49 protein-coding genes (1 of these 49 only partly in view) are annotated in these 57,671 nt (G+C 69.3%); 28 read left to right on the top strand and 21 right to left on the bottom strand.

Features of this window, described 5'->3' with window-relative positions; all coding sequences use genetic code 11:
- Positions 1 to 18: 18 nt before the first annotated feature.
- Positions 19 to 774, bottom strand: a complete 756-nt coding sequence (locus tag AC559T_RS16230; RefSeq protein WP_020459800.1) for a M50 family metallopeptidase — start codon at positions 772 to 774, stop codon at positions 19 to 21.
- A gap of 237 nt (positions 775 to 1,011) precedes the next feature.
- On the opposite strand from AC559T_RS16230, the gene AC559T_RS16225 reads away from it, so the two are divergent.
- From AC559T_RS16225 to AC559T_RS16210, 4 genes are all read left to right on the top strand, one after another.
- Positions 1,012 to 1,734 (top strand): lysophospholipid acyltransferase family protein, encoded by a 723-nt coding sequence (locus tag AC559T_RS16225; RefSeq protein WP_112105603.1) that lies wholly within the window; start codon positions 1,012 to 1,014, stop codon positions 1,732 to 1,734.
- A 59-nt stretch (positions 1,735 to 1,793) separates the two neighbouring features.
- Positions 1,794 to 2,882, top strand: a complete 1,089-nt coding sequence (gene add / locus AC559T_RS16220; protein WP_498869280.1) for an adenosine deaminase — start codon at positions 1,794 to 1,796, stop codon at positions 2,880 to 2,882.
- A 142-nt stretch (positions 2,883 to 3,024) separates the two neighbouring features.
- On the top strand, positions 3,025 to 3,654 hold the full coding sequence (locus tag AC559T_RS16215) for a hypothetical protein (RefSeq protein ID WP_498869279.1): 630 nt from the start codon (positions 3,025 to 3,027) through the stop codon (positions 3,652 to 3,654).
- 87 nt (positions 3,655 to 3,741) lie between these two features.
- The gene (locus AC559T_RS16210) at positions 3,742 to 4,413 is read left to right on the top strand and encodes a hypothetical protein (protein ID WP_131624616.1); all 672 of its coding nucleotides are present in this window, start codon (positions 3,742 to 3,744) and stop codon (positions 4,411 to 4,413) included.
- Positions 4,414 to 4,453: 40 nt separating this feature from the next.
- Here AC559T_RS16210 and AC559T_RS16205 read toward each other — a convergent pair whose 3' ends face one another.
- On the bottom strand, positions 4,454 to 5,776 hold the full coding sequence (locus AC559T_RS16205; protein ID WP_498869278.1) for a cation:proton antiporter: 1,323 nt from the start codon (positions 5,774 to 5,776) through the stop codon (positions 4,454 to 4,456).
- Between the two features lie 242 nt (positions 5,777 to 6,018).
- Positions 6,019 to 7,281 (bottom strand): alkane 1-monooxygenase, encoded by a 1,263-nt coding sequence (locus tag AC559T_RS16200; RefSeq protein WP_112105599.1) that lies wholly within the window; start codon positions 7,279 to 7,281, stop codon positions 6,019 to 6,021.
- A 174-nt stretch (positions 7,282 to 7,455) separates the two neighbouring features.
- Between AC559T_RS16200 and AC559T_RS16195 the strand changes: the two genes are divergently transcribed.
- The 6 genes from AC559T_RS16195 (at position 7,456) to AC559T_RS16170 (ending at position 13,776) form a co-directional block, all read left to right on the top strand.
- The gene (locus AC559T_RS16195; protein ID WP_498869277.1) at positions 7,456 to 7,872 is read left to right on the top strand and encodes a hypothetical protein; all 417 of its coding nucleotides are present in this window, start codon (positions 7,456 to 7,458) and stop codon (positions 7,870 to 7,872) included.
- A 57-nt stretch (positions 7,873 to 7,929) separates the two neighbouring features.
- Positions 7,930 to 8,850, top strand: a complete 921-nt coding sequence (locus tag AC559T_RS16190) for an AEC family transporter (RefSeq protein ID WP_498869276.1) — start codon at positions 7,930 to 7,932, stop codon at positions 8,848 to 8,850.
- A gap of 240 nt (positions 8,851 to 9,090) precedes the next feature.
- On the top strand, positions 9,091 to 10,002 hold the full coding sequence (locus AC559T_RS16185) for a 3-hydroxybutyryl-CoA dehydrogenase (protein ID WP_112105596.1): 912 nt from the start codon (positions 9,091 to 9,093) through the stop codon (positions 10,000 to 10,002).
- A gap of 47 nt (positions 10,003 to 10,049) precedes the next feature.
- Positions 10,050 to 11,213 (top strand): acyl-CoA dehydrogenase family protein, encoded by a 1,164-nt coding sequence (locus AC559T_RS16180; protein ID WP_498869275.1) that lies wholly within the window; start codon positions 10,050 to 10,052, stop codon positions 11,211 to 11,213.
- A 255-nt stretch (positions 11,214 to 11,468) separates the two neighbouring features.
- Positions 11,469 to 12,875, top strand: a complete 1,407-nt coding sequence (locus tag AC559T_RS16175; RefSeq protein ID WP_498869274.1) for an NACHT domain-containing protein — start codon at positions 11,469 to 11,471, stop codon at positions 12,873 to 12,875.
- Positions 12,876 to 13,068: 193 nt separating this feature from the next.
- A complete protein-coding gene (locus tag AC559T_RS16170; protein WP_498869273.1) occupies positions 13,069 to 13,776 on the top strand; it encodes a metal-dependent hydrolase in 708 nt (235 codons plus the stop codon).
- A gap of 42 nt (positions 13,777 to 13,818) precedes the next feature.
- Here the strand turns inward: AC559T_RS16170 and AC559T_RS16165 are convergent, their stop codons facing one another.
- A complete protein-coding gene (locus tag AC559T_RS16165; protein ID WP_498869272.1) occupies positions 13,819 to 14,550 on the bottom strand; it encodes an alpha/beta fold hydrolase in 732 nt (243 codons plus the stop codon).
- A gap of 137 nt (positions 14,551 to 14,687) precedes the next feature.
- Between AC559T_RS16165 and AC559T_RS16160 the strand changes: the two genes are divergently transcribed.
- Together AC559T_RS16160 and AC559T_RS16155 are read left to right on the top strand one after the other, a co-directional pair.
- Positions 14,688 to 15,155 carry a TIGR03668 family PPOX class F420-dependent oxidoreductase gene (locus AC559T_RS16160; protein ID WP_498869271.1) on the top strand — a complete coding sequence of 156 codons (468 nt, stop codon included), beginning with the start codon at positions 14,688 to 14,690 and terminating at the stop codon, positions 15,153 to 15,155.
- Positions 15,156 to 15,242: 87 nt separating this feature from the next.
- On the top strand, positions 15,243 to 15,785 hold the full coding sequence (locus tag AC559T_RS16155) for a hypothetical protein (protein ID WP_498869270.1): 543 nt from the start codon (positions 15,243 to 15,245) through the stop codon (positions 15,783 to 15,785).
- 268 nt (positions 15,786 to 16,053) lie between these two features.
- Here the strand turns inward: AC559T_RS16155 and AC559T_RS16150 are convergent, their stop codons facing one another.
- The 3 genes from AC559T_RS16150 to AC559T_RS16140 form a co-directional block, all read right to left on the bottom strand.
- A complete protein-coding gene (locus AC559T_RS16150; RefSeq protein WP_498869269.1) occupies positions 16,054 to 16,659 on the bottom strand; it encodes a hypothetical protein in 606 nt (201 codons plus the stop codon).
- An 854-nt stretch (positions 16,660 to 17,513) separates the two neighbouring features.
- A complete protein-coding gene (locus AC559T_RS16145) occupies positions 17,514 to 18,011 on the bottom strand; it encodes a GNAT family N-acetyltransferase (protein ID WP_020459772.1) in 498 nt (165 codons plus the stop codon).
- 133 nt (positions 18,012 to 18,144) lie between these two features.
- Positions 18,145 to 18,414 carry a type II toxin-antitoxin system TacA family antitoxin gene (locus tag AC559T_RS16140; protein WP_041253986.1) on the bottom strand — a complete coding sequence of 90 codons (270 nt, stop codon included), beginning with the start codon at positions 18,412 to 18,414 and terminating at the stop codon, positions 18,145 to 18,147.
- A gap of 307 nt (positions 18,415 to 18,721) precedes the next feature.
- Between AC559T_RS16140 and AC559T_RS16135 the strand changes: the two genes are divergently transcribed.
- Positions 18,722 to 19,048, top strand: a complete 327-nt coding sequence (locus tag AC559T_RS16135) for a YkvA family protein (protein ID WP_368954245.1) — start codon at positions 18,722 to 18,724, stop codon at positions 19,046 to 19,048.
- 139 nt (positions 19,049 to 19,187) lie between these two features.
- Here the strand turns inward: AC559T_RS16135 and AC559T_RS16130 are convergent, their stop codons facing one another.
- From AC559T_RS16130 to AC559T_RS16080, 11 genes are all read right to left on the bottom strand, one after another.
- Entirely contained in the window at positions 19,188 to 21,980 is a 2,793-nt protein-coding gene (locus tag AC559T_RS16130) for an aconitate hydratase (protein ID WP_498869268.1), read from the bottom strand.
- Between the two features lie 477 nt (positions 21,981 to 22,457).
- Positions 22,458 to 23,624, bottom strand: coding sequence for a glycosyltransferase (locus AC559T_RS16125; RefSeq protein ID WP_498869267.1), 1,167 nt, complete (start codon positions 23,622 to 23,624; stop codon positions 22,458 to 22,460).
- A 308-nt stretch (positions 23,625 to 23,932) separates the two neighbouring features.
- On the bottom strand, positions 23,933 to 24,076 hold the full coding sequence (locus AC559T_RS16120; RefSeq protein WP_165938503.1) for a hypothetical protein: 144 nt from the start codon (positions 24,074 to 24,076) through the stop codon (positions 23,933 to 23,935).
- A gap of 152 nt (positions 24,077 to 24,228) precedes the next feature.
- A complete protein-coding gene (locus AC559T_RS16115) occupies positions 24,229 to 25,647 on the bottom strand; it encodes a nucleotide sugar dehydrogenase (protein ID WP_498869266.1) in 1,419 nt (472 codons plus the stop codon).
- 54 nt (positions 25,648 to 25,701) lie between these two features.
- Positions 25,702 to 26,880 (bottom strand): non-hydrolyzing UDP-N-acetylglucosamine 2-epimerase, encoded by a 1,179-nt coding sequence (wecB, locus tag AC559T_RS16110; RefSeq protein WP_112106873.1) that lies wholly within the window; start codon positions 26,878 to 26,880, stop codon positions 25,702 to 25,704.
- The gene (locus AC559T_RS16105; RefSeq protein WP_498869265.1) at positions 26,877 to 29,252 is read right to left on the bottom strand and encodes a bi-domain-containing oxidoreductase; all 2,376 of its coding nucleotides are present in this window, start codon (positions 29,250 to 29,252) and stop codon (positions 26,877 to 26,879) included. Before AC559T_RS16105 ends, wecB begins: the two co-directional genes overlap by 4 nt.
- 334 nt (positions 29,253 to 29,586) lie before the next feature.
- Entirely contained in the window at positions 29,587 to 30,303 is a 717-nt protein-coding gene (locus AC559T_RS16100; RefSeq protein ID WP_498869264.1) for a class I SAM-dependent methyltransferase, read from the bottom strand.
- The gene (locus tag AC559T_RS16095; RefSeq protein WP_498869263.1) at positions 30,293 to 31,564 is read right to left on the bottom strand and encodes a glycosyltransferase; all 1,272 of its coding nucleotides are present in this window, start codon (positions 31,562 to 31,564) and stop codon (positions 30,293 to 30,295) included. The genes AC559T_RS16100 and AC559T_RS16095 overlap by 11 nt, the downstream gene beginning before the upstream one ends.
- A complete protein-coding gene (locus AC559T_RS16090; protein ID WP_498869262.1) occupies positions 31,561 to 32,760 on the bottom strand; it encodes a glycosyltransferase in 1,200 nt (399 codons plus the stop codon). The genes AC559T_RS16095 and AC559T_RS16090 overlap by 4 nt, the downstream gene beginning before the upstream one ends.
- Positions 32,761 to 33,182: 422 nt before the next feature.
- Positions 33,183 to 34,478, bottom strand: a complete 1,296-nt coding sequence (locus AC559T_RS16085; RefSeq protein WP_498869261.1) for an oligosaccharide flippase family protein — start codon at positions 34,476 to 34,478, stop codon at positions 33,183 to 33,185.
- Positions 34,479 to 34,480: 2 nt separating this feature from the next.
- Complete coding sequence (locus tag AC559T_RS16080; protein WP_498869260.1) at positions 34,481 to 35,134, bottom strand: class I SAM-dependent methyltransferase; 654 nt, start codon at positions 35,132 to 35,134, stop codon at positions 34,481 to 34,483.
- A gap of 667 nt (positions 35,135 to 35,801) precedes the next feature.
- Here AC559T_RS16080 and AC559T_RS16075 point away from each other — a divergent pair.
- The 14 genes from AC559T_RS16075 to AC559T_RS16010 all read left to right on the top strand — a co-directional run bounded on the left by AC559T_RS16075 (position 35,802) and on the right by AC559T_RS16010 (position 53,629).
- The gene (locus tag AC559T_RS16075; RefSeq protein WP_498869259.1) at positions 35,802 to 36,113 is read left to right on the top strand and encodes a hypothetical protein; all 312 of its coding nucleotides are present in this window, start codon (positions 35,802 to 35,804) and stop codon (positions 36,111 to 36,113) included.
- Between the two features lie 205 nt (positions 36,114 to 36,318).
- A complete protein-coding gene (locus AC559T_RS16070; RefSeq protein WP_498869258.1) occupies positions 36,319 to 37,578 on the top strand; it encodes an O-antigen ligase family protein in 1,260 nt (419 codons plus the stop codon).
- A gap of 5 nt (positions 37,579 to 37,583) precedes the next feature.
- Positions 37,584 to 38,333: an FkbM family methyltransferase gene (locus AC559T_RS16065; protein ID WP_498869257.1), complete on the top strand. Its 750-nt coding sequence runs from the start codon at positions 37,584 to 37,586 to the stop codon at positions 38,331 to 38,333.
- 195 nt (positions 38,334 to 38,528) lie between these two features.
- Positions 38,529 to 39,743: an MraY family glycosyltransferase gene (locus AC559T_RS16060; protein ID WP_498869256.1), complete on the top strand. Its 1,215-nt coding sequence runs from the start codon at positions 38,529 to 38,531 to the stop codon at positions 39,741 to 39,743.
- A gap of 296 nt (positions 39,744 to 40,039) precedes the next feature.
- Entirely contained in the window at positions 40,040 to 41,359 is a 1,320-nt protein-coding gene (locus AC559T_RS16055; protein ID WP_498869255.1) for a glycosyltransferase family 4 protein, read from the top strand.
- Positions 41,360 to 41,723: 364 nt separating this feature from the next.
- Positions 41,724 to 43,145, top strand: a complete 1,422-nt coding sequence (locus AC559T_RS16050; RefSeq protein ID WP_498869254.1) for an asparagine synthase-related protein — start codon at positions 41,724 to 41,726, stop codon at positions 43,143 to 43,145.
- Positions 43,142 to 44,065, top strand: coding sequence for an NAD(P)H-binding protein (locus AC559T_RS16045; protein ID WP_498869253.1), 924 nt, complete (start codon positions 43,142 to 43,144; stop codon positions 44,063 to 44,065). Before AC559T_RS16050 ends, AC559T_RS16045 begins: the two co-directional genes overlap by 4 nt.
- Positions 44,062 to 45,057: a glycosyltransferase gene (locus AC559T_RS16040; protein ID WP_235014121.1), complete on the top strand. Its 996-nt coding sequence runs from the start codon at positions 44,062 to 44,064 to the stop codon at positions 45,055 to 45,057. The genes AC559T_RS16045 and AC559T_RS16040 overlap by 4 nt, the downstream gene beginning before the upstream one ends.
- Positions 45,054 to 47,048, top strand: coding sequence for a heparinase II/III domain-containing protein (locus AC559T_RS16035; protein WP_498869252.1), 1,995 nt, complete (start codon positions 45,054 to 45,056; stop codon positions 47,046 to 47,048). Before AC559T_RS16040 ends, AC559T_RS16035 begins: the two co-directional genes overlap by 4 nt.
- A complete protein-coding gene (locus AC559T_RS16030; RefSeq protein ID WP_112106859.1) occupies positions 47,041 to 47,868 on the top strand; it encodes a class I SAM-dependent methyltransferase in 828 nt (275 codons plus the stop codon). Before AC559T_RS16035 ends, AC559T_RS16030 begins: the two co-directional genes overlap by 8 nt.
- A 165-nt stretch (positions 47,869 to 48,033) precedes the next feature.
- On the top strand, positions 48,034 to 49,377 hold the full coding sequence (locus AC559T_RS16025) for an oligosaccharide flippase family protein (protein WP_498869251.1): 1,344 nt from the start codon (positions 48,034 to 48,036) through the stop codon (positions 49,375 to 49,377).
- A gap of 19 nt (positions 49,378 to 49,396) precedes the next feature.
- Positions 49,397 to 50,392 carry a CgeB family protein gene (locus AC559T_RS16020; protein ID WP_498869250.1) on the top strand — a complete coding sequence of 332 codons (996 nt, stop codon included), beginning with the start codon at positions 49,397 to 49,399 and terminating at the stop codon, positions 50,390 to 50,392.
- A 285-nt stretch (positions 50,393 to 50,677) separates the two neighbouring features.
- Positions 50,678 to 52,051: a DUF8712 domain-containing protein gene (locus tag AC559T_RS16015; protein WP_498869249.1), complete on the top strand. Its 1,374-nt coding sequence runs from the start codon at positions 50,678 to 50,680 to the stop codon at positions 52,049 to 52,051.
- Positions 52,052 to 52,405: 354 nt separating this feature from the next.
- Positions 52,406 to 53,629, top strand: a complete 1,224-nt coding sequence (locus tag AC559T_RS16010) for a glycosyltransferase family 4 protein (RefSeq protein WP_498869248.1) — start codon at positions 52,406 to 52,408, stop codon at positions 53,627 to 53,629.
- A 180-nt stretch (positions 53,630 to 53,809) separates the two neighbouring features.
- On the opposite strand, the gene AC559T_RS16005 is transcribed toward AC559T_RS16010, so the two are convergent.
- Entirely contained in the window at positions 53,810 to 54,649 is an 840-nt protein-coding gene (locus tag AC559T_RS16005; RefSeq protein WP_160144288.1) for a class I SAM-dependent methyltransferase, read from the bottom strand.
- A 546-nt stretch (positions 54,650 to 55,195) separates the two neighbouring features.
- Here AC559T_RS16005 and AC559T_RS16000 point away from each other — a divergent pair.
- Positions 55,196 to 56,401: a glycosyltransferase family 4 protein gene (locus tag AC559T_RS16000; protein ID WP_498869247.1), complete on the top strand. Its 1,206-nt coding sequence runs from the start codon at positions 55,196 to 55,198 to the stop codon at positions 56,399 to 56,401.
- 137 nt (positions 56,402 to 56,538) lie between these two features.
- On the opposite strand, the gene AC559T_RS15995 is transcribed toward AC559T_RS16000, so the two are convergent.
- Together AC559T_RS15995 and AC559T_RS15990 are read right to left on the bottom strand one after the other, a co-directional pair.
- Positions 56,539 to 57,222: an arsenate reductase/protein-tyrosine-phosphatase family protein gene (locus AC559T_RS15995; protein WP_498869326.1), complete on the bottom strand. Its 684-nt coding sequence runs from the start codon at positions 57,220 to 57,222 to the stop codon at positions 56,539 to 56,541.
- Between the two features lie 257 nt (positions 57,223 to 57,479).
- Positions 57,480 to 57,671 carry the 3' end of a putative bifunctional diguanylate cyclase/phosphodiesterase gene (locus AC559T_RS15990; protein ID WP_498869246.1) on the bottom strand. 1,818 nt of this gene lie beyond the right edge of the window, so the window shows 192 of its 2,010 coding nt (coding positions 1,819-2,010); its start codon lies off the right edge, out of view; the stop codon is at positions 57,480 to 57,482.

Below are 57,671 nucleotides of genomic sequence, written 5' to 3'. Positions count from 1 at the left end.
GAAGGGTCGCCGGGAGGATCAGACGACGAGCGCGGCCGCCGCGGTCGCCAGGCAGCCCAGCGAGAGCAGTCCGAACGCGCCGACCCAGAAGGCACCCGGCAGTCCGGTGAGGCGGGCGAGCTGGTCCGGGTCGGAGTCCCTGGCGCGCCGCTGCCGCCGCTGCCGCTGGACCTCGATGATCGGCCGCACCGCCCCGAGCAGCAGGAACCAGGTCGCGTAGGCGGCGAAGCCGGCCTGGACGTCGTCCGCCGCGAACCACGAGATCCCGAGCACGACGACGGTGCTGACCAGCACCGACACGACACCGAAGGCGTTGCGGACGACCACCAGCATGACCAGCAGCAGCGCGACGAGGATCTGCAGGAGCAGGCTGATCCGCCCGGTGGCGAGCAGGCCGGAGGCGCCCAGTCCGAGCAGCGACGGCGTCGTGTAGCCGGCGGCGACGGTCAGGATGACCCCGGGCCCGGTCGGCCGGCCCGAGGACACCGTGACGCCGGAGGTGTCGGAGTGCAGGCGCACCCCGGCCAGGCGGCGGCCGGTGGCGACCGCGGCGAGGGCGTGCCCGCCCTCGTGCGCGATCGTCACGACGTGACGGGCGGTCGGCCAGGTGCGGCCGCTCGCCACAGTGAGCAGCGCGACGACCCCCGTGAGGACGAGGATCCAGTGCGCGGGGGCCGGCTGCGCGTCGAGGCTCCGGCTCAGCAGATCGGACGTGGCTGCCCCTCTCCTCGTCGCCGGTGGATCGTCGCCGGCGGACGGACGGTACGCCGCCACGATCGTCCCGCATGAGCCGCCCGGGTCCAACGCCCCGGTATGGCATCGTCCGTCGGCTCGCCGACAGCACGGAGCCGGGCGGGGCGCGGCCGGACGGGGCATCCGGTAAATGCACGACTCGCGCCGCCCCGTGGCGCACGATGGGTCCGCGCACGCCGGGTGGCGGGCGGCGGGCGGCGGGCGGCGGACCGCGAGGCACCGATCTGACGGCATACCGATCTGGGGAGGATTCGCGGCATGGCGGAGTACGTGTACCGACCGGTCATCCATACGGCGCTGGGGCTCTTCCGCGCGTTGCGCCTGCGGCTGGACATACGTGGCGAGGAGAACGTGCCGGCCGGCGGCGGGGCCATCGTGCTGATCAACCACGTCTCCTACCTGGACTTCGCGCTCGCCGGGGTTCCCTTCTGGCACGCGCGGCGGCGCATGGTCCGGTTCATGGCCAAGAAGCAGGTGTTCGACCACCGCGTCAGCGGGCCGCTGATGCGTGGGATGCACCACATCCCGGTCGACCGGGCGGCCGGGGCCGGCTCGCTGATCGCGGCGGTGCGCGCGCTGCGCGAGGGCGAGCTCGTCGGGGTGTTCCCCGAGGCCACGATCAGCCCGAGCTACTGCCTGGCGCCGTTCAAGTCGGGCGCCGCCCGGATCGCCGCCGAGGCCGAGGTGCCGGTGATCCCCCTGGTGCTCTGGGGCAGCCAGCGGATCCTGACCAAGGGCCGCCCCCGCAACCTGCGCGCGGCTGTCGGCACGCCGGTCTCGATCACGGTCGGCAAGCCCATCCCGTACTCGGAGCTGCCGGATGCCCGGACCGGCACCGCGCTGCTGGAGCTCCGGATGGGCGAGCTGCTCGACGACGCGCAGCGCCGCTACCCCGCGCCCCCGCCGGGTGAGTCCCCCTGGTGGCTGCCCGCCCATCTCGGCGGGTCGGCGCCCGAGCCCCCCGCCCGTCCCGCCGGCTGACCCGCGGCCGGCTGCGGAAGAATCGTGGACGGACCCGCAGCACGGACCGGAGGACAGACGTGAGCGACCCCGTGACCGGTCAGGTCACCGACGAGGTGACGGACGAGCAGTTCGTGGACGGGCTGCCCAAGGTGGAGCTGCACGTCCACCTGGAGGGCTCGATGCTGCCGGCGACCCTGCTGCGGCTCGCCCGCCGCCACGGCGTCGACCATCTGCCGACCGACCTGGACGCCCTGCGGGCCTACTACGAGTTCCGCGACTTCGACCACTTCATCGAGGTCTACCTGGCCGCCGTCCAGGTCCTGCGGGACGAGGAGGACTTCCGCCTGCTCGCCCGGGAGACCGCGCTCGGGCTGGCCGCGCAGCGGGTGCGCTACGCGGAGATCACCTTCACGCCCTTCCTGCACGTCCAGCGCGGCATCGACCCCGCGGTCGTGTTCGCCGGTGTGGAGGCGGGCCGGCTCGACGCGGAGCGCGAGGCCGGCATCCAGGTGCGCTGGATCACCGACATCCCCGGCCTGCCGGGGACGGACAACGTCACCTCCGGCGAGCGCACCCTGGAGCTGGCCCTGGCCCACGGCGGCGAGGGTGTGATCGCGCTGGGCCTGGGCGGGCCCGAGGTCGGGGTGCCGCGGCCCCAGTTCGGCCCGGTCTTCACCGCGGCACGGGACGCCGGCCTGCACTGCGTCCCGCACGCGGGCGAGACGACCGGGCCCCGGACCATCTGGGACTCGCTCGAGTACCTGCACGCGGAGCGGATCGGGCACGGAACCAGCGCGCTGGGCGACCCCGCGCTGGTCGAGCACCTGCGCCGGCACCGCATCCCGCTGGAGGTCTCCCCCACCTCGAACCTGTGCACCGGGGCCGTAGCCAGCTACGGGGTGCACCCGCTGCCGGAGATGATCGCGCAGGGCCTCCAGGTGAACCTGAACAGCGACGACCCGCCCATGTTCAACACGACGCTGCGCGCGGAGTACCTGCACGCGCTGCGCTCGCTCGGGCTCTCCCGGCAGCAGGTGTTCGACGTGGCCGCCGCGGCGGTGGAGCACTCCTTCCTGCCGGCGGACGGCAAGGAGCGGCTGCGGGCCGAGTTCACCGCGGCCGCGGCGGATCTCGGCGTCCGTCCCGCGGCCCCCGCGGGGAGCTGAGCAGGCCCCGCCGGGGCCTGGCACGCGCTGGCGGAACCCGGACAGGCGTTGCGGGAACGGGCGTCCCGCGTTTATGGGGTGGGCCCACGGGTACCGCAGCCGACGTCGTTGGTGATCAGCCGATTCGTACGGAGGTCACGCCGTGTCGGCGCTGGGATGGTTCCTGCTGGTCCTCGTTCTCGTAATCCTGGGCGTGGTCCTCCTTGGCGTGCTCGGGGGTGCCCGGCTGGCCCCGGGCGGTTCCGGCCGGGCGCTGCGCAGTCGTTTCGGGCCGGAGTACGACCGTGCGGTGGAACACAGCGGCGGGGATCGCCGCGCGGCCGAACGCAGGCTCGCCGAGGTGGCCCGGCGGCGCGACGAGCTTGACCTCCAGCCGCTCGACGAGCCCGCCCGCGCCGGGTATCTCACCCGCTGGGACGCCGTCCAGGCGCGGTTCGTCGACGACCCCGCCGGCTCCGCCCGCCAGGCGGACCGGCTCGTCGTCGAGGTGATGCGCGCCCGGGGCTACCCGGAGTCGACCTTTGACGAGCGGGCCGACCTGATCTCCGCCGAGCGGCCCGAGCTGGTCGCCCCCTACCGGGACGCGCACGCCCACGCCGAGGCCCCGGCGGGCGGCCCCGACACCGACGGCCCCGACACCGAGGAACTGCGCACCGCCCTGGTCCAGCTGCGCGGGCTCTTCGGATGGCTGGTCACCGGCGAGACTGAGCCGCGGGACCAGGACGCCCAGAGCTCCCCGGCCCTGGCCGGGCCCCCGCGGCAGCGCACCTGACCGCTCGGACGTCCCCCGCCGCCGGCAACGGCACCGGGCGGGCCTGGCGCACGACTCGGCCGAGACTCCAAGGCAGGAGGACCCGCAATGAACACATCCGACGCACGCGAGCCCGAGATGGCACCGCCATCCGGGAAGCGGACCACCGACGGCGGCCCGTCCGCCCGTCCCGCCCCCGGCCCGGCCGGCGCGCCCACGGCCCAGGCGGACCGAACGGCCAGGGTGGACCAGGCGGACGACCGGGCTGCCCCTGCGGCTTCGGCGCTGCCGGGCACGGCGGCGGAGCCGGACGCCTCGGCGTACGCCCTGGTCGGCGACGAGCCGGGGTTCACCATCGGGACGAGCGGCCCCGCGGCACCGCCGGACGCCGTCCGGGACAAGCCGGGCGACGGTGATCCGGCCAGGGCCGGCCGCCCGACCCCTGCCGGCTCGGCACCTGGCGGCCCGGCATCAGCCGGCTCGGCGTCCGCTGGCCCGGCAGGTGCCGGGCCGACGGCCACCGAGGCCACCTCGTCCGGCGAGCCGGAAGGCGCGTGGCGGCAGGTCCTGATCGACTTCGTCGACCATCCCCGCCAGGCGGTCGAGAAGGCCGACCGGCTGGTGGACGAGGCGGTCCGGTCGCTGACCGACCGGATCAGCCGGGAGCACTCGGGGCTGCGCTCTGCCTGGCACGACCACGGTGAGCCGTCGACCGAGGACCTGCGCAAGGCGCTGCGCGGCTACCGGGAGTTCTTCGAGAAGATCCTCAGCTCCCGCTGACCCGCGGGTCAGCGGGCGCTGGCCGGGGGCTGGCCGGTCCTCAGGGGCGTTCGGCGTCGAGGCCGCGGGGCGCCCCGACGGAGCGGCCGGCCAGGTCGAGCTCGCGCAGCTGCTCCTCAGCGGTCTGCTCCACCCGGCGCATGGTCGCCCGCAGGATCGGCGGCGTCATGATCGACGTCACGACCGCCACCAGGACGATCACGGTGTACGTCGCGGTGGAGAGGACGCCGAGGCGCAGGCCCGTCCCGGCCACGACGATCTCGATGACGCCGCGGGCGTTCAGGCCCGCGCCCAGCGAGAGCGCCTCCCAGTGCCCCAGCCGGCTCGCGCGGGCACCGATGTAGGCACCGGCGAACTTGCCCAGGATCGCGAGTCCGAGGATCACGACGGCGGCGAGCGCCACCTCCGGCCGGGTCAGCGCGGTCAGGTCGATGCGCAGCCCGGCGGACGCGAAGAAGATCGGCGCGAGCACGCCCATGACCATCAGGCGGAGCGGTTCGAGCCGCCGGATGTCCAGAGTCGGCGTGGACCCGAGCAGGATGCCGGCGATGAACGCGCCGAGGATCGCCTCCAGTTTGAGAGCGTGCGTCCCGGCGGCCGCGGCGAGGATGAAGACGACCGCCACCGCGATACCGGAACCCGATCCGGTGCCGCCGGTGTCAGCCGTTTCAGCCGTTTCAGCGGACGGCCTGGCAAGGCCGCCGGCGGCGACGGCCAGCCGGGCGAGCGGGCGGCCGACAACGAACGCCGCGGCGACGACACCGATCACGCTGAGCACCGGCCACGCGATGTCGCCGCCGCGCACCCCCGTTGTCGCCATCGCGGAGACCACCGACAGCAACGACCAGCCGACCGCGTCGTCAACCGTGGCGGAGGCGAGGATGAGCTGGCCGACGTTGCGGTGCAGCAGCCGCATGTCGTGCAGGATCTTGGCCGCAACGGGGATCGCGCTGACCCCCATGGCCACCCCGAGGAACAGCGCGAACTCCCCGCGGTCGGCGCCGTCCGCCAGCAGCGACTCCGGCAGGAGCAGGCCCGCGCCGATCCCGAGCCCGACCGGCAGCACGAGGCCGGCGATGCTGATCCGCGCGGCGGTGGCTCCCCGCCGACGGACCATCCGCATGTCCATCTCGATGCCGGTGAGGCCCACCAGGAGGATCACGCCGATCTGCCCCAGCGCGTCGAGCAGGTGCATCTGGTCGGGCTCGGCGGGCAGCAGCCAACCCGAGAACTCGGACGCGACCGCCCCGAGCAGCGACGGGCCGACCACCACGCCCGCGAGCAGTTCGCCGACCACGGAGGGCAGCCCGAGTCGGATGGCGAGACGACCGAGCCCCAGCGCGAGGCACAACAGGACGGTCACCTGAAGAAGAAAAATGAGCAATGAATGATGGGACAACGAGGCCACCGGGGCCGCTGTCACGAATGACGTCTCCGTCGCGTTCACTGCGCCAGCCCTCGCCGCCACGTAGTCGTTTCAGCTCGCCGTCCACCGGGTGAATCAGGTGCGACGAGGTTAGCGCCCAGCCGAAGATCCCGGGCCCGACTGACAAGAATCGGGACCTCCGGGAAGGCGGTGATGGCTTTCGGTTCGGGCTTGCCGCTTCAGCCCGCCGAAACGCGATCGGGCAACGCATCGACCTCCGACGCAGCGGGCGCAACGGCCTGTGGCGAAGCGACCGCTGGCACGGCGGCCGCGGCGCCGCCCCCGCCATAGCGGGCGACGAGCCGCGCGCGCCGCGCGGGGTCGAGATTGGCCCGGGTCACGTCACCGCCGTAGTGCGCGGCGACCCTCGGATCCATGACTCGGAACCAGAACCGGGGGAACAGCGATGCGACGATCATCGAGCCGTATCCGGCGGGAAGCTGCGGAGCCGAGGCGAAGGACCGCAGCGACTGGTAGCGCACGGTGGGGTGCGCGTGATGATCGCTGTGCCGGGGCAGGTGGTACAGCGCGAGATTGCTGATGACGTCGTCGCTGTTCCAGCTGTGCCGTGGGTCGACCTTCTCGTACCGGCCGGCCGCGGTCCACTCCCGCGCCAGCCCGTAATGCTCGATGTAGTTGACCGACTCCAGCAGGGAGAAGCCGACGACCGCCTGCAGTACGAGGAAGGCGAGCACCGCCGGCCCGAACGCCACCGCGAGAACCCCGAACAGCACCGCCGTGTAGCACCAGGCGGAAAGCACCTCGTTGCGCGGTGACCAGGGCGAACGACCACGCAGACGCAGCCGGGCCGCCTCGAGCGCCCAGGCCGACCGCAGGCTGCCGACGACCGTGCGCGGCCAGAACCGCCAGAAGCTCTCCCCCATCCGGGCGCTGGCCGGATCCCGCGGCGTAGCGACGTGGACGTGATGGCCCCGGTTGTGCTCCACGTAGAAGTGCCCGTAGGCGGCGGGCGCCAGCATGGCCTTCGCGAGCCGGCGCTCGACCCGGGCGCGCTTGTGGCCCAGCTCGTGCGCGGTGTTGATACCGATCCCGGTGACCGTGCCGAGCGCGAGGACGACCGCCACCCGCTCGATCACCGACAGGTCGCCGCGCGTCCACGCCCAGCAGCCCATGAGCAGCGCGACACCGGCGAGCGGCAGATAGAGGTAGGTGCACCAGCGGTAGTAGCGGTCGGCGTCCAGCGCCTCGCGGGTTCCCTCCGGGGCGCCGACCGGGTCCTTCGGGGTCGTCGCGTCGAGTACGGGCAGCAGCACGAACACGAAGGCGGGTGTGAGCCACCAGGGCAGGCCCGAGCCGGTGCGGTGCCAGAGCCCGAACGAGACGATCGGCAGCAGCGGCGGCAGCAGCGCCGTCAGCCACATGTAACGCTTGCCGTCGCGCCAGGCGACCCCGCCCGGGCCGACGAGCACTGGCGCCGTCATCTGCCGCCCTCCCAGCCTGCCGGGCCCGCCTGCCCAGGACCCGGCCTCGTCCGCCCGAGCAGTGTCACATCCACCACCGACAGGAACAATCGACCCAGGTGGAAGGCACCCGGCAGCCACCGGCGGTTCACCGACCGGTCCCGCCGGGACACCCCGGCGGTGCAGACTGGCACCGTGAGGCCGCAGAGCGAACCGCCGTCCAGCCCGACGTCCAGCCCGACGCCCGGACCGACGGCCGGACCGACGGCCGTGCCGGTGGGTGCCGTGCCGGAGGTGGCACGGCACGGGTCGATGACCGATGCTCCGCCGTGGATCGGCGGTGTCACGATCGGCACGCTGTTCCTCTCGGCGGCCGTCCTCATCACTTACACGCTCCTCCCACTGCCCGGGCAGGAGTCCCTCGGTGATCTGAACTACGTCGTCGCCGGGCTACTCTTCGCCGGCCACATCACCTTCACCCGCCTCTACCGCACCCGGCTGGCCCGCCCGGCCAGCGGAAGCTCGCCCCACCGGCCGGGCCACGACCCCGACGGAGCGGGCCCACCAGCCAAGCCAAGCCGACCGGAGCCCTCCGACGCCCCGGCCGAGTGACGCAGGCGACGCGTGCGAGGCGATTTCGGCCGGCCTGCGGGCTGAGACGATGCGTCGGTGTCCGCCCTGGTCGTCGTACTTGTCGGCCTTGTCGCCGGGGTGGTGGCGCAGCGCTCGTTCCAGCTCCCTGACGACGCCCCGCGGGCGCTCAACATCTGGCTGCTCGACGTCGCCCTGCCCGCGCTGACCCTGCACGTGCTGCACGGCGTGGAGATCCCGTCGAACGTCGCGATCGTTGTGGCCGCCCCGTACCTTCTGTTCGCCGTCACCGTGCTGATCTACCTGGCGGCGGCACGGCTGATGCGGCTGCCGCGGGAGGTCGTGGTCGCGCTGGTGGCCGCGACCGCGGTGGCGAACACCTCGTTCGTCGGCATCCCGATGGTCACGGCGTTCTTCGGCGAGCAGTGGGTACCCGTCGCGCTGCTCGCCGACCAGTTCGGCTCCTCCCTGCTGCTGAACACCGTCGTGCTGGTGCTGGTGACGGCCACCGCGGGTGCCGCGTCGACGCCGCTGGCGGTGGCCCGCAGGGCGTTGGCGCGTCCCTCACTCATCGCCCTGGTGCTGGCGCTGGCGCTGCGCCCGGTGGGCTTCCCCGCCTGGCTGGACGAGGCCCTGGCCTCGATCGGGGCAACGCTCACCCCGCTGGCCCTGTTCTCGGTGGGCCTGCAGCTGCGGCTGCCGGCCGTCCGCCGGTGGCGGCGTGAGCTGGCCCTGGGGCTGGTGGTGAAGCTGGCCGTGGCGCCGGTCGTGGTCCTGGGCTGCTACGCGCTCGCGGACGCGCTCACCGACCCGGACGTCCTCACCGACCCGAACGTCAGGGTGGCGTTGTTCGAGACCGCCATGCCGCCGATGGTCGCCGGGGCGATCATCGCCAACCGGCACGGCCTGGCGCCGCCGCTGCCGAGCCTGCTCGTCGGGGTGGGCGCTCCGCTGTCGGTACTCACCCTCGCGGTCTGGTCACTCCCGCTACACCCGTAACACCAGATCACCGGATGGGCGCAAGCAACTACAAGGGCGTCCTATAGTTGGATAGGGGGGCTATCCAGAGGTCGCAGCCGCCGCACGGGCAGACGAGACTCCTCCACGGGCGGCAGCACGCGGCGGTCGCCTGGAGGCGGCGTCGCCCCGAGACCGCTGTCCCCCGGGGACGGCGGTCCGCCGGGCGGCCGCACCGCGCACGGCGCCAGACACGAGCAGCACGAGAACGGAGGCGGCCACGTGGCCGAGACCCAGGCGGAGCAGGTACAGACCCCGAGCGAGAGCCCGGTGGCCGGCGAGATCCGGCGGATCGGCGTCGTCGGATGCGGTCTGATGGGCTCCGGAATCGCCGAGGCGTGCGCCCGGGCGGGACTCGACGTCCTGGTCCGGGAGGTCGACGCCGGCGCTGTCGAGGCCGGCCGCCGCCGGATCACCGCCTCACTGGACCGCGGCACCCGCAACGGCAAGCTCCAGGAGGCCGACCGGGACGCGGCGCTGGCCCGCCTGTCGTTCACCACCGACCTCGGCGACTTCGCCGACCGCCAGTTCACCGTCGAGGCCATCGCCGAGAACGAGCAGGCCAAGACCGAGATCTTCGCCGCCCTCGACAAGGTCGTCGCCGACGACTCCGCGATCTTCGCCTCGAACACGTCATCCATCCCGATCATGAAGCTCGGGATGGCCACCAACCGGCCGGACCAGGTCCTCGGCGTGCACTTCTTCAACCCGGTGCCGGTGATGCGGCTGGTGGAGCTCGTCCCGTCGCTGCTCACCTCGGAGCGGGCCCTCGCCCGCGCCCAGGAGTTCGTGACCACCGCGCTGCACAAGGAGGTCATCCGCTCGCAGGACCGCGCCGGTTTCGTGGTGAACGCGCTGCTCGTGCCCTACCTGCTCTCGGCCATCCGGATGCAGGAGTCCGGCTTCGCCTCCGCGGAGGACATCGACCTCGGCATGGTGCTCGGCTGCGCCCACCCGATGGGACCGCTGCGGCTGATCGACCTGATCGGGCTCGACACGGTGAAGGCCGTCGCCGAGTCGATGTACGAGGAGTTCAAGGAGCCGCTGTACTCGCCGCCGCCGCTGCTGCTGCGGATGGTGGACGCCGGCCTGCTCGGGAAGAAGACCGGGCGCGGCTTCCACAGCTACGCCTGAACCACCTGACCATCGCCAGGACCAGCTAGGACGAGGACGGCACGGACGTGGACCCGAACTTCGACACCTACCGGCTCACCGACACCCACGTCGCCGTGCGCGAGGCGGTGCGCGATCTCGCCGAGAAGGAGATCGCCCCGTTCGCCGCCGACGCCGACGAGAACGAGCGCTATCCCGTCGAGGCCCACAACGCGTTGGTCCGCTCCGGGTTCAGCGCCGTACACATCCCGGAGAGCTACGGCGGCCAGGGCGCCGACTCGGTGACGACCTGCATCGTCATCGAGGAGGTGGCCCGGGTCTGCGCCTCCTCGTCCCTCATTCCGGCGGTCAACAAGCTCGGCACCATGCCGATCCTGCTGTCCGGCTCGGAGGATCTGAAGAAGCTGGTCCTGCCCTCCATCACCAGCGGGGAGGCGACCGCCTCCTACGCGCTCTCGGAGCGGGAGGCCGGCTCCGACACCGCGTCCATGCGCACCCGGGCGCACCTCGACGGCGACCACTGGGTCCTCAACGGCACGAAGACCTGGATCACCAACGCCGGCGAGTCCCTCTGGTACACCGTCATGGCCGTGACCGACCCGAACGCGGCGAAGCCGGCCAACGGCATCTCGGCGTTCGTCGTCCGGGCCGACGACCCCGGCTTCGAGGTCGGCTCGAAGGAGCGCAAACTCGGCATCAAGGGCTCCCCCACCCGAGAGATCCACTTCGTCAACTGCACGATCCCCGCCGACCGCATCATCGGCGAGCCCGGCACCGGCCTGCGCACCGCCCTGGCCACCCTCGACCACACCCGGCCCACGATCGGCGCCCAGGCCGTCGGCATCGCCCAGGGCGCGCTGGACGCGGCGATCGGCTATGTCCGCGAGCGCCGCCAGTTCGGCCGCGCGATCGCCGACAACCAGGCCGTCCAGTTCATGCTCGCCGACATGGCGATGAAGATCGAGGCCGCCCGGCACATGGTGTACGTGGCCGCGGCCCGCGCCGAGCGCGGCGAGCCGAACCTCGGCTTCATCACGGCCGCGGCGAAGTGCTTCGCCTCGGACGTCGCCATGGAGGTGACCACCGACGCCGTCCAGCTCTTCGGCGGCGCCGGCTACACCCGCGACTTCCCGGTCGAGCGGATGATGCGCGACGCGAAGATCACCCAGATCTACGAGGGCACCAACCAGATCCAGCGCGTCGTCATGTCCCGCGCCCTGCTCAAGGGCTGACGAACCCGCGTTTCCCTGGCAGCAGCCATGATCCGGGCCACCCACCGATCAAGGGTAGGCGATCCGACTCCCCCGGCAGCCACCTACCACCGGCTGACCATGGCACGGTCAACGCACTCACCCCCGAGCGAATGTATATAGCGCAGTGTGGATAAATGCTTGCTATGAGCATCAGCGGGGGGCGCGGGGAGGCACAACGCCCGTTCTGGCTGATAGCTGGCGGCGCAGCCGTGGCCGTCGGCTGGGCGGCTGGTCGTGCTCGGCGAGCCCGGGGCTGGCAAGACGGTCCTGCTGGTGCGGTTCGTCCTGGACCTGATCGGCCGCCGCCAGGCCGGCGAGCCGGTGCCGTTGCTGGTCCCGCTGGCCTCCTGGATCCCCGACTGGCAAAGCCTGTACGGCTGGCTGGAAGACCAGATCCTGCTTGAGTACCCCCACCTGTCCGCCGTCGATGCGGCCACCGGTGACACCCGGGCTGGAGCGCTGCTGCGCGCCGGGCTGATCCTGCCGGTCCTCGACGGGCTGGACGAGATCCGCGCCGGCGGCACCGACCAGGCTCTCGCCTCGATCAACGACGAACTCCCCGGCGACATCGGGCTCGTGCTGAGCTGCCGCACCGACGAGTTCCGCGCAGCCGTGCGTCCCGACCCCGACCAGCGGCCGATCCACCTCGACGGCGCCGCCGGCATCCACGTCCTCCCCCTCACCTCGACGGCGATCAGGGGCTATCTGCTGGCCGGTGCCGGCAGTGACGGCCCACTCCGATGGGCACCAGCCCTGACCGCTCTGGCTGACCCGACCTCGTCCGTCGCCCAGGCGCTCACCACCCCGCTGACCGCCTTCCTCGCCAGCACCGTCTACAACCCCTGGCCCTGGGAATCCAGGGTGGGCCTACCCGATCCCTCCGACCTGTGCGCCCTGCCCACCGCGGCCGCCGTCGAACAACACCTGCTCGCCGGGTTCATCCCCGCCGCCTACCGGCCACACCCCGACCGGCCGACCCGCTGGACCATCAAGCAGGCCACCCGCTACCTGGCCTTCCTCGGCCATCACCTCGAACACCGCCTGCACACCACCAGCCTCGCCTGGTGGGAGATCCCCGGCGCGACCCCCGGCACCTACCGGATCCTCACGGTCGGCATCACGGGCGGGCTCGCGACCGGGCTCACGGACGGGCCTCCGGCCGGGCTCACGGTCGGGCTGATGTGCGGGCTCACGGTCGGGCTCGTGGGCTGGGTCGGGCTCGACGCCCCTGTGAATACACAATCGAGCGTCGAACCCAGGTACACCCTGAGCCAGGACCGCGCGAGCGCCCTCGTGAACGGACTCGCGTTCACACTGGCGGGCGGGCTCGCGGTCGGGCTCGCGTTCGTGCTCCTGGTCGGATTCATGGCCGGACTCGCGATCGTGCCCCCATTCATGATCGCGATCGCCCTCGCGCTCGGACTCGCGGCCGGGCTCTCGGGCGGACTCGCGATCGGGCTCGCGTCAGCATGGGGACGACTTGGGCTGGCCCGACCATGGCTGGCCGCACGCGGCCAGCAACCCCTGCGCCTCGTCACTTTCCTCGAAGACGCCCACGCCCGCGGCGTCCTGTGCCGGGCCGGCGCGGTGTGGGAGTTCCGCCACGCCGACCTCCAGCGCTACCTCGCCGGCCCGCCCTGAGGCGCGCACCCCGGCCGGAGGCTTCGCCGCGGTCCGGATGGCCCGCGCCCGGTGGCCCCGGTCGGCTGCCCTGATTGTCGGCCTGATGAAGGGATGGCACTTTGGCGTGTCACGGGCGTTGCGCCCGGTGGACCCGCTAAAGTCCACCGGTGCTGATCATTGGGGTCCTGGTCGTCGGGGTTGAGCTGCTGTGATGGGGCAGACGCACGTGCTGAGCGGAGCGGTGGTCTGGTTGGCCGCCGTGCCGGTCCTCTCGCGGGAGGAGTGGCTGGGGTCGTACGCGCTGTCGCTGTCGTCCCAACAGGTGATCGCCGGCGCGGTGGTGGCCGCGGGCGCCGGGCTGCTGCCCGACATCGACCATCCCTCCGGCCGGATCGCGAACACCCTCGGGCCCGTCACCAAGATCCTGTGCCGCTGGGTGGGCCGGGCCTCCGGCGGGCACCGGCACGCCACCCACTCCCTGCTGTTCGCCGCCGCCATGGGTGTGGCCATGGGGCTGCTGGCCACCCATTTCCAGTACGGCTGGTGGGCGGCGCTGTACATCCTCGTGGGCTTCGGGCTGCGCGGCCTCGGCCTGGACTTCGAGGGCCACCCTTTCTGGTCCGGGCTGAAGGACTGCGCGGCAGCCGGGGCCGCCATCTACCTCATGCACGGCCTCGACATGAGCTTCGCCGGTTACGCCGTCGCCATCGGCTGTATCGCCCACCTGCTCGGGGACTGCCTGACCCCCAGGGGCTGCCTCCTGCTCTGGCCGGTGAACTGGCGGATGGAGACCGTCCTGGTCCCCAGAACGGACGGCCGGGTCGAGCGCCTGGTGGTGGTTCCGCTGCTCACCTGCGCGGCCGTCGTCCTGACGGCCCGGGTCCTGATCGGCGATCATCCGATCAGTTGGCTCAGCTGACCCGCCCGCGACCGAATCCCGCGCGCCGCGAGGGGCGCGGGACTACGCCTTCCCGGACGCGCACCGAACCGCCAACCGGACAAGCCCGGCGAATTCCGCCGGTGCCGTGCGATGGGCGAAGTGGTCGCCAGGAAAAGTCACGAGCTCGACGTCACGCACCACCGCGCTCAGGTGCTGCTGCATCACGACGACGGGGAAGCTCTCACTGAAGCCGTACACGACGGGAATCTCCAGCGCGGCGATGTCGTACGGCGGTGTCGGCGCCCGGGCCGACCGTTCCTCCGTGACGAACGCGCGGGCCTGCGGCCGGAGCCGAAGCCGCGCCTCGGCGCTCATCGCGTCGTATTTCGCCCCGAGCATCAGGCGCATGCCCGCGTCCTCAGGGTCCTCGCTCCACAGCATCTGCCGCATGCGCCGGTCGTCCCACCCCGGCACCCACGCCATCACCGTCTCGTAGAGCACCACGGCCGCGACGCTCTCCGGCGCCCGCACCGCGGCCCCGGCGGCGATGACCCCGCCGAACGAATGGCCGACGACGACCGCGCGGCGGCCGTCCAGAACCGCGACGAGATCCTCGATGTGGCCGTTCACGTCCACCGGTGCGCCGGTCGCGTTCGTCGACGTCCCGTAACCGCGGCGGTCGTACCAGCGCATGCGGCACTGGGACGCGAGCAGGTCGACCACCCGGGAGAACGAGCGCCCGCTGTCGAGAACACCGTGCACGAACACCACGAGCGCCTCGCCCTCGCCAGCCTCCGTCACGGCCAGGTCCACGACAAGGACAGTAGTAGGCCTGGTGCCGACGCCGCGGCGGCGGTGCACCCGCACGTGCGCCGCCGACCAGGAACATCCCGGCTGGCCGCCAGGCCGGACGCACCGGCCCATCGGAACGGCTGGCTATGGTGAGTGCCGTGAACCTGGACGAGGCCGAATGCCGCGTTCGCTTCGCGGCGGCACGGGTCGCCCGCCTGGCAACGGCCGGCGTGGACGGCCAGCCGCATCTGGTACCGGTGACGTTCACCCTGGACGACGATCAGGTCGCCATCGCCGTCGATCACAAACCGAAGCGCTCGACGGCCCTACGGCGGCTGGCGAACATCGCCGCCAACCCACGAGTCAGCCTCCTCGTAGACCAGTACACAGACGACTGGGACGGCCTGTGGTGGGTTCGGGCGGATGGCCGCGCACGAGTTGTCACGGACGGCGACGAAGGGGTGAAGCGGGCAGTGGCGATCCACCACCTGGCGGCAAAGTACGACCAGTACCAGGCCGTCACCCCGACCGGGCCAATTGTTTTCGTCCAGATCGAGAAATGGCAGGGTTGGGCGTTCACAGCCCGCCAGAGGGTCCAAGGAGTCGATGGCTCGCCGGAGACGTAGGCGTCCCCGCGAGGAACCCCGCCCCGGCACTGTGGAGAGCCAGGTACTCCCTCGCGGGGGGGACGCGGTTCCGACTAGCCTTCGATCATGGTTGAGCCGTGGGAGGCAGGCGGCGGCAGGTCGCCGGTCGTGGCCCCCGAACACCTTCTGGCCCCTCGCCGGCAGATCGAGGCCGCGGTTGCCGCGGCCCTGGCCGAGCTGCCACCCCATGACCGGTGGATCACGGTGACCGTCGAGGACCCGGACGGCGACGACCTGGCCTACGCGCTGGCGCTGGTGGTGCGGGACCGGACGACCGCGGCCGAGGTCGCCGCGCACCTGGGGGTTCCCGTCACCGAACCCGAGGTCATCGGCTGGGCGAGCGAGTGGGTCGTTTCGGCGCGCTACCGGGGCAGTGCGGCCGGCACATCCGTGAGCCCGACGACCGACCCAGCCGAGCTGGCAGTCGATCTCGCGGACTGGCTGCAGACGTTCCTGGCCGACGACTTCATCTCCGACCCCGTGCCACCGTGCCCTGGCCATCCGCACCCGATGCGGCCGGTGGTACACGAGCGGAAGCCATGGTGGACGTGCCCCCGGGACAGCGGGCTCGTCAGGCCCTGGCCGGCCCAGGTCACCGACCAGAGCTGACGCTCGAAAACGTCGCCCACGAGATCGCGGGCGGCGGACAGCCCAGCAGTCGAGCGATGTCCCACACCCCACAGGTACGAGTACGCGGAACCGCGTCAATCGGTGAGGCGCCGCCGGCCGGCCGACGGCGCCTCGTCGCTTTTCCGCTGAATCCAGACAGCTTCTATCCCGCCGAAATTCGGCAGGCATTCCTAACCCGCTATGCAACCGGAAGGGGCGCGGGAGTCACCGGCGACGGGATAGTGATCACGGTGGGCTGATCCGGCTACTAAACCCCTGCCCACGGGTACTTGTGCTCGTGGTGCTTCGAGTTGTACCAGAGCACCTTCTCGAGAGTAAGCTTGATCTTCTTCTTCACCAGGTCCTTGTAGTGGCGGTCGTAGCCACCGACCGGCTGGTAGGCGGCGGCTACGTCTCCCGCATCGTCCCCGTCTTCCACGTAACCGTCGGACTCGTCACCGTAGGACTCGTCACCGTAGGACTCGTCACCGTCGGACTCGTCACCGTCGGACTCGTCACCGTAGGACGGCCAATCCTTCTTGTCGTGGTGCTTCTTGTCCTTGCCGTCGTACCAGACGACCCGCTCGTAGCTGAAGGCGTCCTTACGCTTCGAGACATCCTTGTGCTTCTTGTCGGGCTTCCCGTGGAGATCACCGGAAGCCAGCGCCGCGTCGGCGACCTCAACCGGGTCGACAGCACCGACCGAGACACCGGGAACCGGCAGCGGGGCGGCGAGATCAGCCTGGTCGTCGGACTCGTCACCGTCGGACTCGTCACCGTAGGACGGCCAATCCTTCTTGTCGTGGTGCTTCTTGTCCTTGCCGTCGTACCAGACGACCCGCTCGTAGCTGATTGCGGTCTTCTCCTTCTTCACCTCCGGCCCGCCCCCCGGCACCAGGGCCTGTGCCGAGGTGGCGCTCGCACCCAGGGTGACGGCAACGGAAACGAGGCCCGATGTGGCTAGAATGGCCGTACGCCGCCCTATTTTGCTTGTCATCTTCTACCTTTCAGAACGATCTTTTGCAGTAGTTCTACGGTCGTCAACCTAGCGGCCCGACCTCCCTTACAGCGGCAGCACAAAAGAGGCGTGTCTCCAGCGAATTAACGGCGTCTGATCCGACACATTTAGGTGAATGCGAGAATTCCTCGAACCGGCTCTCCGACACCCGTCAGCCAATACGGCCCGCCCCGGCCAGAAAAATCGGATCGAGAGCGAAGGAGGCGGATTCCAGTCCGGACCATCCGACCATAATCGCCACCGAAGATACCCGAGGACCGCCCGTAAAAATAAGGCTGATTCGGTGCGGCGCACCGGTTCCAGCGTCCGAACGAATAGTTTTCAACCCCCGCAACCGCACCAAGCCACCGCCGGCGACTCGAGTCTTTCCGGCACGACCGCAGCAGGTTGCCCATATGACAGCACCTGGATTAGGCGATATCTTTTTTCGCAGACAGCGAAGAGTCCATATCTGGCGACCAATTTCCCAGACGGCGGTGGTCACACAGAATCCGGCGCAGACCGCACAGGCGGCGCCTCCTGAGATCCGCAGCCGGAAACCCGCGTTCCTCATATTCGTGCGCGGCGCGGCGCGATGTCGAGGAAAACCGGGATGCAGAAGCAGACCGGACCGGTGCGACGACGTCAAGTGTCAGCGAGACGGCCCGGCATGGTGGTCATGTCCCGCGCGCTGCGCAGGGACAGTACACGACCGGGCCAGGTGCACGAAGTCAGGCCGAGGAGCCGGCGGCGTTCTGCAGGGGAAGCAGCACCAGATGCGGGTCCAGCGCGGTGGGCACGAAGCCGAGGTGACGGTAGAACGACTGTCCGTCGGGTGCGGTCGCGTGCGCGCCCAGCAGCGGGGTTCCGACCATGCGGCGCACCGTGAGCGCCCGCATCGTCGCGTCGCGGACGAGCCGGGCACCGACCCCCCGGCCCTGATAGCGGACGTCCACGGCCAGCCGGCCGACGAGCATCATCGGGACTGGGTCCACGGGCCGGCGGGAACGCCACCGCGAGGCCGTGCCGACGCGCTCGGCCGCCGCGGTCGCCAGGCAGTAGTAGCCGGCCACGGTGGAGCCGTCCAGCAGCACGAACGTGCTGGTGATGCGTTCGCGCTGGTGGTCCTTGGCGTGGTGGCGCAGCCAGCTGTCGAGGACGGGATCGCCACAGCCGAACGCGACCGTGTCGTGGTCCTCCACCAGGGCCGACGGCTTCGTGAACGGCACGGGCCGAATCCTTCCAGGCATGGTCGATCTCGTCGTGGGGTCGATCTACCGGGATCGACGGGGGCAGCCGGGGCGACGGGCCTGCCGCCCCGTCAGGGCAGGTGGAGCTCGTCTACGGAGACACAGGTCCCGCCTACTCCTGGCCTGGCTCCTCGTCGAGCAGCTTGCGCAGCCGCGGGTTGTCGGTGGGTGGCGCCTGCAGCATCGCGTCCAGTTCGGCCCAGGCGGTCTCGGAGACCCTGAACAGCCGACGGTCGGCGAGTACCTCGCGGGCGTAGCGCCGCATGCTCTCCACCGCGAACAGCTCCAGGCTGAGGCCCTCGGCGTCCGCGGCGGACCGGATGATCTCGGCGTCGTCGGCGGGCAGGCCGAACGTGATTCTCTCGTCCTCAGCGGAGGTCATGCTGGCAGTTTGCCGTCCCGCTCCACGACATGCGACGCCGGGCCCCACGTCGCTCGTCACACAATCGGGCAACCGGGTGGAGGGCCGAAAAGCACCGGTCACGGAGCATGGTCGGGGCATGTTCGGACCGCTGCGCACCGGGGCATCTCCCTACAGATCATCCATCCGGGACCAACCCCGACGAAGGAGCCGTGAGGACCACGATGGCCGACCATCCAGGGGCACGATCGTCACCGGGACGACGTCCGGGGGCGTGCACGCCCGGTACGGGCCGGACGGCATGTGACCACCGCGCGGAGGAACTGCGATGAGCGACGGTGTGGGCACGGGCCTGGTCGTCGTCCTCGGCGTGATCGCCGCAGTAGGTCTGGTGCTGGTCGCCGGCACCTTCTACCTGCTGCGCCGCTACCGGTTGCCGCTACACGGCGTCGCCGCGACGATCGCCAGCCTGCTCTACGTGATCTCCCCGGTGGACGCCGTCCCCGAGATCCCGTTGGGGCCGGTGGGCCTCGTCGACGACCTCGCGGTGATCCTCGGGGCGCTGTTCTACGTCCGCAAGCTCGTCGACGCCCGCCGGCCGGGGCCGGCGGAGCTGGAAGTCCCGGGCCGCGGTCGGGGCCGCGGCCGTCACTAGAGCCCACTGCGGGGCACGAGAACCCGCAGAGCCCGAACAGGCGGGATGCGGGCGTGCCCGTCGGGCCCGTCCGGAGGAGAGCGGGCGTGGTGCCCTCCTCCGGACGGACCTGATCAGACCAGATCGAACCCAGGTCAGATCAGATCAGCGAGCGCAGGACGTACAGCAGGATCCCGCCGTGGCGGTAGTATTCCGCCTCGCCGGGGGTGTCGATGCGCACCACGGCCTCGAACGAGCTGTCCCCCGCCTGCACGGTGATCGTCGGGGTCTTCTCGTCGACGTCGGCCAGCCCGGTGATGGTGAAGGTCTCCTCACCGGTGAGCCCGAGCGACTCCGCCGACTCGCCGACGGGGAACTGCAGCGGCAGCACACCCATGCCGATCAGGTTCGACCGGTGGATCCGCTCGTAGGACTCGGCGATGACGGCCCGAACGCCCAGCAGTGCGGTGCCCTTGGCAGCCCAGTCACGCGACGAGCCCGAGCCGTATTCCTTGCCCGCGAGCACGACCAGCGGCACGCTCTCGGCGGCGTACTTCTGGGCCGCGTCGTAGATCGCCACCTGCTCGCCGTCGGGGAGGTGGCGGGTGACGCCGCCCTCCACGCCGGGCACCAGCTTGTTCCGCAGCCGGATGTTGGCGAAGGTCCCGCGGATCATCACCTCGTGGTTGCCGCGGCGGGAGCCGTAGGAGTTGAAGTCCCCCGGGGCGACCCCGTTCTCGGTGAGGTAGCGCCCGGCCGGCGAGTCCTTCTTGATGGAGCTGGCCGGCGAGATGTGGTCGGTGGTCACCGAGTCACCCAGGTAGGCCAGCACCCGGGCGCCGACGATGTCGGTACGCGCGGACGGCTTGGCCGCCATCCCGTCGAAGTACGGAGGACGGCGGACGTAGGTCGAGTCCTCGACCCAGCCGAAGGTCTGCGACACCTCGCCGCCGTCACCGACGGGCAGTGCCTGCCAGCGCTCGTCTCCGGAGAGGTCGGCGTAGCGGTCCGCGAACATCTCCGAGGTGATCGAGTCGCCCACCACCTGGGCGACCTCGGTCTCGCTCGGCCAGATGTCGCGCAGGTAGACCGGCTCACCGGCGGTGTCGACGCCGAGCGGGTCGGTGTCGATGTTGATGTCCATCGTGCCGGCCAGCGCGTAGGCGACCACCAGCGGCGGGGAAGCCAGGTAGTTCATCTTGATGTCGGGGCTGATCCGGCCCTCGAAGTTCCGGTTGCCCGACAGGACGCTGACGACCGCCAGGTCGGCGCCGTTGATCGCGGCGGAGATCTCCGGGGCGAGGGGGCCCGAGTTGCCGATGCAGGTGGTGCAGCCGTAGCCGACCAGGTTGAACCCGACCTTCTCCAGGTAGGGGATGAGCCCGGCCCGCTCGTAGTAGTCCATGACCACCTTGGAGCCGGGGGCCAGCGTGGTCTTCACCCAGGGCTTGCGGGTCAGGCCCTTCTCCACGGCGTTGCGCGCGAGCAGCGCGGCCCCGATCATGACCTGCGGGTTCGACGTGTTGGTGCAGGAGGTGATCGCCGCGACGGCGACCGCTCCGTGGTCGATCTCGAAGCTGGTGCCGTCGGCCAGCGTGACGGTCGTCGGCTTCGACGACCGCCCGTTGACGTCACCGGCGACCGCGTTGACCGAGATCCGGGCGACCGGCGCGTCGGAGGGCTTGTCACCGAACGCGGCCGCCGGGTCGGAGGCCGGGAACGACTCGGCGTCGGCCTCGTCGGCGCCGCCGTTCGCCAGCTCGGTGGGCTTGGCGTAGTTGGCGAGGGCCTCGCGGAACGCCGGCTTCGCCGTCGACAGCAGCACCCTGTCCTGCGGGCGCTTGGGGCCGGCCAGCGAGGGGACGACGGTCGACAGGTCGAGCTCGAGGGTGGTGGTGTACTTCGCCTCGTGGCTCGGGTCGTGCCAGAGGCCCTGCTCCTTGGCGTACGCCTCGACCAGCCCGACGAGCTCGTCGGGGCGGCCGGTGAGCCGCAGGTAGGACAGGGTCTCGGCGTCGATCGGGAAGATCGCGCAGGTGGAGCCGTACTCGGGGCTCATGTTGCCGATCGTGGCCCGGTTCGCCAGCGGGACGTTCGCGACGCCCTCACCGTAGAACTCGACGAAGCGGCCGACCACGCCGTGCTTGCGCAGCTGCTCGGTGATGGTCAGCACCATGTCGGTGGCGGTGGTGCCGGCGGGCAGCTCACCGGTGAGCTTGAAGCCGACGACGGTCGGGATCAGCATGCTCACCGGCTGGCCGAGCATGGCGGCCTCGGCCTCGATGCCGCCGACGCCCCAGCCGAGCACCCCGAGACCGTTGATCATCGTGGTGTGGCTGTCCGTCCCGACGAGGGTGTCGGGGTAGGCCAGGGTGCCCTCGGCGGTCTCCTTGGTGAAGACCACGCGGGCGAGGTGCTCGACGTTGACCTGATGCACGATGCCGGTGTTCGGCGGCACCACGGTGAAGTTGTCGAACGCCGCCTGGCCCCAGCGCAGGAACTGGTACCGCTCGCGGTTGCGCTGGAACTCCAGCGTCGCGTTGAGCTCGAAGGCGTCCGGCCGGCCGAAGTGGTCGGCGATGATCGAGTGGTCGATCACCATCTCGGCGGGCGCCAGCGGGTTGATCTTCGTGGAGTCCCCGCCGAGCGCGACCATCGCCTCGCGCATGGCGGCGAGGTCGACGACGCAGGGCACGCCCGTGAAGTCCTGCATGATGACCCGAGCCGGGGTGAACTGGATCTCCTGGCTCGGTTCGGCCGCCGGGTCCCAGTCGGCCAGCGCGCGTACGTGGTCGGCGGTGATGTTGGCGCCGTCCTCGGTGCGCAGCAGGTTCTCGAGCAGAACGCGGAGGCTGTACGGCAGGCGGTCGGCCCCGGGCACCGCGTCCAACCGCCTGATCGTGTAGGTGCGATCACCTACCGCGAGTCTGCCGGTGCTGCCGAAGCTGTCCATGGCCTTCGTCTCCTCCTCGTCACCTCACCCGCTCCTCGTCCGCGGGGAGGTCCGACACCAGCAGCGATCACATCCGGTCGACACCGTGACTCGCCACGGTTCGGCCACCTCGTCCCATCCTGGCACTCTCAGGGGTGACGGCGGTGGCTGGAACCGTCGGTCACGTCCGGCGGGGGCCGGTGGGCCTGTGACCATCGCCTCCCGGACGCCGGTGTACCCCACCGGAATCCGCGCCGCATTTAATTAGCAAGGCTAAAAATATCAGGTGGTCCGTCCGGACGCGCGCCTCACGCCATGCAGCCGGGCAGAACGGGACGATAAGGGTGCTGGCGACCGGGGTGGGATGTCCCACCCGGCCGGGGTCCACCTTGGACGGGTCCAGCTCGCGGAGAGCGCCCCGTCGGAGACGGGCCCGCCTCGCGGCAGGCGCTCCTCGAGAACGGACCCGCCCGCGGAGAAGCGGGCCGCACACGCCGGCTACGACCAGACGGCCGTGATGTCGCGCTGCCAGTTCTCCATCGTGAACGGGGACCGCCGCAGCCGCCGCATCGCCTCACGGCGCTCGTCCATCGTGGGCGGGACGACCGCCAGATCGGCCGCGGTGTTGGCCCAGATCTCGTTGGGGGTGCCCAGCGGCAGCATGGTGATCCCGGGCAGCACCCGGGCGATCTCCCCCACTCCCGGCAGGTCGGACGACAGCACCGGGGTCCCGACCGCGCAGGCCTCGAGCACCACACTCGGCAGCCCCTCGCGCAGCGAAGTCACCAGCAGCAGCGACGAGGTCACCAGCAGCTTCGGGATGTCGAGCCGCTCGCCGATGAACTCGACCCGGTCGGACACACCCAGACCCCGGGCCAGGGTCATCAGCCGCTCGGTCTCGTCCTCGGTCTGGCGCCCGATGATCCGCAGGCGGACGTCGAGCCCCCGCGCGCACATCGCCGCGACGATCTCGATGGCCCGGGCCCGGTTCTTGACCGGGTCCGGGCGGGCGACGTGCAGGACGGTCAGCTGCGGTGTCATGGCCTCCCCGAACTCGTCGAGTTCGGGGAGGTCCGGCATGGGCCGCTGGCCCGCGATGGCCACTCCGAAGGGCTCGAGCTCGACCCCGTTGTAGATGACCCGGCACCGGGGGTCGAGCCGCCAGGTCTCCCGCCACCGTCCGCGCATCGCCGCCTCGCTGGCCGCGAGCAGGTCGGTGGCGAACGCGTCCAGCAGCACCCGCCCCACCATCCGCTGGAGGCGGCCGCGAAGGCTCTCGCCGCTCTGGTCCGCGCCGCTGAAGAAGTGCGCGACACGGCGCGGCACACCGGCCGCCCGGGCCACCGCGAGCACCACGCCCGAGAAGGTCGCCACACCCGAGTGGACGACGTCCGGCCGGACCGAACGCAGCAGCCGGTAGAAGGCGAGCGGGAACCTCAGGCCGGCGCGGCAGTAATGGACCTCGCCGCCCAGTGCCCGGATCTCGTCGTCCAGCGATCCGGGGGCACCCGAGGTGACGCAGAACAGCAGCCGGTACTCCTGCGGGTCCAGGCGCCGCAGGAGGTTGACCGCGCGGATCACCTCGCCCGCCCGGTCCATCCTCGGGAGCACCTCCAGCACCGTCACAGGCCTGTCGCGGTCAGGGCGGGCGGGCGCGGGGTCCACCCGCCTCCCGACCGACGTGCGCTCGCGGTCGTTTCCCGAGCCACGGTGCTCGCCATTGCCGGCGGGCCTGTCGACCGTGATGGGCCCAGCAGTCCGGTCGCCGTCCACCGTGCGCCTCGCCCTCACCTGTCGACCGAGCCCGTCGAGCGCCGAACCACGCGCACCAGCCACCCGCGGGCGCCACGCATCCCCCTGCCTCCCGTACCCCCGCCGCCCGTACCCCTGCCACCAGTCGGTCTGCCGCCGGTCCATCTGCCACCCATGTGCTCTGGTTGCCTCCGTCGTGGTCACTTTCCGCGCCGTACCGTTCACCCGCAGCCGCCGGTCCGGCGCGGCACTCCCGCCTCGTCGAGCGCACCGGGCCAGCTCAACCCGTGGCGATACGTGCCCGCCGGGGAACAGGCGAACATCGCCGCATCGGCGCTCCGACGGATCCGAGACTCCGTGGTCATGAGGACTCTCCCCAGCTCCCTCCAGGACACCCGGCAACCTTCGCCAACCTACAGAGAGAGTTCTACTACACAGAGTCACGACACTCGGGACCTCGGGACGACCGAACAGGCGGGGCGCCCCGCGACAGCCGCAGGTCACCCCCTCACGGGTCTCACAGCGACTCGATGAGGGCGCGGCGCGGCGCGGAACGTGGTGCTGGAACGACCACCCTGACCGGCGAGTCGGTGGCCGCCGCCGGTACGTCGGCCGTCGAGTCGAGTGCCGGGCCGGGTAGCGCTCCAGTCTGCTCACGATCCGCCGGCGCACCGGCGGCACGAGTCGACGCGGCCGGCAGCCATCGGCGCGTGTCGAGGACGGCCGTGGCGTGACGCATCACCAGCTCGCGACAGAACGCGTCGTGGTCGACCAGCACGATCACCAGGTCGGCCGCCGCGATCTGCGCCGCGTCGGCGTCCACCAGTGCGACCCGTCCCGGCGCCTGCGCGGGGTCGACGTGCGGATCGGCCGCGAAGACCCCGGCGCCGAGATCGGCCAGCAGCGCGGCCACTCGCGCGGCCGGCGACTCACGGGAGTCACCGGTGTTCCTCTTGTAGGCCAGTCCGAGCAGAAGGATGCGGCTGCCGCTCACCGAGCGTCCGCGCCGGTTGAGCATGTCGATCACACGACGGACCACATGGTCCGGCATGTGGTCATTGATGTCGTTGGCCAGTTCGACGAACCGGAAGCTGCGGCCGAGCCGTCGCCGCACCCGCCAGGACAGATACGACGGGTCGATGGGCAGGCAATGGCCACCGGCGCCGGGGCCGGGCCGGAACGGCATGAACCCGAACGGTTTGGTGGAGGCGGCGTCGATCGCCTCCCACACATCCACCCCCAATTCGTGCGCGAACATCGCGAGCTCGTTGACCAGGGCGATGTTGACGTGCCGGAAGGTGTTCTCCAGCAGCTTGGTGAGCTCGGCCGTCCTCGTCGAGGCGACCGACACGGTACGGTCCACCAGCGAGTCGTAGAAGGCCCGGACCGCCTCGAGCGAGGCGTCGTTGACACCGGAGACGACCTTCGGCGTGTTCTCCAGCCGCCAGGTCGGGTTTCCCGGGTCGATACGCTCCGGGGAGTAGCCGAGCCGGAAGTCGTCTCCGGCGGTGAGCCCGGATCCCTCCTCCAGCAACGGCCCGAACAGTTCCTCGGTCGTCCCCGGATAGGTGGTCGACTCCAGCACCACCGTCGCCCCCGGTGTCACCAGCGGCGCCAGGCTGCGGGCCGCCTCGACGACGTAGCCCAGATCGGGCGCGCCCTCCCGCAGCGGGGTGGGGACGGTGACGACCGCGACCTCGAACCCCGCGGCCGCCGCGAAGTCGGCCGTCGGCTCATACCGCCCGGAGTCGAGTGCCGCGGCGAGCCGGTCCCGCGAGACGTCCTCGACGTACGACTCGCCGGCGACCAGCCGCTTGACCCGCGCGGCGTCGACGTCGACGCCGACCACCCGCCAGCCGACCTCGACCGCACGCATCGCCACGGGAAGACCTACGTACCCCTGGCCGACCACCACCAGCTTTCCCGAAGAAGTCATGAACCTATTGTTACTCATTAAACACTGTCAGCTACGCAACGCGATTACGGTGTGTCACGCTCCGCGATCGGCTATCGGTGCTGCCAGCAGGAGGTCGGACGCGGCCGCCGCCTGCCCACGCGGGCGGACTCCGCTGCCATGACGAGCCCGGCGTCCGAGGGTCCGCCCGAGCACCGCGGAGATCCGCCGGCCCGCGTGTCCGTCCCACAAATCGGGACAACGCGGCGATGGCGGCCGCTCGAGCACCTCGAACGCGCCCGCGATGATCGCCGCTGGAGAACAGCCCACCACCCGGTTCGTCCCTTCGGCGACCGTGATCGGCCGCTCGGTGCCCTCCCGCAGGGTCAGACACGGAACGCCCAGCACCGTGGACTCCTCCTGGACACCACCAGAATCGGTGAGCACCAGTCGCGCGCCCATCTGAAGCGCGACGCAGTCCAGGTAGCCCGCCGGCCCGAGCGCCCGAACCCCGTCCGGTAGCCGCCCGGCCAGGCGGCTGGCGGTACGCGGGTGAACAGGGAACACCAGCGGACAGCGGCGCGCGATCTCGCCCAGTGCCGTGAGCAGCCCGTCGAGTACCGCCGGGTCGTCGACGTTGCTCGGCCGATGCAGTGTCACCAGGCCGTACTCCCCGGAGGTCAGGCCCAGATCGGCGAGCACAGGGCGGGAGCGGGCCCGCTCCCGGCAGGCGAGCAGCGTGTCGACCATGACATTGCCCACGAGGTGCACCGACTCCGGTCGCGCGCCCTCGGCGAGGAGATGCTCGACGCCCTCGGGGCTGGGGGCGAACAACAGGTCCGACACCCGATCGGTGACGATCCGGTTGATCTCCTCGGGCATCGCCCGGTCACCACTGCGCAGGCCGGCCTCGACGTGCGCGACCGGGATGTTCGCCTTCGCCGCGACGAGCGCGCACGCCAGCGTCGAGTTCACGTCGCCGACGACGATGACGACATCGGGTGACAGGCGCGCCAGCAGCGGCTCGAACGCGGTCATCACGGCCGCGGTCTGCACCGCGTGCGACCCGGATCCCGCCTCCAGGTGGTGGTCGGGCCGCCGGAGCCCCAGATCGGCGAAGAAGACCCCGCTCATCGTCTCGTCGTAATGCTGCCCCGTGTGCACGAAACTGGTTCGGGCGCCATCGGCCGCCAGCGCGTCGAGAACGGGCTTCACCTTGATGAAGTTCGGCCGGGCGCCGGCGATGACGACGGCGTGCAGGCCGGCCGCGGTCACGGTGTCGCCGTCCGATCGCGCGCAACGCCGCCGACCACACCGCCGACCACACCGCCGACCGCGTCGCCGGTCCGGGTCGGAGCGGCCGGCCGGGCGGGCGGCGCGTTTCCCGGCCCCGCCGTCCGCGCCGCCGGTATGCCGACCGCGTCCACCGGGTCGGTGGCCGCCGGCTCCACCGAGTGCGGAAGGCCGGTGCCGAGGCTCGCGGCGGCGGCGAGCGTCGCCCGCGACGATGCGATCAGTTCGGCCGTCACCTCGGTCGCGCCGCCGCGGCACATCCGCAGGAACGCGCCGGCCGCCGCCCGGTGTCCCTTGTCCTGCGCGCCCTTCCATCCCGAATCGCCGTCGACCACCAGCTCCCTGAAGTCGTCGATGCGCAGGTGACGACGACCGGCGAGAGCCTCGATCATCTCCTTCCGGCAGGCCCGGGGACGGGCGGAGCTGTACGCGATGGTCGACAGGCTGCCGTCGAGGTGCCGCAACGTCACGGCCAGGTCCTCGGCCAGCAGCGCCTCACCACCGCGGCCGGGCAGCGCCGTCGCCACCTCGACCCGGCTGCCCGCCAGCGTCGCGCAGGTGTCGACGAAGTGGCAGACCTCGCCCAGCAGACGGCCGCCCTCGCGCCGGTCGCCGTACCAGTGGTCCGGGGGTACCGGGCCGGCCGCGACGCGGTAGACCAGACCCAGCGGGCCATCCCGCTCGGCCAGGCGTCGCCGAGCCTCGACGACCGCCGGGGAGAACCTGCGGTTGAGACCCACCATCAGAACGCCGCCGCCGACGGCTGCCGCCTGCTCAACCATCTCCAGGTCGGCCAGGTCGAGAGCCAGCGGCTTCTCGCACCACACGTGCCGGCCCCGTTCCAGCGCCGCGGCCGCCAGCCGGGCATGCGTCGAATGCGGCGTGGCGATCACCACGACATCGATGTCATCGTCGTCGAGCAACTGGTCGACCCCGGTTGCGGTTCCCTGGAACCCGTGCCGGTCGGCGAAGGCACGAGCCGACCGGCCGCTCGCCGACGCGACCCTGACGAAGTGATCGAAACCGGCGTCCCGGAAGGCCGGCAGCAACACCGAGCCGGAGAAGTTCCCGGCGCCGATCCAACCGACGCGGCTACCGCGGCGCCCACCGGGCGCACCGAACCGACGCGCCGTCCGACTCGCGCGCTGTCCGGCTGGCCGCGCCTCCCCCGGACCGCTCTCGTCGGTCGGTGCGGTCCCCGCCGCCCGCGACGCGACCTCCACCGGCTCGGCGCGGCGCGGGTAGTCGAACCGGATGGCCAGGTAGGGCTCTCGCCGGGTCGACACCAGGTCGTAGGCGGTCGCGGCCTGCTCGAGCGGGAAGGCATGGGTGACCAGATCCGCCACGGACAGCCGGCCGGCGGCGAGCAGGTCGAGCACCGCCTCCTGGTTGCGGCCTTCCGTCCAGCGGACCTGGCCCGCCGGGTAGTCCACTCCCCACTCCTCGTAGCCCCGCTCGTACCGGCCGGGACCATACGACCGCGCGAAGCGAAGGGCGAGCTCCTTCTCGTAGAACGGCGCGCGTGCCAGGCCCAGTGGCACATCCCCGACGACGACGAGCTGCGCCCTGTCGCGGGCGAACTCCGTCGCCCGCATCACCGGGTCGCCGGACCGGCCCGCCGTGCAGATCAGCACCGCGTCCGCCCCTCGCCCCCGGCTCCATTCCCGCACCGCGGCCGTGGTCGCGTCGCCGGACTCGCGCAGCGCACGCACACCGGTCCCGGCGGCGGTGGTCAACGGCAGCTCCGCGAGATCTACTCCCGCCACGTCACATCCGCTGGCCAGCGCGATGCGGGCGGCGAGCTGACCGACGAGGCCAAGCCCGACGACGACCACCTTCGCTCCCGGACCGACCTCCGCCAGACGCAGCCCGTGCAGCGCGATGGCGGCGATGGTCGCGAAGGCCGCGTCAGCCGCGGGGACCCCTTCCGGCACCCGCGCGCACAGCAGGCCGGGCACCGCCTGGAACTCGGCATGGTTCGCCCATCCCGCGCCTCCGGTGGCCACCAGGTCACCGGGCCGGATGGTGTCGACCGCGGAACCGACACGGACGGCCCGGCCGGCGCCGCTGTAACCGAGGGGCATTTCGGCGGCGAGCCGGTCGCGAACCGAGCGGAGCGCCTCCCCGATGCCGTCCGTCCTGGCCTTCTCGGTCACCCGACGGACAAGGTCAGGACGGGCCCTCGCCTTGGCGAGCAGCCCGGACCGGGCAAGAGCCGTGACCGCCCGCTCAGTACCAGCGGAGACGATCGTCGCGGCCGTCTCCACCAGCACCTCCGTCGCCCCGATCGAGGGGATCGGGGTCTCGACGACCCGGACATCCCCACCGCCGGCGACCTGGACCACCTGCTTCACCGGAAAACCCGGCCCATCGCGGGCGCGTGCCGCACCGAAGATCCGTGGCTCCGCGCCAGACCCGACACTCGCACTCGTATCATGCAACCGACTGTAGTTGATCCATTACATTCAGCTGCGGATTTCCGTACCGCTCTCGCCCGCGTCGCACCGGAGCCACCCGTACAGAGGCGACGGAATGACCAGGTTGGAGCAACAACATGAGCGGAGCGGCGCAAGGAGCGTGACCAGCGCGGCGATACAGGTCACGCGCGTGACGACGCGCCAGAAGCTGGACACACCTCAGCCACGACGAAGGCTGGGGAATCGCAGGTGACCTCTTGCAGAAGAGACATCACTGCATCTCACCGCCGTCGCACAGGACGAGTAGGGAGAATCCACCGAGAACGCGGGCGGTCAGGTGTGGCGACAGCCGGAAGGCGGCCTTCCGGGGTATCCGCGCCACTGCGCGTCTCCTACCCGGTCGGTCGAGCTCAAGCGCACCAGGAGTATATCTCTCGTCGAGGACCCGGTAGCCAGCGTCATCCAGCGTCGCGAGCGCCGTCTCCCGGCAGAAGTAATGAAGGTGGCCAACGTGACGCCGGGCATGCAGTATCGGTTCGACGCGGAGCAGAGCCTGAGCCGACAGATCGAGCGGGATATGGAAAACAAATCTGTCCGCACGCCCGCGGAACGACCTCAGGAAACCGAGGTAGTCCTCAATGTGCTCGAACAGGTCGACCATCAGGACGAGGTCGAAATGCTCGACCTGGTCCAGCTTCTCGGTGTTAACGAATTCGATCTCCCTGGGCGACAGTCCGCGAGCAGCGTCGAGAACCTCGTCAGAGGTGTCCGTGCCGACCAGGCGCTCGGCGGCGGGAAACTGGACCGCCAACTCGGCGAGCACCCTTCCGGTGCCACATCCGACATCGCAGACCGACTTCGGATCGATTCCGTTCCGGCGCAGGAGATGTCCGATCTGGAGCGCCTTCCATGCCCCGTCCCCGTCATGCCAGTCCGGATTTCTCGCCCGGTACGTTCCATTTCTGTAGATGTTGTGGTCAACACTCACGGGGCATCTCCTCCAACCGGTCCAGAGACTCGGGACGCTGCCCGCGGAAGAGGTTCGGTCCAGGTGCAGCCATATGAACGTGCTCCAGTGTCCCGACGACGGCCTTGTCGATCAGATCCGCCTGGCGCCGTGGATTATAGGAGGCGAACAGCCTCTTCCTCAGATCCTCGACACACCCGTCCCGCCGTGGGTTGTCGATCCAGTAGAGGACCGACTCCGCCATGGCCGGGATATCACCCACAGGAAAGATGCGGGCAGAAACCATGTCCTCCAGGATCTCGAACTCCGGAGTATGATGTTCAATTCCAGAGCACGTTACGACCGGAACGCCGTACGCCAGGCTCTGCAACGCCGACAGTCCGATCTTCCGGGGCGCCAGCGTGACGACGGCACGCCGATGGGCCGCGGCGATGACACCTTCGTCGTAGCAAGCGCCGTAGAAGACCACCTGAACTTCGGGATAGGACTTTGCGATGCTCTGGAGCCGCGGAAGGTCCGGACCGTCTCCGATCACCAGGTAGTTCACCCCACGTCCTGAACCCTGTAGCAGCGCCAGCGCGGCGATTGCCTCGTCGACCGCGCGCTCCCGGGTGATCCTGAAGCAGGACAGGACCAGCGGCAGCTCCGGGTTCGCAAACAGATCTGACACGAACCGTGAACTCGACTCGTCGTCGGTGTCTGCGGCGGCGGCCAACTGCCTGTCCAGATCAAGGCTGTTGTAGATCACATGAAGCCGGTGGGGATCTAGACCGTGTTCCATCGCCAGTCTGCGGCCGTGCTCACCGTAAAGCAGCAGTCCTGCCGCCAGACGGTAGAACGCCAGGCGTACGTGCAGTCGTGCACCGGACTCTCGCCGCCGCCAACCATGGGTCCAGAGCAGGACCGGGGGACCTCCCAGCCGGGACAATGCGGCGATGAGCCAGGTGGACAGATAAGTCCAGTCCCCGGTCATGACCAGCAGGTCGAAGTCATGCTCGGTTCCCCTCCGAGCCGCTCGCACCCGACGTAGCGCATCGGCAACGAGACCGTGTTGCCAGTGCACCGGGCCAAACGAGCGCGTGCGGATCCGGTGGCCCCGCTCAAGCACGATGGAGGTGTATCCGGGGATCGGGATCCTGGTGTCGCCGAACAGATGGTATGTGGGCCCCGTCCTGGCCAGCAGCTCGCGATACAGCGCCGCACGGTAGTTCGGAAGGTACGAAGCGATGACCGCGACCTTCGGGTGGCGTTCGGACTGCCCCGGGGGATCGTCTGCGCTCACAGGACGCCGACCTTTCGGTAGAATTCGTCTACGCGTGCCAGCGTTGCCCTCCGCTCGGCCCGTTCGGCAACAAGATCTCGGTTGATACTCCTGGCATGTTCTCGTATTTTCTCTCCGGTCAGCGCCTCGACCACCAGCGCGCCGAGTTCCCTCGGGTCCGCAGGGTCGAAAAGCAGCCCGTTCACCCCGTGATCAATCCACTCACGAACCGGAGCTATGTTTGAGGCCACCGGGAAACAACCGGTTGCCATGCACTCCAGCAGTGTGTTTGGAGTTCCGTCGTGAAAGCTGGGCGACACGGCGAGATCCGCCGCAGCGAACAGTCCGGCCATCTGGCCCGGGGACTGCCGAGGGAGAAGCCTGCAGAACTCACCGATCTTCAGCTCGTCCACCAGCGTGGTGATCCGCCTGTCGCCCGATGAGTCGACCAGAACGGTCACCGTTCCTGGAACTCTGCGAACGATCTCGGGAACTGCTCGGCACAGTGTGTCCACCCGAAGCCAGCCCCGCTGACCACGAGGACTTAGCACGACGGGCGTGTCGTCGGCGATGCCGAGGCGGGACCGGGTCTCACCCCGCAGCCGGTCCACGTCGGAATCGGAGGGAAGTTCCAGGCCTCCATTGCCTGGAAAGATTCCGGTGGGTCGGCCTGGTTCGAGTCCCCAGGTGCCTGCGAGTTCGACGTCACGCTGGCAGTCGGCGATCAGAGCATGAGACATTCCGACGGCTCTTCGGGTCAGTCCGCCAAGCAGTCGGTTTCCCGCCGCGTGCAAGGTGAAGTCGGTTCCCCAGGCAGACAGCACGAGTGGGCTGGTCGGACGGAGGTAGCTGGCGTACATTCCTTCGAATGGTATGCGCAATGCGTGCACCACATCAGGAGCGAACTCCTCGATCAGGCGACGACCCTTGCGGGCCTGGATCGGCAGATCGAACGGGCCCACATGGGCCCGGAGATATTCGACCATGGGGTTCGATCTACGCAGCCTGGATGCACCGGTGCTCGCGCGAGGTGACCCGGAGGCCCGAGTCAACCAGCTGAGGCCGATTGGAACGCATTCGACGCGGAAGCCCGCTTCCGGCTCGGAACCAACCGGATGAGAGGATACAATCAGGCACTCGTGGCCAAGGCCCGCTACCCCGCCGATCCAGGAGCGTGCGGTTACGCTCCTGAAGTCCGCGATGAAGGCAATGCGCATGGTCGAGCCTTCCTCCGTTCACTGGTAACGCATCGTTAACTATGGATGTCGCGCACTCAGTGAGACTGCGTTCGGCCGGAGACCGTTCAAGGGCAGCGCCTCCCTGACGCACCAGGTTCTCGCATTCCGTGAGCACTCACGCGCACGATACGTGACCGCACCCGCCTTCCGGCGCCAGTGGTCGCCTCGGCGTGTTGGGTCCAGTCCGGGCGGCTCCCGAATGAAGGGAGCAGAGACCACCTGCGCCGCCGCTACTCCAGCCAGGATTTCGCGACCAATTGAGATATTTTGTCGGCGGCCGGGGTGGCCGGGGCGGAATTCCGGGTGCAGCGGTCCCGAGCGGGCGGGCGCCTGCACGGGTGAAGCCGCATGTCCGCCCGGATTCGCCGAACCGTTCGAGGTTCCGACCACGGTGCAGGGTTTCAATCCAGCCCCTGTGCGCTCGCCGTAAGATTCCGCGCCACGGCGAATCGGATTCCAACCGCCAGGACGACAAGGGTCACGACAGCAGTCGCCACACTGACTGCACCGGCGCCAACGGCCCCATGGTCCCGCATTACCGTGGGCGCGAGGAGAAGTACACTGCCGATCGTGGCTACTCGGGCGGCGACGCCCGGCCAGACAATAAGCAGGCCACGAAGCAGCCGGATCTCGATGTCGACCAACGAGAACAAGGTACCGCCGACGATGACAAGTATCACGGTCTTTCCAACGTCGACATATCTCGGCCCCAGAAGGAGCGGAAACAGCACCGGCATCAGGAGACAGATCGGAAGCGCCATGACGAACGATGCGACAATACTCAGGCGCAGCTGACGGGAAAAGCTGCTCGCCTTCGCTTCCTGGGCATCAACAGAGCTCACTCGGACGAGGCCGACGGTACTTACCGCGTTGCCCAGGCTCTTCATGGCCACCGACATCGGGAGTACCGCGCCGTAGGTGGCCAGACCCGAGGAAGAAAGGAACGCGGTTGCCATGACCTGATCGAGGCGTCCGGAGAACACGTTCAACAGCGCCGTGGCGTGAAAGCGCAGGCCACGGACTGTGATGCTTCGGATCATGCCGCGGTCAGCGCGCCGGACAGGATGGAGGAAGTTTCGACGGAAATAGAACCTTTGCGCCAGGACCGTCGTGTTCCCCACGAACCGTGCCGCCAGAAAGAAAGCGACACTGCACCATTCCGGCCGCAGCACCAGGGGCAGCATGAGAGCGAGCGGAATGACATTTGTCCATATCAGTTGCCGATTATAGTCCCCGAAGCACTCTAGTCGCTGCTCGAGGCTCATTATCCAGGAGGAGAGGAAGGAGACGACGACCGACAGGCTCAGGATCGTGACGGTTATTCTGTCTCCGTCCGGCAGGATCGTTGCCACGATCCAGGTGACGGCGCCTGCGACGAGGGCCAGCACGGCCACTGGTATCACACCGGAGCTGTAGATATTGACCACATCCTCGTGGTCGAAACCCCGGGTGGTGACAAGCGCGTCGGAAATACCGCAGGAGAACAGGGAGGGGATGACACTGCTGTAAATTACGAGCTCGGTCAACAAGGCGAACTCGTCCGGCGCCAGAAGACGGGCGACGATCGTCGTCAGGGCAAGCCCCAGAACCTGAGTGACCAGCGTGGCGGAGTATATCCGAGCAACCGGCGAGCGCCGCACCCTGTCCGCTCTGGTGACGGCGGGTGCCAGCGCAAGGGAAATTTCCGCGCGAGTCATCGCTATGGCTTCGTCGCCTCTACAATGAGACTGTCCTTCCGATGCTCGATCAGCGTCAGATCCGGGAATTCACCTGTCTGGAATTGCCGACGCTGCACGTCAATGAATCCTGCTGAAGTCAACAGCTCCCGGAGCAGACTCTCCGTCGGCTGCCACCGGTGCATTGATGACCCCGCTCTCCGCCGCAGCCACTGCAGGAAGCCAGGCGGACTGTCGGGGTGTGAATGCAGGCGCTCGTTGAAGATGCGCCCGTTGGCACCCGAGAACGGCGCGGACAGAAGCTGCTCCGCGAACGCCTGGGCGTCAGGAAGCGCCAGCCGGATCGTGCCGCCGGAGCGCAGTACACGGAAGCATTCCGCCAGCACGGCTTCGGCCTCCGTGAGATACAGATGCTCAAGTGCGTGCGAGGAATATATGGCGTCCACCTCGGCCGGTTCGTACGGTAGGGGGCGCCGTATGTCGCGACGGACGACCTCCCGCGGCCACGTGTTCAGATGGGACGATTCGATGATTCCGGCGCGAAACAGCAGCTTTCTGGCGCCACCCAGACGCTCGAGAAGGATCGTCGGGGATCGGTCGATACTGGTCCAACCCGGCACGGTCTTGGGGCCGGATCCCAAGTTGAGACGGACAGGCCACACGGTTCCCACAGTCACGAGGTCTCCCAGAGATCACCGTCGGCTCAGCCGCCGACGAAGCCCGAAGGGCGCGAGTTCTTCGGTCGTCCTCGCCGCCCGGTCGAACGGCCCGCCCACCACTCAGTCTGTGAACGAGCGCTTCACGCCAGTGTCTGTGCGCGCAGTCGGTTTACGGAACAAGGAAAGGTGCGTGTCGGATCGACGCCCGGGCCATCCCCTCGACCGCTACCTCTTCCGCCAGTTTCGGTGGACAGACCGCGGTCATCACGGCGCTTCACGACAAATGGACGTGGCCTGCGGCGACGCCGAGATTCCGGCACTCGCGTAGGAACCAGCACGCGAGATGTGCGGGCCGGAGGCGCCGGCGCCTCCGAAGGCGGTCGCGGCTGTCCCGGATGCGGTGCCAGCAGAGTGGCTACCGCTCGAGCGACACGCCGTGATGCGCTGACAACGCCACACAGGAGCAGGACACTCCGATACTGTTCAGCTACAGAACGCGACCGATCTATCGGTTTCTTAGGACTCCCGTGTGCGCGCACTCGACCGAATCAGCCTCAACCCATCACCTTCAGCAGATCGTCTCTGGCCGTAATCCCGAGAGGGCCGACATGACCGCATCCGCCCCCGATCTGTTCCCAGTGCCCGACCAGGTCCGTCGCGGCAGCGACCTGGCGAAGATCCGGCGGTGAGAGACCTCGTCACCAGCGGGAGTGGCTTCCTGGGCAGCCGGGTCGCGGCGAGGGAGCCGGCGATGGGGCATGGCCTGACCGGCCTGGCGAGGAGCGGGAGCACCACGGCGGCGATCGACGACGTCTCCCCCACCTCGACCGGCGGCCTCGTGATGAACAGCGTGTCGCTCGGCCTCGGCTACGCGGACGGTATCGCCGCCGCGGCCCACCGGTTCAGGTCCCGGCGCGGGGTGGCCGAACGTGATCCCGTCCACACTCCCAGGCCGGTCGCGGACGAGATCGTGCAGGCGGCCACGGCATCGTGCTGACAACGCCGCCGGTAGATCTGACAGATCGCGGACGCCGAGGGTATGAACACCGCCGCCCGCCCCAGGATGCCGACTGCCGCGGCCGCGGTCACGCGGCCGGCCGCGGCGGTCATCCGGGCCAAAGCGCGGCGCAATGAGTAACTACGCCCTGGATCTGGAAGTCGGCTACGCCAAGCGGAGCTGGCCGACCTCAGCGACGGCCGCCGTGGATGCGCCAGCCGGGCGAATGCCGAGGAGCCTGATCTCAACGACCGGGTTGCTTGGTTTTTTCACCCCGCTGTACATCCTTCCGGGGGTGTCCCCGCACTACCTCGATGCCGCCCGAACCGTCCTGCTCCTCGCCGTACTGGCGCGGCTGTTCCTCGTCCAGGGTTTGGCGATCAGATCTCCCCACATCGGTTGGATGCTGCTCGCACTCGCGTATCTCCTGTCCGGGACGGCCAACTGGGATCGATCAACCGCATCCTTCGCCGCTCTCACCGTGCTCGCGGCGACCGCCGGCGAGACGATGGCCAACAATGGGGAGACATTCCGTTTTTTTGGTGGGTACAGGCTCGCCGCCGTGCTGAGCGCGGCGGCGACGGTCGCCGAAGCCGCCGGACACGCTGTCGTGACGACGCCGGTTGTGCAGTGGCAGGGCGTCAGCGGCCTGTCTACTCGGTCGACGTCGCTGGCCTTCGAGCTCGCCATCGCGATCCTCATCTGGTTCTGGCAGGGGCCACGTGGCCCGCGGCTGCTGCTCTGGCCGGCTGAGGGACTGTTGCTGATCGGAGCGCTTGTCATGTGCGGAGGCCGGGGTGGCCTCGTGGCGCTCTGCCTCAGCATCGCCGTGTATCCGCTCATCGCGGGCGCCTGGCGCCAGGTTCTCGTGACCACGCTGATCCTGTCCGGGGTCGGCACGGCGATCTTGGTGTCCGGACGGACTCCGCTCACGCTGACCCGCCTCATGGGCCAGCCAGAACGAACCGACGTCGCCCACGACTCGTATTCCTCGGGGCGGACGGACCTGGCGATGGCCGCGCTCGACGCCGTCCCTGACGCGATGCCGTTCGGCGACGGCTTTGCCACGCGGGTCGCACCCATCAATGGGGAATTCCCACGGGCGCCGCACAACGCGCTGCTCGCCGTGACCCTGGATGCAGGAGTGCTGGGATGCGTCGCAGCGGTGATCCTGCTCGTCGCGGGCGCACGCGGCGCGCTGCCCCGGCGCCGACGTCGCGTCCCGACCAGCTTCGTCATTCGAACGATCCTGGTGACATTACTGGTGCGCTCGATGCTGGAGGGCCAGGGTGTGCTGACGGGCGGCGCCGGAGTCCTGGTCTTCAGCCTGCTGCGGCGACACACATTCTTGATGGCGGGCCTCGCGGATCGTGATACGTCGCGGCGGCGCCACCACCGTGGCAGGGCGAGAACATCATGGCCAGACCGCCGACCGTTGACTGGATGGGGTGGAGAAACGCGATGAGGCCGATGACAACGACCGCGAAACTCCTCGACGCGCGCCGGTGGCGAATCCGAGTGCTGTCCAGGGCGTTCCCGCTACTCTGGCGGCCGGACCCCGGGGCCGGCTCGCTCCAGATGGTCCGGCTCGGTTCCACCTACGGCGGCTGGTGGGTACCCGACGGAGTGCTCGACGTCGACGCGGCATGTTACTGCGCGGGGGTCGGGACCGACATCAGTTTCGACCTGGCGCTGATCACTCGATACGGCGCTCGGGTGTGGGGGCTCGACCCTACGCCGGAGTCGGTGCGGTGGACCGCCGAGCAGGACCTCGACCCACGGTTCACGCACCTGCCGGTGGGCGTGGCCGGCAGTTCCGGTCACCTGCGCTTCTACGCGCCGAGCGATCCGCACCACGTCTCACATTCGATCAAGAACCTACAGCGGACCTGCGACTACTTCACAGCGGAATGCGCCACTATCCGAACAATCATGGATCGAGTCGGCCACGACCACCTCGACCTGCTCAAGCTGGATGTCGAGGGGGCGGAGCACGAGACCATCAGGACACTCCTGCGTGACGGCATCCGGCCGCGTGTTCTGTGCGTCGAGTTCGACCAGCCCGACCCTGTGCTCTCGACAGACAGAACGGTTCGCGCGCTGCGCTCCGCCGACTACCGGCTGGCCAAGGTCGACGCCTTCAACATGACCTTCGTTCAGGCCAGCTGTGTTCCCTCCGCTGCCGCCCGCTCGGCATCCGCCAGCACCCGATCTCCGTGAATCGGTCCTGGCCCGCCGCGCCAGCCAGACACCCACACTCGATTCTTGCAACCGACAGTAGTTGATGCACTACATTCAGACACGCACAGCGGATCTACCGAGCCGCTGGAGAGCCAGACCCACCTGTGAGCGACCTGTCTTCGCCGGCGTCACGCGCCGGCCGGGTCGTCACGGGCCAAGCCCCGAGGGAGCGACATGGTCGGAGCGGGAGCGGCGGCGTTGCTGGTAACCCTCGCGGCCACGCCGGCCGTGCTCGTCGCCATGCGACGTCTGGCCGCCATTGACGACGTCAACGAACGTTCCTCACATCAGGTGCCGACGCCGCGCGGTGGCGGGGTCGCGGTCGCTCTCGGCCTGTTCGCCGGCGTCCTGGTCCTCGTGGTCACCAGCGGCCGAGCCAACGCACCCGACCTGCTCCCGATGACCGTCGGGGTGACTCTGTTCGGCCTCATCGGCCTCGCCGAGGACATCGGCGGCGACGTGGGTGGCATCACCCCCCTGCGCCGGCTGGCGTTGCAGGTGCTCGCCAGCCTTGCGGTCTCCACCGTGCTCCTGATCAGCGTGACCCTCGACGCCGACCCACCGGCACCGCTCCTGCTGGTCGCGGCGCTGGTCGGCCCGCTGTGGGTGACGGGTTTCGTCAATGCCTTCAACTTCATGGACGGGATCAACGGCATTTCGGCCGCACAGGCCGCGATCGCCGGCCTGGCCTTCAGTGTCGTCGGCCGTATGCACGACATGCCCTCTTTGGTCGCGGGCGGGGCGGTCATCACCGGCGCCGCGATCGGGTTCGGTCCTTTCAACTTCCCCCGGGCGCGCATTTTTCTCGGCGACGTCGGCAGCTACACCCTGGGGGCCTGCCTTGCCGTACTCGCGCTGCAGGGCGTCGTATCGGGCCTCCCTCCGGACGCGGCGGTGGCGCCGCTGCTGCTCTACCTGACCGATACCGGCATCACCCTCATCCGCCGGGTCCGGCGAGGGGAGCGCTGGTATCTCCCCCATCGGACTCACATTTACCAGCAGCTCACCGATGTCGGATGGACGCACACCCGGGTTACGGTGACGGTCGCCTGCCTCGTCACGGTGATGTCGGGCCTCGGGCTCCTCGCCGCACGGGGCGGCACAGGTGTCCGCGTCGCGGCCGACCTCGCGCTGCTGGCGCTGATCGTGGGTTACTCGAACGCGCCTCGAATCGTCGGGTTCACCCGCTCGCGCGCCCGCATCGGACGGGCGGCGGATCCAGTGCTCGCCAAGACCACGTCTATCACGCTCGCCCATACCACACCGGTAGACGTCACACCGCCGGAGAACGGTACGGGCGGACTCGTTCTGCCACATCAGCGGCAGACGGACGATCCTCGGCTCAGCACCGATTCCACCGAGCCCGCCCAGAGCGCCCGACCGACCTGAAAACAAGATTCCGGATCTTATCGCCGGCGGAAACGCCGCACCAGATCACCAAGGGGCGACACGCAAGCGGCCTCTCCGATTCACGGTCACGACAGGAATACGATCAGAATTGCTACGGAGCGATTTCGCCCAGGCCGTCGGAACGGTGAGAGGTTGACGTAGTGCCACGTGACTCCTTCAGAATTCCGCGCCGCATCATCGTGCCGTCCCGGGCCGCACCCGTCGATTCTCCGACCGTACGCGGCGGCCCCGGCCACGCACAGACGGGTGGGCCCGCACGCGGCCGGGCGCCGCGGGTGCTGCTCGTGACCCACTACTTCCCACCCGAGACCGGTGCGCCGCAGGCCCGGCTCTCCGAGACCGCACGCGCGTGGACGGCCGACGGACTGGACGTCACGGTCCTCACCGGCATTCCGAACCATCCCACCGGCATAGTGCCGGAGGCGTACCGGCGGGTCGTGCGCAGGCTGGAGCAGGGCGACGGCTACCGGATCGTGCGGACCTGGCTGTACGCGACCCCGAACGAAGGGGTGGTCCGCAAGACGCTCGGCCATCTTTCCTTCATGGCCAGCTCGGTGGTGTTCGGCGCACGCGCGGCCGGACCGGCGGACGTGGTGGTGGTCTCGTCCCCCACCTTCTTCTCCCTCGGATCTGCCTGGATCCTGGCCCGGCTCCGACGGGCACGGCTCGTCGTCGAGGTCCGTGACCTGTGGCCGGCCATCTTCGTCCAGCTCGGTGTCATCACCAGCCCACGGATCATCGCAGCGCTGGAGCGGCTGGAACTGGCTGCCTACCACGCCGCGGACGCCGTGGTCACGGTCACCGAGGGTTTCCGTGCGGACATCACGCGGCGCGGCATCCCGGCCGCCAAGGTGCACACGATCCCGAACGGAGTGGACCTGGCCCGCTTTCGGCCGGGGGTGGCCGCGCCCGCCGGCCTGCGCGAGCGGCTGGGTGCCGGGCCTGACGACGTTGTGGTGCTTTACCTGGGTGCGCACGGCATTTCCCAGGGACTTACCACGATCGCGGACGCCGCGGCTGTGGTGGCGGAGCGGGGAGTACCGGTGCGTTTCGCCTTCGTCGGGGAAGGCGCGGACAAACGGCGGCTGGCCGCGCATGTCGCCCAGCTCGGGCTGACCAACACAACGCTGCTGCCCGGGGTGCGCCGCGACGAGGTGCCCGGCCTCCTCGCGGCGGCCGACATCTGCCTGGTTCCGCTGCGCGACGTGCCGCTGTTCGAGACGTTCATCCCGTCGAAGATGTTCGAGATGCTCGCGGCCGGTCGCCCGGTCATCGGGTCGGTCCGCGGCGAGGCAGCCCGCATCCTGATGGATGCGGGCGCGCGGGTGGTGCCGCCGGAGAACGCCATCGCGCTGGCGGACGCGGTCATCGAGATGGCTGGAGACCCAGACCGCCGCGCGGCGATGGGACGCGCCGGGCGTGCGCACGTCGAGGCTCACTTTGATCGGGAGGTGCTGGCACGCCGCTACCGCGACCTGATCCTCAGCCTGCTGCCCGATGCCGGCGGGCGGCCGGGCTCGGTTCCACCCCAGGTCTCCCGCACGCGGGTGGGTCCCCAGATGACACGCCCTTCAACTACGATGCGCAATCGTTGACCACTCAGGGTGATATTTTGGCGGCTCGTCAAGGCACACCTCGCCGAGATCCGTGGTCCAGCACCAGGCTCAGTTCCGTACCCCGCCGCGATCACACCGGCCCGATCCGAAAGACGACATGGCCGCCAGAGACCCCGCACCCCCAAGCAGGACCGGCGACCCGGAACTCATCGGGTACTCGACCTGGTCGCCCGATCGCATCCTGACAGCGGTTCTCAGGGGTATCTCCCCGACGGACATCCCGGGTGACTTCGTGGTGACAGCCCGCTGCGCTCCGGATCATCCAGCGTCGGGCGCGAAGGCTCAGCCTGCCCCAGGGCAGGACGGTCCGCAAGCCCCGACAGAGATGATCATCACTTCCGCAGTGTCAGCCCATCCTTACTACTACGTGGTCAAGGACGGCCGCCTCCTCCACGGCCAGGACGTGTTCTCCCTGGTCAGACAGGCGGGCCTGCCATGGAGATGGAATCAGCGAGCGGTTCGCCAGCTGACTCTGCTGGGACACCCAACGGGCGAGGACACACTGCATCCGGACGTCAGGCGGGTCCCGAACGCCGCAGTCATCCGCTTCGCGCACGGCCGGATGACCATCAACCGATCGTCGTTCTGGGACACCCTGCCCCAGGAGCCCGCACTAAGCCCGCTGGACGTGAGCGACGTCCTCCACGAGGTCCTGGACGAGCTCACAGGAGACCATCCGCTGATCTCGCTGAGCGGCGGCTTCGACTCCCGCCTGCTGCTGGGACGCGCGATCGCGGTCGGGTCCTCGCCGCAGGCACTGACGATGGGTGCTCCGGACAGCACCGACCAGGTGATCGCGACGCGTATCGCCCGGGATCTCGGAATTCCCCATCACACGATCGAGCTGAACCCGGCGGATTATCTCACCCACGCCGCGCGGATCGTACGGATCACCGGCGGCACCAAGACGGCCGCGAACTGGCACACCTACCTTTACACGGTCGGCGCACGCGCCTACGGAGCGACTCCCCATGTCGTCGGGACCAACGGCGAGCTCGTGCGTACCCCCTACTGCAACCGGGGCGCCCTCGCGCGAACGCTCGGGCGGGGCGGCGACGCGTTCGTCCGAGCGTTCTTCGCGGCGCGTACCGAGTGGCGGCGGAGACGGTTCGCGCGCTATCTCCCGCTGCTGACCGACAGCCCCCGCGACTCGCTGCGACTGGCTGACGAGATCGCGCGCCTCGTCGAGGGCCCCGGCGACGGGCTGGCGCACCTCGATCGGTTCTTCTCCGTGCAGCGGGTCAGGCACTTCCACGGCAACGGGCTGGCTCTTTACCGGACGAACATCCCGACCGTCTCTCCCTTCCTCGACAGCCGCTGGATTCGTGCCGCCGCCCGGATGCCCCGCGTCGAACGCATGGGCTGCAACTTCCACCGCCTCGTCATCGAGCGGAACCTCCCCCGGCTCCTGGAATATCCGACCCCCTTCGAGCCGGTGATGTACCGCCGAGCGCCCGCCGGATACTGGCTGCGCAGGAAGCCGCCCGTCGTCAGCTACAACGCGTTCGCGGGAGTCGTGCAGGACAAGCGGGTGCACGAACGCATCATCGAGGAGTCCTCCCTCGACGCCTTCACCACCAGGCGGCAGCGCGAAGCGATAGTTCGGGATCGGGTTCCTCATGCGATCGACCTGCTGCTCACGCTGGCGCATGTCGAGCCGGTCGCGCGGGAGACCCGCGTCGGGTCCGGGTGCGCAGACCCGCGGGCAAGGTCCGCGGCAGACGGAGCGCCCGCGGGGGTGTCGCAGGTGGTGACAGCCCGATGAACCTCTTCGTGACCGGCGGGAGCGGATTTCTCGGCCGGCGGGTGGTGGAGCAGGCGGTCAGGGCGGGTCACGAGGTCAGCGCGCTCGTGCGAAGTCCTCGCTCGGCCCACCTGCTTCGGGACCTGGGCGCGACCCCGGTTCCCGGCGACCTGGCCGACCCACGGTCGATCGACCATGCCTTCCGCGCCGCGGCCGGCCGCACACTGCTCAACATAGCGTCCCTCGGGTTCGGCCATGCGGGGATGCTCGTTGCCGCCGCCAGGGCCGCGGGGCTGCACCGCGCCCTGTTCATCTCCACCACCGGCATCTTCACCACCCTGGATCCCCCCTCCAAGGCGGTGCGCACCGCCGCTGAGAACACCATCCGCACCAGCGATCTGCACTGGACGATCATCCGACCGACCATGATCTACGGCGCTCCGGACGACCGCAACATGGCCCGGCTGCTGACATTGCTGCGCCGCTGCCCGGTGCTGCCGGTGCCCGGCGGGGGAGATCAACTCCAGCAACCCGTGCATGTCGACGATCTCGCCGCGCTGATCCTGCGGGCCGCGGACGCCGAGATCGCCGTCGGTCGCTGCTACGACGCCGCGGGACCCGAGAGCCTGACGTTCCGGGAGATCGTCGCGGCGGCCGGCGCCGCCGTCGGTCGCCGGGTGCTCTGCGTCCCGGTACCGGTGTCACCGGTGCGGGCACTCGTCGGGAGCTATGAGAAGCGGGCCGCCCGTCCCCGGCTGAAGGCCGAACAGATCGCCCGCCTCGTCGAGGACAAGGCGTTCGACATCGGTGCGGCCCGCCGGGACCTCGGATTCGCGCCCCGGTCGTTCGTCGAGGGCATCCGCGCCGAGGCAGTGCTCCTGGGAGCGCGCGGACGTCGCCGGGCAGCCCGGCCGGCCGAGACGACCTGGGTGTCGCCGTGACGACCGCGGGGGACGGGGTCCTCGTCGACTGTGCCGGCGCGCGCATGGGCGGAGCGCTGCGCCTCCTGCGGGAACTGGACTCGTATCTGCGGGCACGACCGTCCCACGGGATCCGGGTGATCGGGCGGGACCGGCGACTGACGCCCACGTGGGTCGTGCGCAGGGAGCGTCCGGGGCGGTACGAGCGCGCGGTGGCGCTGAACAACGTGGCCTTCCTCCGCACCGGCCGTGAACGCCGGGTCCTCCTTCGCAATGTGCTGCACTTCCTGGCCCCCGATGATGTGCGCGGCATCCCGGGGGGCCTTCCGGTTGGCATCCGCGTCGACGCCCGTGTCGTTCGCGCGTGTGCCGCACGCGCCGACGCCATCGTGGTGCCCACCAACCACATGGCAGATCGGGTCCGTACTGCGTGCCCCTCGCTGTCGACACGGCTGGTGGTGCGGCCGCACCCGCTGACCGCACCGCCACCGGTGCCCGCGCACGAACGAACACCCGGTCAGCTGCTGTGCCCCGTGGTGTTCGAACGGTTCAAGGCAATGGGGGACGTGCTACGTACCGCGGACCACGCGGCGGACCTGGTCGAGGCCCACCTCGGCACCGAGGTCACGATCGTCGTCACAGCCTCGGTCAAGGAGGCCGCCGGCGAGGGAATCCTGGACTGCCGGCACCTGCGGTTCGCGGGCAGGCTGTCCCCTGAACGGCTGGAGGCCTTCCAGCGCAGCAGCCAGGCCGTTCTCTACCCGACCCGGATCGAGTCGTTCGGCTATCCACTCGCCGAGGCACGTGTGGCAGGCGTGCCAGTCGTCGCCCGGGACACGGCCCAGAACCGGGAGGTCGCCGGGCCCAGCCTCATCGGATACGAACGCCAGGAGGTCGAGTCGATGGCGGCGGCCCTGCAGGCGGCTCTGAGCGCGAAGCTCGAGCGGGAGGCTGCGAACCCGTTCGACCCTGGCCGGTACTTCGACTGGCTTCTCGGGCGCGCCGACCGATGACTCTCCTGGACCGTGAGCCCGCCGTACCCGGGTGCGTGCCCGCGCCTGCCGGGCCGCGCCCCGAAGGTATCGCTCCAGGATCGGGCGGCACAGGCGTCACCGCCCCGGTCGGGCGCTACCTGCGGACTGTTCGGCACCTGCGCGCCGGCCAGGTGGTGGCCCGCGTCCGGCTCCGCGGCCGGCGGGCCGTCCTCACACGCATCCCCATCGTGGTCACGCCTGCGCGCGAAGAGGTCGGGGGCGGCTGGCCGGCCGCCTTCGTGCCCTTCGACGGCAGGATCCCGCCACCGGAATCCGGCGTGACGGAAGCCGGCGTGACGGAGATCCGCCACGGTCGCCTCTCGCTCCTCGGCCACTCCCGGGTGCTGTTTCCGGCGGAGGCGGGTCCCGAAGCCGCGGACTGGGAGCAGGCCGACGCGCCACTGCTCTGGCGCTACCACCTGCACTACTGGGACTGGGCCTGGAACCTCGCCCGAGCAGGCGACCCGTCCTGGGGCAGCGAGATGTTCACGCGGCTCTACCGCTCCTGGCGGGCCACAGACCGGCCAGGCAGGGGGGTGTCCTGGTCACCGTACGTCGTGTCGCTGCGCGCGTGGACATTGTGTGCCCTCGGGCCGCGCCTCGCGTATGGGACGCCGGTTGGCGACACGATCCGCCATGACCTGGGACTTCACCGCTCGTTCCTGCGTGCGAACCGCGAGACCGACGTAGGCGGCAACCACCTGCTCAAGAACCTCAAAGCACTCCTCGGGCTGGCGGTCGCGGCACGCGACCGCGCCGACGGTCGCCGGTGGCTGGACAGGCTGATGGTCGAGATCGACCGGCAGATCCTCACCGACGGCGGCCACTACGAGAGAGCACCGGCCTACCACTGCCAGGTGCTGGCCGACCTCGACGATGTCATCGGTCTCCTGTCCGCCGCGGACATCCCTGTTCCCGCCGGACTACCTGCGGCGACAGCCTCCATGCGGGCCTGGCTGGCCACGGTGATGGGACCCGACGGAGCCCTGCCGCTGCTCAACGACGGGTACCCACCAGGCCCCGGGGTACTCGACGAGCTTCTGCGGGGCTCGACCCCGGCGGGCGACGAGGTCCCTGAGCCCAGGTCTCAGCGAACCCGCTCTCCGGAGTCCGCAGGCCCCCCGGTCGCACGGGAGGAGACCCGACCGGCAGCCGCGGCGGCGGCTCGATCGGCGGCTCGGTCCATCCTGCTGGCCGACACCGGCCTCGTCACGATGACGGCGGGCCCCTGGCATGTGCTCGCGGACGTCGGTGTCGCCTGTCCCGACGACCTGCCGGCGCACGCCCACGCGGACACCCTGTCGTTCCTCCTCTGGCACGGAGACGTTGCCGTGCTGGTGGACACCGGCACATCCACTTACGACCGCGGACCGACCCGGGACGCGGAACGCGGCTCCGCGGCGCACTCGACCGTGACCGTGGACGACACGGACTCAAGCGAGACGTGGGGAGCCTTCCGGGTCGGTCGGCGGGCCCGCCCGCGCCTGTCCGAGGTCGCCTGCACTTCGGCCGGTGTCGACATGACCGCGTCGCATGACGGATTCCGGCATCTCCCCGGTCGGCCCACCCATACCCGGCGATGGACACTGACCCAGTCCGGACTGCGTGTCGACGACAAGGTCACCGGTGCCGGCGTGCACCACGTGCGCGTGTTCCTCCATTTCCCGCCCGGGTTCGAGGTGAGCCGACCGTCGGTCGGCGGATCCCCGGGCATCCTGGACGTCCGCATGCCCACCGTCCCGGCACGGACGTTGCGAGTACGTGCCGCGGGAGACGGAACCTGGTCGCTCGTCACCCGTCACCGCGCAACGGGATGGCAGACAGCCTCGCCGGCGACGACGGCGATCTATCTCGTCACCAGCACGCTTCCCGTTCACGTGCGAACAGAGATCACCGCCGAGCCGCCGGACGCGATCAGAACGGCGCAATCCGGCGACCGGCCGGAAACGCCAGGAGAAAACGATGCCTGACTCCCTGAGCACCGCCGTCGACTCGCGGTCGGCGACCACGCGCGCCGCGACGCACGCCGACGCCCCGCCCGCCGCGCAACCGTCGACACCGCGCCAGCGGAGAGGTCGCACAACCGACCTGGACCGCATGTACGCCCGGTACGCGTCCACCCATGCGGGAACCGGGGGAGCAGAAGCCACACGGCTGCTGTTCGGTCGGGACATCGCCGCGCACCTGCCAGCCGACCGCCGAGCCTCCATTCTGGACCTCGGCTGCGGCCAGGGTCACCTGGTGGCAGAGATGCAACGTCACGGCTACCGCCACGCCCGCGGCGTGGATGTCAGTGCGGAACAGGTCTCGATCGCGCGCCACAACGGCGTCACGGGAGTCGAACAACGCGACATCCGGACAGCACTCGAGACGTCACCAGAGGGGTTCCAAGTAATCACGGCGCTGGACGTACTCGAGCATCTCGTGCGCCAGGAAGTCCTCGACATCCTCGATCTCGCCGCCATCGCGCTGCATCCCGGCGGAACGCTGATCGCTCGAGTGCCGAACGCGGCGAGCCCACTCGGCGGAGGCGTCGTCTTCGGCGATCTCACGCACGAGACCTTCTTCACGCCAGGCAGCTTCCGGCAGGCGCTCGTCACCACCGGCTTCACGAATGTGCAGATCTATCCGTGCCGGCCTGTGGTGCACGGAGCAGCGAGCGCCGCCCGATGGCTGATCTGGCAGGGAGTCAGCGGACTGATCACGCTCGCGCTCGCCGCCGAGGGCGGCTACCGCCACGGACGGATCGTGACGCGCAACATTCTCGCGGTCGCCCACGCGCCACAGTGAAGCCGAGACACCCGAAAGCTACAGTCGGCACACACTAAACTACTTCCAGTAGTCGAAGCTCGATAGCTCCGCTCCCTGGCCGTCGCAGATGGAACGGACCAACACCAGCATGAGAACGTTCCTTTCCGGCACCATCGGTCCGCCGCATCGGCGGGCAGCCGGCATATGAGTCCGGGCAGACATCACGCGGGCCAGCCGACATACCTTCGCGCGGTCAGGCAGACGGCCGGTACCGGGATCGTCCGCGCCGCGGTGGGCACGATCACCGGACTCTGCGCCGCTCGCTTTCTGGGCAGCGCCGACCGGGGAACATTCGCCGCAGTCGTTGTCTACACGATGTCCACGGCCGCCCTGCTGGAATGTGGCATCACCACATCCGTCTGCTTCTACACCGCGAGGCTGCGAGATCAGGCCGCGGACATCGTGCGAACCGGCGCATGGTTGATCTTCTTCTGCGGCGTCCTCGCGGGTACCGTCGGGTACTTTGCCGCCCCACTGATCATGCACGGGCATCCGGAGGAGGGCGTCACAGCGCTCCGGCTCGCGTTTGCCGTAGAACCGTTGATTTTTCTCGGTGGAGTGTGGGCGTCATCCCTGCAGGCGACCGACGTACGAGCCTGGAATCTGACGTCCCTGGTGCAGCCGGTCTGCTACGCGATCGCGGTGGCCTTGGTGGCCGTTCTCGGCCAGGCGCACATCCTGGGCATGACGCTCGCGCTGATCAGCTCGATCCTCGTCCAGTGCGTCGCCGGCTGGCTCCTACGCCGGAATCGGATACCCGGAGACGGGCGCTTCAACCGCCGACTGGTGGCCCCGACGATGCGCTATGGACTGGTGAACTGGACCTCCCGGGTTCCCTACCTGTTCAACGCGCGGCTCGACCAGCTGATCCTCACCCTGATGGTGCCGCCGGCCGCGCTGGGGAACTATGCCGTCGCGGTGTCGCTCAGTCTGCTCCCCCAACCCGTCACGGCAGCGTTCGGCACTGTCGCGATGCCCAGGATCGCGGCGGCCCGGGACCGGAAATCCGTCGTAGGCCAGGGCGTTCTGACAACCGCGCTCCTCGGCAGTATGAGCATCGGGGTCGCCGCTTCACTCGCCGTGTGCGGAATCACCTCCCTCCTGGTCGAGACAGTTCTAGGGCCATCCTTCGACAATGTAGCTCCGCTGCTGTTCGCTCTCGCCCCAGGTGCCGCGGTATACGGCACCAACAAGGTGATGGGCGACATTTTGCGGGGTTTCGACCGGTCGAGTTCCGTCGCCCGAGCCGAGGGCATAGCGCTCGTCCTCACCATCAGCCTGAATGTCCTTCTCCCACCGATAATGGGAGTGATGGGCGCCGCGGTCGCGTCGTCGGTCGCCTATGGGGTTGCGTTCCTACTGCTGCTCCAGACCGTGGTCCGCCAGACGAACGCCAGGCCGGCGGCGCTGGCTGGACGGCTGCGAGCCCGGGTCCGCTCTGCCAACCCGCGGACCGCGCCCATGCGGGCGGATCAAACTCCGAACTGACAAGAAGGATGGAGCAGCGATGCGGGTAGGTATCATCGGTCCTGTCTACCAGGACAGCTTCGCCGAGAACATCGCCATGGGACTGGAGACCCTCGGAGCCTCCGCCCACCACCTTGGACCAGCCCGCTACAGCAGTCGAAGAAAAAACGTACATCGCGGCGTCAACTTGCTCACCCAAGCATTTCCAGCGACGCTCGAATTCACCCAGCGACGACTCGCGAGGAAAGCGTCAGAACTCGAGCTCGACGCAGTGATCAGTGTTCAGGCATGGCTTTTTCCATCCACTGTCACCACGATACGCCGATCCGGGGCGAAGGTCTGCCTCTGGTATCCCGACGCCGTCTCCAACCTACCGACCTCGGTAGCTTCGATACCGTTTGACGCGATCTTCTCAAAAGAGCCCACTCTCGTCGACAAGCTTTCTCGGATGCTGCGCCTCCCGATGCACTATCTCCCCCAGGGGTGCAACCCGGCATGGCACCGTGTAGCGAGCGACGCGGACGACGGTCCCTGTGAGGCCGCGGGCCACATCGTGGTCGCGGGAAACATTTATGGTACGCGGGCCCGGCTTCTCTCGCTGCTCCTCGACCATCAGGTCCCCCTGCGGATCTACGGCCAGCCCATACCACGCTGGATCACCGACGGGCGTATCCGCATGGCGCACACCGGGAGATACATCGCCCGCACCGAGAAGGCACGGGTCTTCCGCAGGGCGGCGGGAGTTCTGAACAGCATGCACCCCGCGGAGATTGACGGGGTGAACTCCCGGCTGTTCGAAGCGGCCGGCTGCGGCGCGGCGGTGCTGACCGAGCATCGGCGTGAAGTCCCAAACCTGTTCCGCCCCGACTACGAGGTACTGTCCTTTCACGATTTCGACGAGTTGCTCGCCCATATCAAGATGCTGGCGAACACGCCTGAGGCCGCACACGCTCTGGGTGACGCCGCGACCGCCCGGGCGCATGCCGATCACACCTACGACAAGCGTCTTGCCCGACTCCTTGAGATCCTGATCTGAATGACATCAGCCAGACGGTCAATGCATCCGTCGCCGAGCCGGGCGCCGACAGCCGCTGGATGGCCCGTGGAAAGGTCCGCCGCCACACGCTTCCCCGGATCCTGGTCCTGGCCACTCGGGGCGACGGCTGTCCTCGCGTCGGGAGTGCTGCTTCTGGTCGAGGGCGTGCGCCCGACGACGGTCCCGGACCGGATAACCCTTCGCTGCGTGAGCCTGATGCTTCTTTCCGTCGGCGGCCTGGTCGTGGTCGGGTCACGGCGGAACCGGTCCCTGGGACTCGGCTCGATGCACGCCGGAAGCTGGTATCTGGTCTGGTTCGGAATCGGTTTCGGCCTGACGTCCCTGGCCTGGCGGAACCAACAGGAAGGCACCAACGCCCGCATCACGCAGGAGAGCGTGCTCCTGACGCTGCTGTTCCTCCATGCGGCGGTGATCGCGTGGCTTCTGGGTTACCTTGTCGGTCCAGGGCGGCTCATGACCCGTCTCGGCCGGCGGATCGCCAGCGGCGCAGTTCAGGCCGACGAGACCAGAGTCCGCGGAGCGAGCACCCCCTGGATCCTGTTCGGAATCTCCGTTCTGGGGCGCCTCGTCCAGCTGACCGGTGGTAGGTTCGGCTATGTTGGGGATCCGTCCCAGCTACTCACCAACCCAGCGTCGACCGGCCAGCTCGTCAATGTCATGGTCCAGTGCGGAAACTATGCACTGATAGTCGCGGCCATCGCATTCACCCAACAGCGGACGACCGCTTCGCGGGTGACCATGATCACGCTGACTGCGACTCAGGTGGTGCTCGGCAGCCTCGCCGGCGGCAAGCAGCATTTCATTCTCGCCGTGCTTGCGCCTGCGATGGTGCTCGCCGTCCGTGGCCGCTTCCCCTGGAAGGTCACCTCAGCCGCCCTTGTGGTGTTCATCATAGGCGTCGTGCCCTTCATCCAGGCATACCGGGAGAACTCGCGGAGCGCCGACTACACGCTGACGCCCTCGGACGCCTTCAGGCAGGCACCGGAGATTCTGGAGGACACTCTCACCCGGGATGCGGGCAGCCGATTCAGGGACACCGTCGATCTCATGTCGGACCGGACCCGCCAGATCGACAACTTCGCCGTGGTGGTCCAGACGACACCGACCCAGTACGCCTACCACCCCCCGTCCGACTACCTGTACGCGCCGGTACTGGGGCTGATCCCCCGGATCATCTGGTCCTCGAAGCCGGTCGTCAGCTCCGGCGCAGAATTCGCGCGGGTCTATCTGGGCACCGGCCCCGGTGTCTACACCAGCGCCGCCATACCACCTGTCGCTGATCTCTACCAGCACGGCGGTCCCCTCGTCCTGCTCGTCGGGATGTTCGTCATCGGAGCGATGATCCGACTTGTCGACCGCACTCTGCATCCACGGCACGATCTCCGACTTGTGATCATCTACTTCCCCTTCTTCCTCCAGTTCATCAAGGCGGAGGCCGCCCTCACAAGCGTGATTGCGGGTTTGCCTCTCACCCTTCTCACAGCTTCCCTGGTCTGTCGGTTCGCATTCCGCCCCAAGGCTTCTTCCACCGCCACCACACACCCCGCTCCACGAACGGACGCGTCGGCCATCGCATCCCCGAAGGCTGCTCCGTCGAGTACGGTGAGATCGCTCAGCCACCAGAGCCCCCGGGTGTAAACCCGACCGGAGCAGCACCGTGACTCGGCCATCCACGCCGCGGGTCGCGGTCGCGGTTCGCAATCATCTCTGGCGACGTCGGATATCGCGGCCCCAATGTGTCTCAGTCGGTCCGTGTAGCGCGCAGGGGGTACATTGCGCCTGGTCGGCCACGACTCCGGTCCAGGGGCTACGCCACCCCCGACGCACCACCGCCGAATGTAACGAGCCAGGAAAATCCCTGGTCAACTTCGGACTCGACACGCGTTATGCAGTACTGGTTCCCGATAACCAAGCGTGACAAGGTACTCCTCTCCGGGTCGCGAACCTTATGGCTTCCTACCACCACCGGCTACCGTGAGGAGTTCAGCCCAGATGGCACTGCCGCCTGCCGCAGCGAGGGTTGCGGTTGTACTTTCCAACCCGATTCAACACTTCGCGCCCTTCTACTCGGCCCTGGCCGAACGGGACGTCGACCTGCGGGTCCTGTTCATGTCCCGGGCCGGCCTCGATCAATACCTGGATCCCAACTTCGGCGTCGAGATCCAATGGGGCTCCGCAGTAACCTCCGGCTATTCCCACGAGTTCGTCGCAGACCTCGAGGTCGGCCCGGACTGGAAACACCCGCGCCCATGTCAGCAGGCCGTTCGCAAGCTCGTGCGGCGTCTCGACCGCCTGCAGCCTGACTGCGTGCTGGTGCACGGGTACGGCCGTGCCTACGCGATCGCGGCGCTGGCCTGGTGCAGTCGACGGGGCGTGCCGTCGCTCATGTTCAGCGACAGCGAGCTGCTCCACCCGCGGTCGCTGCCGGTCCAGGCCGGCAAACGTATCACCCTGCCCGCCCTCTTCAGATCGATCAGCGGCTTCCTCACAATTGGTGACCTCAACGAGGCCTACCTGGCGCACTACGGCGTCCCACGGTTCCGCATGTTCCGGACACCGCTGCCGACGGACAACGAGATCCTGCGAGAAGCCCGGCTGAAACGAGCCGACCTTCGAGCCGCGGTGCGGGCTGAACTCGGTATTCCGGAAAATGCGCTCGTCGCGCTGTTCGCCGGGAAACTGGTGGACAGAAAACGGCCGCTTGACATCGCCGACGCCATCCGGGTGCTGGCCCGAACACCGGACAACCGGGACGTCGTCGCGATCCTGGCTGGCGACGGCGTGCTGCGGCCAGCGCTCGAGGCAGCCGCCGCCGATCTGGACGGAAAATTGAAACTGGTCGGGTTCGTCAACCAGGAGCAGGATCTCCCCCGGCTCTACATGGCCGCGGACGTCTACCTCCACCCGGCCGAACTGCACGCGCATCCGGTGGCGGTCAAGGAAGCCGTGCTGTGCGGGCTTCCAGTGGTCACCACCGATCTCGTGGGCTCGGTCGGGCCGACCGACGATGTCCGGCCTGGACTCAACGGCCGGATCCATGCGGCGGGAGACGTCCACGGCCTTGCGCGAATCCTCGACGATCTGCGGCGCCGTCCTGAGGAGTTGGCAAGGATGGCAATGGAATCAGAGAAGATCATCCCAGAGATCGACCTCGAGGCGTCGATAGCCGGCTTCCTTCGGGCCGTCGCCTCCGTCCGGGCGGCGGGCGCACAGTAGTCCGTACGGTGGGTCAGGGGAATTCCTTCCGTTATGAGACGGAAGGGGTCGCGGGTCTTGCCTGTCAGCCAGACCAGCTCCATGGAGCAGCTCCCGGCGACGTCCCGCGTGTGATTCCCATGTTGATTCAGGCGCTGGACCGAGCCGATGCCGCACGTAACCTCCGCGGCAGGTCAACGATCAGATGGCATCCACTGGAACGGCCTTCCGCGCGACAATGATCTCGTTAGGTCGAGCCAACGATTTCGGCCAGGTGCCGGCCAACGCCAAATCCTGTCTGAACTCCACCTGAAAGCCATCGCCCCCGTCGGCCGCGCTGAAACCTTCGACCCACGGCACGTCATCCCTGTGTGGCCGAAGGCTCGTGTACGACCGGTCTCGGACCTGCCGCCAGCCGACCAGCCGTCCGGCTCTCTCCAGCACTGGTGCGAGCGCGCGCTCTCCACGGCGTACCAACGAACGGGCCCGCGGCACGGTGAGGACCATCGTGCCTCCCGGGCGGAGCAGTTCACCCAGGCACCGGACCGCGCCGGACGGATCTTCTAGGTACTCCAGTACCGCGATCGCCAGAACCAGATCGAACCGCCCTCTCGCCTTCGGCCCGAGTACCTCCAGCGAACCGGCGACGCTGTGCACCTCTCCCGGATCCGCGCCGGTGGCCTGTCGGACCGCCGAGGCCATCACACCGGCGCTGCGGACCCCGGCCCACAGCATGTCCACCGAGGGCTCGAGGTTCAGCACGAAAGCCGCCCGACCGGCGCACAGCGTGCTGAACACCCCCGGTCCCCCGCCGAAGTCCAGAACCCATGCGGAAGAAGACCTCACCAATACCGGTTCGATTGCACCCGCGACCGCTCGCAGACGTTCTTGGAAGGAGGGGTTCCGGGTGTATCTGTCGACCCACGTGTCCGCGACCTCGGCAAAATAGAGATCGGTTCGATTGGACGGCTGGGTTTCCGGCCCCACTCCGTCACCCGGATCGCCGACAACGTCAGTCGGCGACGACCACGTGTACGACATGTCGTCTCCCATCTCGCATGCCGGGACTAGGAACCCCCGACATACCACTCACGGCCATCGCGGCGCTTGAAATCGCTGCCCACACAACAGGAAGGCAGAAGAGTGAGGTACCCGCGTGTCGCCACCTACAGATGGCAGCGTAATCGATGTTTGACCAGTACCGGGGCACGCGAGCAGCCACGACACGGGACACGGAGAATTCGCTCGCCGGTTCGCCCCGGTTGAGTCGATGGCATGCAGTTTTCTTCCCAGACAATTCCGGGATCGGACTTACGTCACCGAGTTTCCCGGAAGCAGGCTCCAACCGGGTAAGCCGGTCGGTGTCGGTCGCAGGCAGCCATAGGAACATCCGACGCCCGTGTTGGCAAGCCGGTAGTCCGCATACCGAGCGAGAACGACTCACCGGCTACGGCTGGCCCGGCGCCCACTCCAACCGGCTCGGGTCACCAGGCCGGGTCACCAGGCCGGGTGGCATCCCCACAGCGAATCGTGGACACGCTCACCGGAGACAGACGATCACCTACAGCACCTTTACCATTACCTTCCGTGACCATCTTGAGAGGCCGGAAGTCCACCGTGGAACCTGGCACACGCCCGCCGCGGGTGGTGCTGCTGGCGCCATCCCGGGGTCTGGGTGGGGGGATCGAGCGCTACCTGGGCACCATCGAGGACCATCTGCGTGCCGGTGGAGCGGACATCCGGCGCTTCGACCTGCTCGACGCATCCACGTCGCACACGGTGCACAGCCAGGCCCGCTACATCCTGCGGACGCTGGCGTCCATATCCCGGCTGGGCCGAGTCGACAGCATCGTTGTCGGGCATGTCAGTCTTGCGCCGGTCGCGTGCCTGGCGGCACGACTGGCCGGAGCCCACCGGGTGCCCGTCGTGTTCCACGGCATCGACATCTGGGGACGCAGGCGGGCACTTCTTCGGATCATTAGACGCGATCCACTTCTGTATCCGGTAGCGGTCAGTTCCTACAGCGCCGGAGGCCTGGTTCCGGTCGGAACGGCGAAGATCCTTCCACCCGGAATACCGCGGGCGTGGCGGGACATGCTGCTCGCCGAGGGATCCCGACAGCGCCCGCCGTCTGCTGTTCCCACAGTACTGAGCGTTTTCAGGCTTGGAGTCTGGAAGGCCAAGGGGTTCCCTGAACTCGTGAAGGCCGTGACGGCCGCCCGCATGACAGCCGGACCGGTACGGCTGGTGGTCGCGGGGAAGGGGCCCGCGCCCGGAGCCCTGCATGAGCTCGTCGCCGCCCACGAGTACATCGATCTGCACGAGTCTCCAGACGACGCCGCGCTGGCCAGGCTGTACGCGGCCGCCGACGTGTTCGCACTGTGCACCCGAACAGATCCTCCGGCCAGCGGTGAGGGATACGGGATCGTGTTGATGGAAGCGCAGCTCGCCGGCTGCGCCGTGATCGGACCCGCATCCGGCGGTTCGCGCGACGCCTACCTCGAGGGCCTGACTGGCCGGACCCCGCCCGATGAGTCTCCAGAGGCGCTGACCGAAATCCTCTGCGGCATGTTCGCCGACCGCGCCTGTCTGGCGCGTATGGGCCACCGCGCCACGGACTGGGCGCAGGCGACGACGGATCCGGCGAGCTACACCCGGCTGGTGATGACCACACTGACCGCCGTCGCTCCTCAGACCACGAGCGGTCCGGTCATTCCGCGCCGGCGGGGCGATGTACGGCCGACCCGGTCAACCGGGGGAGGTGGAGGCGGCCGCATCGCCTCCCCGCGCTGACCTGACCTCGCTTCCTCGACACGTTGAACCATCCGGTTGATGTGGAGGCACCCCTGACCGCGGCGTCAGCTCGCCTCCTGTGGGCGCTCTCGATGAACGTGAGCGCGACCAGCGCGGTGGCCAGGAGTCGCCTACCGTCAACGGGCGGCCACGGTCCCCAGCAGGACGCCGAGCAGGCGGGTCGGTGGCTGGAGAGCAGCCTCGATGGCTTCCGCGCACGCACGGAAGGCATCGAGGTCGCAGCCCACCGGATCCACAAGATCGTCATCCTCCGGAGCGGCCGGAGGAAGCACGCCACGAGCGGCCGCCCCGGCCATGACGAGCGTCCTTCCCGCCGCACGGAGACGTCCGCGCCGGTCGTGGGCAGCGAGCTCGGCGACCGACGATTCGACGCGCTCCGACTCGACCGTATCGACCAGGCGCGCAAACTCACGCAGCGTGAAGGCTCGCCGGACGGTGCGCGGTGCGAGCCTGACGACCTCGGCCCGATGGGCCCGCGTCGCACAGAGCACGAGGTCCGCCTGGTCCACGATCACGGAAGTCACTTGGCGGGAACGGAATCCGACGAAGTCCGCTCCCCGCTCGGCCAGCACGGTCGCCGCATGCGTGTCCATGGGCTCGCCGACCCGCGCACGGACTCCCGCGCTGCTGACGCTCGCCGCCGGTTCCGACGCACCTGACAGGCCCGCCTGCCCCGCGAGCCGGGTCAGGCGAGCCAGGGCGAGGCGCTCCGCCATCGGCGAGCGGCAGATGTTGCCCGTGCAGACCATGAGGACCGACCAGCGTTCCCGCTCCGACACGCCGTCCGAACGCCCGACCATCACGCGGCCCCATCCTTGCTTCTGCCGGTGCTTGCGTACAGCACACGAAATCGCGCCATGCGACCAAGATCGCGACCGTGGAACTACTGTGAGACCCCAGGGAACTACTATAGGTGCTCGCATTGTTGCGCCAGGCCTTACAGCATCGGTCGGCAGCCGTGTCGTTGACGGCTTCCCCTGTCTGGGAGTGCAGCGCCGAACGGCGGGCCGGATGATCGGCAATCTGGACCCGGCCGATTGCGGCGCTGGACGCTCGCCTACCCGGTCAGACGCCCGTCACGCATGAGCTGACCGGACAGTCGTCGGCTCCGGGCATCGGCGTGCTGCGACGCGCGGAATCCCATCGACCACGGGCCCGGACTTTCGTCTGGCATGGCACGCAGAAGATGTTCGGGCTGGTTCGGCTCCTCGTCGCCGGACGCCGAACCAGCGCTGTCAGCCCCGCCCGA

It is taken from the genome of Frankia sp. Hr75.2, from assembly GCF_949319125.1.
Lineage (GTDB): Bacteria > Actinomycetota > Actinomycetes > Frankiales > Frankiaceae > Parafrankia > Parafrankia soli.
This window is presented reverse-complemented; position numbering and strand designations above follow the sequence as displayed.

Coding starts and splice junctions, on each gene's coding strand:
- AC559T_RS16130 (WP_498869268.1), bottom strand. CDS start 21,980: ATGGACAGCTTCGGCAGCACCGGCAGACTCGCGGTAGGTGATCGCACC.
- AC559T_RS15995 (WP_498869326.1), bottom strand. CDS start 57,222: ATGGTCGGGCGTTCGGACGGCGTGTCGGAGCGGGAACGCTGGTCGGTC.
- AC559T_RS16065 (WP_498869257.1), top strand. CDS start 37,584: ATGACAACGACCGCGAAACTCCTCGACGCGCGCCGGTGGCGAATCCGA.
- AC559T_RS16015 (WP_498869249.1), top strand. CDS start 50,678: ATGCACGCCGGAAGCTGGTATCTGGTCTGGTTCGGAATCGGTTTCGGC.
- AC559T_RS16005 (WP_160144288.1), bottom strand. CDS start 54,649: ATGTCGTACACGTGGTCGTCGCCGACTGACGTTGTCGGCGATCCGGGT.
- AC559T_RS16200 (WP_112105599.1), bottom strand. CDS start 7,281: ATGACGGCGCCAGTGCTCGTCGGCCCGGGCGGGGTCGCCTGGCGCGAC.
- AC559T_RS16025 (WP_498869251.1), top strand. CDS start 48,034: ATGAGTCCGGGCAGACATCACGCGGGCCAGCCGACATACCTTCGCGCG.
- AC559T_RS16020 (WP_498869250.1), top strand. CDS start 49,397: ATGCGGGTAGGTATCATCGGTCCTGTCTACCAGGACAGCTTCGCCGAG.
- AC559T_RS16090 (WP_498869262.1), bottom strand. CDS start 32,760: ATGCGCATTGCCTTCATCGCGGACTTCAGGAGCGTAACCGCACGCTCC.
- AC559T_RS16060 (WP_498869256.1), top strand. CDS start 38,529: ATGGTCGGAGCGGGAGCGGCGGCGTTGCTGGTAACCCTCGCGGCCACG.
- AC559T_RS16225 (WP_112105603.1), top strand. CDS start 1,012: ATGGCGGAGTACGTGTACCGACCGGTCATCCATACGGCGCTGGGGCTC.
- AC559T_RS16170 (WP_498869273.1), top strand. CDS start 13,069: ATGGGGCAGACGCACGTGCTGAGCGGAGCGGTGGTCTGGTTGGCCGCC.
- AC559T_RS16030 (WP_112106859.1), top strand. CDS start 47,041: ATGCCTGACTCCCTGAGCACCGCCGTCGACTCGCGGTCGGCGACCACG.
- AC559T_RS16010 (WP_498869248.1), top strand. CDS start 52,406: ATGGCACTGCCGCCTGCCGCAGCGAGGGTTGCGGTTGTACTTTCCAAC.
- AC559T_RS16135 (WP_368954245.1), top strand. CDS start 18,722: ATGAGCGACGGTGTGGGCACGGGCCTGGTCGTCGTCCTCGGCGTGATC.
- AC559T_RS16035 (WP_498869252.1), top strand. CDS start 45,054: ATGACTCTCCTGGACCGTGAGCCCGCCGTACCCGGGTGCGTGCCCGCG.
- AC559T_RS16140 (WP_041253986.1), bottom strand. CDS start 18,414: ATGACCTCCGCTGAGGACGAGAGAATCACGTTCGGCCTGCCCGCCGAC.
- AC559T_RS16120 (WP_165938503.1), bottom strand. CDS start 24,076: ATGACCACGGAGTCTCGGATCCGTCGGAGCGCCGATGCGGCGATGTTC.
- AC559T_RS16045 (WP_498869253.1), top strand. CDS start 43,142: ATGAACCTCTTCGTGACCGGCGGGAGCGGATTTCTCGGCCGGCGGGTG.
- AC559T_RS16085 (WP_498869261.1), bottom strand. CDS start 34,478: ATGACTCGCGCGGAAATTTCCCTTGCGCTGGCACCCGCCGTCACCAGA.
- AC559T_RS16155 (WP_498869270.1), top strand. CDS start 15,243: ATGGTTGAGCCGTGGGAGGCAGGCGGCGGCAGGTCGCCGGTCGTGGCC.
- AC559T_RS16115 (WP_498869266.1), bottom strand. CDS start 25,647: ATGACTTCTTCGGGAAAGCTGGTGGTGGTCGGCCAGGGGTACGTAGGT.
- AC559T_RS16210 (WP_131624616.1), top strand. CDS start 3,742: ATGAACACATCCGACGCACGCGAGCCCGAGATGGCACCGCCATCCGGG.